Consider the following 57,471-nt stretch of genomic DNA (forward strand, 5'->3'; position numbering starts at 1 on the left):
TGCGGGCATGGTGGTCAAGGTCAACGCCGTGGCCATGAAGGGGATCAACGACGGCGAGTTGCCTGGGTTCATCGAGTTCGCCAGGAGTCGGCCACTGGATATGCGTTTTATCGAGTTCATGCCCGTGGGGCTTGAGACCGGCTGGAGTGACCACAGTGTCTGGAAGGCCGAGGACATCCTCGCACAGGCATCGGCCTTGGCCGAGTTGGTTCCCTCGGGCGGCGAGGGGAATGTGCCCGGCGGCCCGGCCCGAACGTTCGACATTGTCGGAGGCCAGGGACGCATCGGGGTCATTTCGCCATACACCAACCATTTCTGCAACACATGCAATCGGTTGCGGGTGACTTCGGACGGCAATCTGCGCACCTGCCTTTTTTCCGACAAGGTCTACCGTCTGCGCAAGGTCCTGCGCCACCCCCGCCTTGGCATCCCCGCCGTGGAGCGCATCATCCTGTGCGCCAGCCGCCACAAGCCCATGGGCTACAAGCTCCTTGAGCGCATGGTCGGTCAGGGGGTCTGCAAGACCCGGATGGCGTCCATCGGCGGCTGATCCCCTGCGCGGCCTTTTTTGCCACAAAATCGATATAATATACTTCCAAAGAGTGTCGATCCGCATTACGCTTGCCCTTGGGCGGGTGTGATTTCGCAGGTGCGTGCTCTTATCCATTGAATTCGCGGGACTCTATCGACGTGACGCAGCTCTTGAGAAAACTCGGAATCAAATATCGCCTGATGGGGTATTTTTCCCTGTTCTTTGCCCTGTCCATGGCCGTGTTCGGCGGCGCTGTCTACTCCGTCATGCACGAGACGGTGATGACGAACATTGAGCGCCAGCTGGACGCGTCCACAGAGGCGCTGCGCGCCATGGTCCAGTCGGCCACCGACGCGTCCGTGCGCAACCGGCTGCGCGCCATTGCCGAGAAAAACCGCGACATCCTGGTTGGGCTGGAGGCCGAGGTCCAGGCCGGGCGCATGACCGGGCAGGCGGCCAGGACGCTGGCGCGTACCATCCTGCTCAGTCAGAGCATTGGCCAGACCGGATATGTCTATTGCATCACCAGCAAGGGGGTGGTGGCTGTTCACCCCAACGAGCAGCTCCTTGGACAGGATCTGAGCGGGCAGTGGATAGGCAGGGAACAGGCGAAGCGGCTGACGGGCTACATGGAGTACGAGTGGGCCAACCCCGGCGAGATGCGGACGCGGCCCAAGGCCCTGTATATGGTCTATTTCGAGCCGTGGGACTGGATCATCTCCGCCTCGGCCTACCGGCAGGAGTTCACCTCCCTCATCAATGTCGAGGATTTCCGGGCCGGGGTCGCATCCTTCAGGGTCGGGGATTCCGGATACGCCTTTATCCTCGATGGAGAGGGGAACATGGTCTTCCACCCCTGGCTCAAGGGGAACATGACCGACGCCATTGACGCTGCAGGAACGGAGCTCTTTCAGCACATCAGGCGCATCCGCGACGGCAAGATAGCCTATTCCTGGCTTGATCCGGGCCGCGACACCCCGCGCGACAAGCTCATGCATTTCCGCTCCCTGCCGGAACTCGGCTGGATCGTGGCCTCATCAAGCTACCTCGACGAGGTCTACGCGCCGCTACGCATCCTGGGCACCATCATCGTGGTTGCCGTGCTTCTGACGCTGCTGTTGACGCTCCCACTCTGCTACGCGCTTGGTCTTTCCATCTCGCGACCGCTGACTGTGCTCATGACCCGGATGCGGGACGCGGACCGGGGCGACCTGAGCGTGCGCGCCGACGAGAACGCCCGCGGCGAGATGGGATCCCTGTCCATGCACTTCAATCGCTACATGGACCGCCTTGTGGATTTCCGCGACGAGCTGCGCGCCGAGATCGATGAGCGCACCAGGGCCGAGCAACGGCTCAGGCTGTATGAGAAAGTCTTTGAAAACGCCCTTGAGGGCATCTCCATCACCGACAAGTCCGGAGTCATGGTGGCCGTCAACCCCGCCTTCACCACCATCACCGGCTTCACGTCCGAGGAGGTGATTGGCAAGAATCCCAGGGTGCTCAAGTCGGACATGCACGGGGAGGAGTTTTACGGCGAGATGTGGACCACCCTCAAGGCCAGGGGATCGTGGCACGGCGAGATATGGAACCGGCGCAAAAACGGTGAATCCTATCCGGAAATCCTGAGCATAAGCTCCATCAGGGACGACGACGGGGAGATTGCCAATTATGTGGCCGTGTTCCACGACATCTCCGACATGAAGCACAAGGAGGAGCAGCTTGCCCACCACCTCTACCACGATGGGTTGACCGGGCTGCCCAACCGTGTGCTGGTGCTCGACCGGCTGAGCATGGCCCTCTCCCACGCCAACCGGACCGGGACCAAGGTGGCGGTCCTCTTTCTCGACCTCGACAATTTCAAGAAGATAAACGACTCCTTTGGTCATGCCCAAGGGGACACGCTGCTCAAGGCCGTGGCCGAGCGGCTTGTCGCCCTCTACCGGGACGAGGACACCGTGGCCCGCCAGGGGGGCGACGAGTTCCTGGTGGTGGTCGTGGATGTTCACGAGGAGCGCGAGGTGGTGGATCTGGCCGAGGGGTTGCAGCGCGTCTTTGAGGAGCCGTTTGTCATCAAGGGGCAGGAGGTGTTCATCACCCCCAGCATCGGCGTGACCCTGTATCCTGACGACGGGCAGGATCCGGCCTCTCTGGTCAAGAACGCGGACATGGCCATGTACCAGTCCAAGGCCAAGGGCAGGAACTCCTACTTTTTGTTCACCCAGCAGATGAGCGAGCGCATCGCCCAGCGGCTTACGCTTGAGAGCGACATGCGCCGTGCCCTCAAGGAGCGGGAGTTCACCGTCTATTTCCAGCCCAAGGTCGATCTCGCGTCGGGCGAGGTGTCGGGTCTGGAGGCTCTGGTGCGGTGGGTCAAGCCGGACGGGATCATTGTCAGCCCGGAGGATTTCATCCCCATGGCCGAGGAGACCGGGCTGATCGTGCCCCTGGGCGAGTTTGTCCTTGATGCCTCGTGCAAGGCCATGCAGGTGCTGCAAGGGGTCGGCTGTTCGGCCTTGACCGTGGCCGTCAACCTCTCGCCCATCCAGTTCGGGCAGGAGGACCTCGTGGAGATGGTGGTCGCCAACCTGGAGCGAAACGGCCTGCCCGCGTCGCGCCTGGAGCTTGAGATCACCGAATCCACCCTGATGACCGACGTGCAGTCCTCGGTGGCCCAGCTCAACCGGCTGGTGGAGCTCGGCATCACCATATCCATCGACGATTTCGGCACTGGGTACTCGTCCCTTTACTATCTCAAGAACTTTCCCATCAGCACCCTCAAGATCGACCGGTCCTTCATCCGCGATATCACGATTGACGACTCCGATGCCAAGATTGTCGAGACCGTGGTGCTCATGGCGCGCACCATGGGCATCGGCGTGGTGGCCGAGGGCGTGGAGACCAAGGAACAGCTCGATCTGCTCGCCACCTTTGGCTGCGCCACGGTCCAAGGCTACTATTACAGCAGACCGCTGCCCCTTGAAAAGATCATCGAATTCCTCTTGGGCAAGAATGGCGTCTGCACCATCCGCCGCTGATCATTCCGCCCATCCATCTGCTTGTTCGTCTGCCCGTCCGTCTGCCCATCCGCCTGCCTGCCCGTCTGCCAGCCGCTCCTTGATGGCGAGAAACTCGTCCTTGTGTTCCATGAGCATGTCCACCAGTGCGGGGTCGAACATGGTTCCGCGATTGCCCGCGATGAAGCGCAGGATGTCGGCCACGGGCCATGCCCGCCTGTGGGGCCGGTCGCAGCCAAGGGAGTCGAAGACATCAGCCAGCATGACGATGCGCCCGGCCAGATTGATTTCCTCGCCCGTGAGTCCGGCGGGGTAGCCCTGGCCGTCCCAGCGTTCATGGTGCTGCAGGGCCACCGTGGCCGCGACCTGCATGACCAGGCTGTCCGTGCCCTTGAGGATGTCGTATCCGATCTCCGGGTGCTTCTTGATCAGTTTCAGCTCGTTCTCGTCGAGCGACCCCGGCTTGAGCAGCACGGTGTCGGGCACGCCGATCTTGCCTATGTCGTGCATGGTCGAGGCCAGCCTGAGGGTCTCGGCCCGGTCCCTGTCCATGCCCGCCTTGGTCGCCAGCAGCCGGGCGTACTCGGCCACCCGGCGCACGTGGTTGGCCGCTTCCGACGTGCGCGTTTCCACCACTTCGCCCAGAGTGATGAGAAGTTCGCGCTGGGTTTCGTGCATCACGGCGTTGTGGTCAATGTTGTCAAAGGCCACGGAGATGTTGGATGAGAAAATCTCGATGAGTTCCCTGTTTTCCTCGCTGATGGGTCTGGTCCCCTGCAGGTAGATGATGCTCTCGGACCCGGTGGCGGTCCGGTAGTAGCCGACAAATGCGTCATTCTGGAAGAAGCTCCGCTTGATATCCGCAGCCCGCTCGATGCACAGGATCGCCTCGCGGTCGCCGGTTTCGGCGATGATCCTGCCGCGCGCCTGTTCGAATTTTCCGGTGGAGGCAATAACCCGGAACTGGTCGCCGCGTCGGGACGCGGCCACGCCCGAAGCCCTGGCCATGAGGGTGTCGTCGCCCTGGCAGACCGTGGAGGCGAGCTGGGTCAGCACCCCGGAGGCGAACTCGCCCAGGGACTGGGACTTGAATATGTCCGGTGAGGCCGTCAGTATCCGGGCCAGCCCCCTGCGGCTGAATTCGAGGGCGCGCATGTCCCGGTAGCTGCGGATGGCCGTGGTGATGGCCGTGTAGAGCTTCTGGGAGGTCAGCTCGGACTTTTCCTTGTAGTCGTTGATGTCGTATTTGAATATCACCTCCTGCTCCGGGGCCTCGCCCGGCTGGCCGGTGCGCAGAATGATGCGCACCAGGGTGTTCTTCAGCTCCTTGCGCGTCCAGGCGGCCAGGTCCAGGCCTGCCTGGGGGTTCTCCATGACCACGTCGAGCAGCATGACCGCCGTGTCCGGATTCTCCTCCAGCAGCCGCCTGCCCTCTGCCGCCGAGTACGCCGAGAGGATGGTCAGGCCCACGCCCTCGAACCGGTATCCCCTGAGGACCATGGATGTGACCCGGTGGACGAAATCGTCGTCGTCCACCACCAGCAGCTTCCAGTTCCTGCCCGGATTAGCGGGGGTTTCCTCATTTTTTTCTGCCGCAAAGCGCAACGCGTCGTGTTCCGTGTCGGTCATGGCTCGTTCTCCGGGTTTTCCATTCTTGGCGCGTGCTCGCGCGGGATGGTTATGGCGTAGGAGGTTCCCTCTCCCGGTCCTGTGGTACAGCGGATGGTGCCGCCCAGCACCTTGTTGACGACGTTGAAGATGATGTGCAGCCCAAGCCCGGTGCCGCCGCTGCCTCGTCTGGTGGTGACAAAGGGCTCGAATATCCTGTCCCTGACCGACTCATGGATGCCTACGCCGTCGTCGCTGAAGGTGAAGATGACCATGTCCCCGTCCAGCCGCCCTCCGATGCGGATGTGGCCGGAGTCGTCCGGGCCATAGGCGTGGGTCAGTGCGTTGATGAGCAGGTTGGTGATGATCTGCACGAACGCGCCCGGATAGCTGAACAGCTCCACATCCGGGCACAGGTTTTCCACAGTGTGTCCGGTGTGCTTGTACCGGGGGCGCAGGCTTGAGAGCACCTCGTCCACATAGGTGTGCAGGTTGAACTGCCGCGGCATCTCGGACGACTGGTCTGCGGCCACCTGCTTGAAGCTGCTGATGAGCCCGGCCGCCCGATTGAGGTTGGCCAGGGTGCTGGCCGAAGATTCCCTGCCGTCGTCGAGGAATTGCTCCAGGTCGGACTTCTTGAGCTCCCCGCGTGAAAACAGGGCGTCGAGTTCGGCGATCCGGTCGACCAGGAACGAGCAGGCCGTGACTCCGGTGCCCAGCGGGGTGTTGATCTCATGGGCCACGCCCGCCACCAGGCTGCCCAGGGCGGCGAGCTTCTCGGAGAGGATCAGCTCTTCCTGCGTCCTGTTCAGCTCGGCCAGGGAGTGTTCCAGGTCATCCTTGGCCTGTTCGAGGTTGCGGGTGCGGCTGGCCACGCGGCGTTCGAGTTCCTCGTTGAGCCGCCGCAGTTCCTCCTCGGTCTGCTTGAGGGCCGTGATGTCGCGTCCTTCGGGGATGAGGAAGACGATGGTCCCCTCGTTGTCGCGGGCGGGCTTGAGGGAGAAGTCCAGGGCCATGGGTTGGCCGTCCGCGCGCAGGCTGGTCACCTCCCTGCAGATAACCTCGCCCTGGGCGGCCCGGCGCACAGCGTCCCTGAGCCACGTCCGGTTTTCCACGGTGTGCTCGAACCAGTGGGCCTCCCAGAAGGGTTTGCCGATGATCTCCTTGGGCCGTTGCCCGAGCTGTTCAAGGGAGCTTTCGTTGAATTCGATCACCGTGCCGTCCGGGGAGAGGATGCCGGTGAACTGGTAGGTTTGGTTGAAGATGGCCCGAAATCGCTCCTCACTCCTTCTCAGCGCCTCGTCGGCCAGCTTGCGCGTGGTGATGTCCACGGACAGGCCGAGCACGGCTGGTTCGCCGGTGTCTGCCGAGAGGTAGGGCAGGCGGGTGGTCTGGAGCCAGTGCATGGAGCCGTCCCGGTGACGGAAGGGCTCTTCGAGGATGACGAGGGGGTAGCCGGAGTCAAAGACCATCCTGTCCTGAGCCAGCCTGCGCCGGGCCTGATCGCCGTCCGGTTGGACATCGATCTCCTGCGCGCCCGTCAACTGGTCCACCGTGCTGCCCAGGGTGTCGGCCATGGCCCGGTTGACGAGCAGGAACCGCCCCTCGCGGTCCTTGGCGTAGACCATGTTGGGCAAGAGGTCTATCACCTGCCGCAGGCTTTCCCTGTTGTGTTCGAGCTGGCGGGTTCTGGCCCGGATGCTCTGGTGCTGGCGGCGGGCGATCAGGGCCAGAATCAGGATGGCCAGGGCCACGGCTGCCCCGGCGGCCATGAGGTAGGGTCTCCCCTGGGTCATCCAGCCGAGCCTGCGCTGGTCGGCGGGGATATGGTAGAAGTCGTCCATGGGCCGGAGCGTTTCGATCAGTCCCGCCTCCTGGCATACCCCGGCCATGCGCAGCCACCGGCCCCGGCTCATGGCGCCGATGTCCACCAGCCTGGGGATCATGAGTTCGCGCATGACCGAGGCCTCGTGGCGCAGGGCATCGCGGCTCCTGGCCGGGTTGTACTGCTCGCGAATGAGTTCGATCAACTCGTCGGGGTGGTCCATGGCGTATTCCCATCCCCTGATGCTGGCCCGGAGGAATCCGTCCGCCAGCTCCGGACTGGTGTCGGACAGCCGTCTGGAGGTGATCAGGCAGTCCCCGTAAAAGTCGATGCCAAAATCCGCCGGGTGCAGGATGCCCACCTCGACCCCGGACTCGGCCAGGGCGTGCGGCTGGGTGGTCAGGTAGGCGGACACGGCGTCGGTCTGGCCCTGGATCAGGTCATTGATGTCCCCTGTGAGCTGCTGGATGATGATGTCCTTCCTGCCGATGCCGTGTCTGGCGAACATGGCCCAGAGGGAGGGGACTTCGGCGGCAGGGAGCATGACCCGCCGCCCCTTGAGGTCCTGCGGGTCGGAAATGCCCGAATCCGCCCGGTAGAGCAGGATGTTGGCCGCGTGCTGGAAAAAGACCCCAAGGACCACGACCGGGTCGCCGTGCTGGTAGTTGAGCAACGCCTCGGCCCCGCTGACGCCAAAATCAGCCCCGCCGCCGAGGACCTCGGCCTCCACCGAGGTGCCGTGCCGGTATTCCCTGAAATCCACGGCCAATCCCTCTTCGCGGTAGAATCCCAGCTCCTGGGCGGCGTAGTATCCGGCAAACTGGAACTGGTGCGCCCACTTGAGCTGGAGGGTGACCGGGCGCAGCGGCTGCGCCGTGGCCGGAATCGCCCACAGGCAGGCCAGCAGCAGGAGCAGGAGGGCTGTGGCGGATTCCGGGGCGCGTTTCATGGTTGGCTCCTACCTGAGGCCCAGGTCGGCCCGGTGCAGGGGCACCCCGGTCCTGGCCGCGCCCGGTCCGCTCCGGTCGGGCAGGGTTATCCGCTGGGCCAGGGACGGCTCGCGCTCGACGATGAAGGTCTTCACGGCTTCGGCTCGGCCCGTGGCCAGCTCGCGCAGGTCCTGATCGGTCACGGTGATGTTCTTCTCGATGAACTGGCGCATCACCTCCGGCGGCTGCCTGTCAGGCACGAAAAAGGTCGTGGGCCTTTCGTTCCCCTCGTCTGGTTCGTCCTTGTAGGCCTGATAGAGCAGTTCGTCGAATTCGTCCGGCTCTATGGTCATGGCCTCGACCGTGGTCCAGGCGCGTTTCGAGGGCGGCAGATCCTTGAATTTCTGCTCCTTGAGTCTGGTCTCGAAGCTGGCCTGCCTGAGGCTGTTCCGGTCCGCCACCGGGTCGGTCACGCCGGTCACCTGGAGCTTGAGCCTGCTGCGCTCCTTGAGGGCTGTGGCGATCTTTTCGAGCTTGAGCAGGGCAGCCGGGCGCAGGACGGCCAAGCCCGGCTCGAAGATGACGAAATCCATGTCCGTGCCTTGGCCGCCGAAGATGGCCCCGATCAGGGAAAATGGCGAGGCCAGGGCCTTGACGAACAGGCTGGCCACGGTCTTGAGCACGATGCCCCTGATCTGGAAGTCCGGGTCGTCCAGGCGGCCCCGGATGGGCAGATCCATCGTCAGGTCGCCGTTGCTGTCCTGCAACAGGGCGAGGCCGAAGCTGACCGGCACGTTGGGCGCGCCGGGCCGGGTATCCCTGGGGCCGAGGACCAGTTGCTTGACGAAAAAGCTGTTGTCCGCGCTGAGTACCGAATCCTTGGTCCTGATGGTGACCTGGGCGTAGAGGCGGCCCTGCTCCACGGGATAGGCCAGGTATTGCAGGGTGTACGGGCTCAAGGAGGCAAGGTCGAGCCCGGTCAGGGTCACGGCCAGATCAGAGCCGATGGGTACGGCCAGGGGGTTGAGCGTGCCGGTGACCGACAGGGGGGTGGGGCCGATGCTCGCCTGCATATCCAGCCCCGGTTGTGCGTCCGGAGCCTGGGAGATGTTTGTGAGCGTGAGCCGGATGTCTGCCATCTCCGTGGAATACGGCGGGGTGACGCTGGCGTCGTGGAAGCGGATCTGCCCGTTTTCCGTAGTCACTCTGCCTATCTCCAGACTCTCGAAAAAAGGCGGCTCATCCTGAACCAGGGGCGTGTCGGCGAGCGGCGGGGTGGCGTTGGCGGCATCAGTGGCGGCGCCGGGTCCGGGCGACCGGTTTCCGGCGGCGCGGTCTGTCGGCTCGGGTGGCGGGACGCGTAGCGTGCGCTGGATGTTGGTCCTCCCGTCCTGCTCGAAGCGCAGGACCGCGCGCGGGTCGTCGAGGCGGACGGTGTCCACCCGCAGCCGGTAGGGTTCGTTTTCCAGGCGGATTTTAGACAGCCGGAGCGCGTCGATGCCCGCCAGCTCGTCACCGGCCAGGGTGTCCATGAGCCGGGCATTGGCCAGCGCGCTGTCACCCTCAAGGACAAAGTGCAGGGTGTCGTTGCCGTCAAAGGTCAGTGTCAGGTCTGCCGAGGCCGCGCCCTGCGCCAGTTCGAGGTCGGCAAACCGGGCGAGATAGGTGTTGACCGGGGCGAGCCCAAGGCCGCGCAGGGCGATCTGGGCCGTGCCAACCAGTGGCTCCAGGGTGGCCGTGGTCTGGACTTCGATGGTTCCGCCTCCGTCCCAGGTGGCGTTGACCGCGCAGGTGAGGGGGTGGTCCCGGCGGGTGGAAACGCCCTGAGCCGCAAGGGTCACGTCGTGGACGCCCAGGGTGGCGGTCGGGGTCGCGGTCCTGTCGGCCAGGGAGACCATGCCGCCGTTCACGCGCACCGTCCCGACCGTGGCGGTCCATTCCGGATCGTCGGGTTTTTCCGCGTTCCCCGTGTCCGTTTCGGCAGCAGCGTCCTCTTCGTTCGTGACGTTCACGGGGCGAGTGGCTGGATCAGGCGTGAGCATGGCGATCAGGTCGATCACGCCCGGCTCGGTCATTTCAAGGCGCAGGATGGGGTCGGTCAGCAGGATGTCGGCCACGCTGACGGCCTGCGCCGTCATGTCCACGGCCACGCCGGACACGGCCAGTTGCCCGGCCAGAACGCTCGGTTCCCCGGCGGCAGGCTTGTGCAGCCGCAGATCCGAGAGGGTCAGGGAGCCGTCTTTCACGGACACGGCCATGGATTTGTTGGTTGTCTGCTCTACGGCCAGTGTTGCGGAGATGCCCGCACTGCCCGATGCCAGGGTCAGGGGCAGGGCTGTGGCGAAATACGGGGAGTACTCGGCGAGGGTGAGGTCTGAGGCCGTGAGCGTGGCCGTGACCAACGCCGGGTCCAGCCTGCATTGGCCGCTGATCTCGATCACGCCACCCCCATTGGCAGACCCAAGGGACGCGGAAAAAGTTCCCGGTGTCCGGCTGCCAGTGCTCAATCCCGTGGCCCTGGCAGTCACGGGATAGGTCCGCTCGAAGCCGCCCGGCACATCCTGGTCGATCCACTCCACACTGCCGGAGGTGACCTCGACCGAGCCCAGGTCCACGCGCAGGGAGGGGGATGCGCTCTGCTCTGCCCCGGCTTGGCCTGCCTCGTCTGGTCCGGCCCCGTCTTGTGTCGAAGTGAAATATCCCGCCCAGTTGAATTCACCGCCGGGTCGGCGGATGAGCTTCACGCGCGGCTGGTCCACGGTCACCTGCCTGAGGTGCAGCAGACTGTCACCAAGGGAGAACCGCTCCATTTGGAAGGCGATCCTGTTGACCGAAAGCACGCCCCCGTCTTGTGGCGAAGTCAGTTCCAGGCCGTTCAGCGCGCCGCCGCCGCTCAGGAAGAGCTTGAGCCGCTGGTCGTCAGACCGCTCGAAGTTGATGGATATCTCGGAGGAGAGCTGCCCTTTGACCAGTGTCAGAGGGATGAGGTCGGACAGGTAGGGCCAGTATTGGTCAAGGTCCACATTGACCGCGCCCAGGCTGAATTCGGTCAGTAGCGTGTCGTCAAAGGGCAGAGTGCGCCCTTTGAGCTTCACCGGGTCGCCGTTGACCACGGCGGAGAATTCGGGCTGGGTGAACTCCTTGCGCAGCCCCTCGAAGCTGGAGGTGAACGGGATGGACAGGTTGATTTCCGAGACAACGTGTCGTTTGGCCTTGGACCGGTCGTCAAAGACGATGGTGGCGTTGCTCATCTCGAATTCGGAGAGGGCAAAGGGGAGGAACTGGCCCGGCGGCTGGTCGGCCTGCTCCCCGTCGGAATCGAGCAGGTCGGAGATGGAGTACCGCCCGTCGCCGAAAAAGACGATATCGACCGTGAGGTCGCGCAGGGCGAGGCTGGAGACGACCGGGGCCATCCGCCAGACGGACGCGACGCCCGGCCTGAGCGAGAGTTCGCCAAAAGACATGAGGGGGACTTCGCCCTCAAGCGCGTCCGCGCGGAAATCGTGCAGCGCAAGGCGCAGGGTTAGCGGGTTGAACGAAACCGAGCCGAGGTGCACGGTCCGCTTGAGGGCGGACTGGCTCTGACTGACAATGATGGACCTGAGGGCCGGGGGAACCAGCAGGAAGCCGACCAGAACATAGGCTGCCAGGGCGATGATCAGCCAGAAGGCGACCCGCCGCAGGCCTGGGGTGGCAATGGGGAATCTGTCGAGAAATGTCAGCATGTGCGTGTCCGGGTCGGGTCATGAGGTTGTCTTGGTTTGATAAGATTAGCTGATTTTTTCCGACTATGCCAGAAGTGAGCGGCATTTTTGGAAAGACTCCGGCTGGCTGTCCGCTGATCTGCCCTCAGCGGCACTGTGAAGGTGCAAACGGTGAAACCCCGGACGCGCTGGAGGCGCGTCCGGGGTTTCGGGTTGTGGAGGAGGAGGTGATCAATTTGATGATATTCTGCGCAGGTCCTCGGCCAGCTCCGCCATGCGCCGGACTTCGGTCCGCGCCGTGTCCATGCCGTCCGCCGTGCTCTCGGCCACGCGGCTGACCTCGCCCACGGAGTTGCTGATCTCGTCGCTGGTGGCCGATTGCTGCTCGGCGGCGGTGGCGATGGCCCGGACCTGATCCGCGCTGCTGTCCACCAGGGCGCGGATGGCTTCCAGGGCCTGACCGGATTCGTTGACCAGTTGCGTGGCCCGCTCCACGGCCTTGTCGGACGCGCTCACGGATTCGGCGTTGTCCCTGGTTCCGTTCTGGATGGCCTGGATGGCCTCGTCCACTTCCTTGGTGGCGGTCATGGTCTTTTCGGCCAGCTTGCGCACCTCGTCGGCGACTACGGCAAATCCGCGCCCGGCGTCACCGGCGCGGGCGGCTTCGATGGCCGCGTTGAGCGCCAGCAGGTTGGTCTGGTCCGCGATGTCGGTGATGACGCCGAGCACTTTGCCGATGCCCTCGGCCAGTTCGCCCAGGTTTTCCATGTTGCCGCGCAGCTCCAGCGAGCGGGCGCGCACTTCGCTCATGGCCTCCACGGCCCGTTCGACCACGGTGGCCCCGTCATCCGCCCGGCTGCGGGTTTCATCCGCCCGGCTGGCCGCATTGGCCGCGTTGGAGGCCACCTCAATGACCGTGGCGTTCATCTCCTCCATGGCCGTGGCCGTTTCCATGGCGCGCGCTTTCTGCTGCTGCGCGCCGGATGCGGCCTCGGAAACCTGATCGAGCAGGGTGGCCGACGACTCGGCAATGGCCGCGGCCACGACCATGATCCGGTCGTTGACCTCGCTGATGCGCTCCAGGTTGGTCTGGATGCCGCGCTCCTTTTCCACCAGTTCGGTGACGTTGCGCGCCACCTCCATGCGGCCAATGATCCGGCCCGAAGCGTCGCGCAGGACATCTGAGGTGGGCTTGATGGATATTTCCCTGCCGTCCTTGGCGATCTGGATGACATCGCCCTCGTAGTGGCCGTCGCGTTCCTTGCATTTCTGGATGGGACAGTCTCTCGTGCCGCAGAGGGCGGTGTTGAAGATGTCCCGGCAGGACGTGCCCTTGATGTCCTTGAGATCCTTGCCGCCGAAGCGGGCGGTGGCCTCGTTGGCCACGAGGATTTTCATGTTGTCGTCCACGGTGAAGATGGGGTCTGGCACGGCGTTGACGATGTACATGTAGGTCTTGACCTCGGTCAGGATGTCGCTGAGCTTGACCATGAGCACGTTGAACCAGCTGGCAAGACCGCCCATCTCGTCGTTGGCCGAGTCGTCGAGCCGCTCGTTCAGGTCGGCCCTGTCCTCGGCGATGTCGCGTATCTTGCCGATGATGACCTGTATCGGCCTGACCACGCTGCGGCTGATGAACAGCCAGGTGACCAGCGCGGGCAGGATCAGGATGGCCAGAAGCACGCCGCCGATGGTCATGCCTGACTCGCGGATGATGGCATCGGTGGCGTCGGTGTCCATGGCATAGACGATCAGGCCGATCTGGCTGCCCTTGTAGTCCCTGACCGGGAAGGCGGCCAGAGCCAGGCCGTTGGCAGAGCGCATGGATATCTCGCGGCTGCCCTCGTCGAGGAGGTCGATGGGAATCGCGTCGGCTACGCGGGCGTCCCCGGAGTTGGAGACCAGGACGAACCTGCCGTCTGCCACCGGGTATTTTGCCGGGTCATTGAGGTTGCGGGCGATGGAGAGGCGGTCTGCGTTCATATAGAGCAGCAGTTCACGGCCCTCACCCTCGGATGCGGCCTTGAGGATGGGGTCGAAGTCGAGCAGGACCTCGACGGATCCGAGCTGGGTGCCGGACTCGTCGCGCACCGGAGCCAGCCCCCGGATGGCGAAGCCACCCCGGCCAAGTTCGATTCCCTCCACGGTCTGGCCCGTCTTGTTGACATCAAGCACGGTCTGGCGGAATGAGGCCAGGTCGTCCGAGATATCCACCCAGACGCCGTTTTTTTGCGTCTGCTGCTTGCGCCAGGCCCGCAAAAGGCTGCGGGCGTTGGGCAGGTGGAAGTGCAGTTGGAGCAGCTTTCCGTCCGAGGCAGCCGAATACCCGGCGTTCACCGGGACCATCGCCGCGCGCAACTGCACCCTCGCCTCCTGGGCAGCCGGGTCGTTCTCGTCGTTGATGTTGCCGGAGAGGGCCACGCGGAATGCCTGGACCACTTCAGGTGTTCTGGAGAAGAGAGCGGCCATCTCCCTCGCCCGGCTGGAGGTGGTGGCGATGGAGTGGGCCAGTTCGGCCTCCTTCTCCATGACCATGCTCCTGACAAAATTGTGCTGCAACAGGCCCAGGTCGGTCCTGAGCAGATAGAGCCCCGTGCCCCCAAGCGTCAGAACCGTCGCCAGGACAGGGAGCAGGACTTTCAATCGAATGCTCATTTTCATTGTGCGAAACCTTCCCTCTGAAAATCATGTCCGCCGCACGGCGCAGGCGGCGTATTTGCCGGGCACCACTCTGACCAGCAGTCTGAAAGGTTAACACAAGCGTCACATCCCTGACAACTAGTTGCTCAATTTCATTGGGTTTGTGCCATATTAAACAAATACACGCCGTTCCTGAGCGGTGTTGTTTTGCCTGTTTCGCGAAACTGTCGAGCCGTTTTGTCTGATGAAATGAATCCGATCTCATCGTGCATCGTCTTCCATGGACGGATGCGTTCGTCGTGTGATGGCTCTCAATGACGTGATTATTTAGAAAATGCTGTGTGTCAGCGTGCGTCTTGATGCGTTTAGAATCGCTATTTCATTATTCTGCCCGTTGAAGAGGGCGATGCTCGCGCATATGCCCATTTATGTATCTAGAGTGTCTATTTGCATGCGCCCTTATAAGCGCCCAGCTGACAGCGATTGTGGCCATGGAGGAGCGGCCCAGCGGCCTGAGCTTGTACATTTTTTCCCAAGCTGGCTGCCCAGGCCGCGCAGATGAGTTGTTTTTCATCATAGTCTGTAACCGGGGGGTGGTCTGCGGCGATGGAGACTGTGTAATGACCTCGCCGACCGCATGCCTGCCTTTGGGGAAAGGGGGGACAGTCTGAGACGGCTGTGTCCGGGCTTCGGTGCTGGCGGGGCAGTGGCAAAGGAGTATGATTGTGGAAATCAGTTCTTTGAGTTCCATGAGCGGATCGAGCGGCATCCAGAGCATCATATCCGCATACAGGAACGAGGCTCAGGAAGATTCGGCCAGCTTCATCGAAAGCCTCCAGGCCGACGAGGAGGAAGCGTCTGCCAGCAGCGGGCTCAAGGTCAGCCCGTCCTCGTCGTCAGGGAGCTTTGCAAGCTCCGACAGCGTCGAAGAGTCGGAAAGCTCCGAGGTGTTCGATCCGCTCGATACCAACGAGGACGGCCAGGTTTCGCTGGAAGAGCTGCAGGCGGCCATGCAGGAGAAGCTGGAGAAGATGGGTGCCGGTGGAAACAGCGGTATCGACAGATTCAGCGACTCCGAGGCGTTTGATCAGCTCATGGACATGTCCGCATCCGGGCCTGAAGAGGCCGGGTACGAGGCGTATGGCCGGATGCAGCAGGCCTATTCCGATTCTGTCGGCATGGGCATGACCACCGGCCTGAGCCTGACGGCCTGAGCCGGTTCATTGCTCCCACTCCCACCTACGGGTACGGAGTTTCGACTCCGGGCCGCGCCTTCGGGCGCGGCTTTTCTTTGTCCTGCCGTCCGGTTGCGACCGACCGGTTGCAGCCAAAAGAAAAAGGCCCATGCGCGGATGAACCGGGCATGGGCCTGTGGAGTTGCGGTTAGTCCTTCCTGGGCTTGTACGGCTTCTTGAAGGGGTGTTTGCCCGGACCGGGCGCGCCTTTTTTGGGGTAGTCGCGGCGGTAGGGCGGTTTTTTTGGCGAATCTCCCTGGCTGACCAGGGGGCGTCCGTCGCGGCTGAGGACGCGGCTGACAACCAGCTCGGCCTCAGGGCCGGGCACGGTGAAGGTGGTCCGCTCGCCCTGCACGCGCACATGCTGGATGGACCACGGCTTGATGCGCGCCGCTTGGGAAATGAAGTCCACGAAATCCTTGGGGTTCATGCCATCCACGCGCCCCAGGGAGCAGACCAGGTCGGCGCGGCCCCGGTTGGCCGCGGTGACGGTGTTGATCTCGCGGTAGCTCGACTCCACCAGCTCGTCGCCAAAGGCGTGCTTGAGCAGGGCGGCGACGACATCCTCCGGCTCGCGGCCTTCGAGCAGGTCTCGGGCCATGGGCAGATAGGGTGTGTGGGCCTCTTCCTGGATGATGCCGTCCAGTCCGTCCACCATCCGGCTCTTCTTGGAGTAGATGACATCGTGGATGCACGGCAGCTTGGCCTTGGTGATGTCGATGCCTGAGCTCTTGGTGATGAACATCAGGCGTCGGAACTCGCTGGGGGCGATCAGGGAGATGGCCACGCCCTCCTTGCCCGCCCGGCCCGTGCGCCCGGTGCGGTGCACGAAGGTCTGCGGGTCCTGGGGCAGGGCGAAGTTGACCACATGGGTCAGGTCGGGCACGTCGATGCCGCGCGCGGCCACGTCGGTGGCCACCAGGATGGTGACCAGCCGCTTCTTGAACCTGCCGAGGATCTCCTCGCGCCGGGCCTGGGACAGGTCGCCGTGGATCGGCTCTGCCGGGTAGCCGCGCTCCGTGAGCCTGCTGGCCACGCGGTCGGCGTCGGCCCGCGTGCGGGTGAAGACCAGGCCGTAGAAGTCAGGCTCGGCGTCCACCACCCGGCACAGGGCTTCGAAGCGGTCCGAATCGGCCACCTCGTGGAAGACCTGCTTGGTGAGCGGGATGTCGTTTTTTTCGGCCTTGACAGTGATCAGTTCGTAGTCGCCCATGAACTCCTTGGCGATGCGCATGACCTCGTGGGGCATGGTGGCCGAGAAGAGCAGGGTGCGGCGGTCGGTGTTGGCGGATTTGAGAATCTCGCGCACATCGTCCACAAAGCCCATGTTGCACATCTCGTCCGCCTCATCGAGGACGAAGAAGTCGAGTTCGTCGAGGTGCAGGGTGCCGCGCTTGAGGTGGTCCATGATGCGGCCCGGGGTGCCGACCACCACGTCCACGCCGCTTTTGAGCGCCTTGAGCTGCATGTGGATGGCCTGTCCGCCGTAGACAGGCAGGACGCGGATGCGCTTCTTCCCCTTGAGGGAGTTGATCTCGTCGGCCACCTGGATGGCCAGCTCGCGGGTGGGGGTCAGGACAAGCGCCTGCACCCGTTTCGCGTTTTCAACAGCGGTTTCGATGATGGGCAGGCCAAAGGCCGCGGTCTTTCCCGTGCCTGTTTGGGCCTGGCCGACGATGTCGACCGCGCCTTGCAGCAGCAGGGGGATGGTCCGCTCCTGGATCGGGGTGGGGCATGTGAAGCCCTTGGATTCCAGGGCCGCCAGAGTCTCCTCGGACAGGCCCAGTTCCTTGAAATCAGTCATGTGATCCTTGTGTTCAGGCCGCGCCTTTGGGGCTGGCCGGTGGCAGTGAAGTTGCATGGGTTCGCGCCGGGTGCGGACAGTCCGCGTGGCGGCGATGCGAGCCGGATGCGCCGTGCTCCCGGACCGCATGCGCGGCCTGAGAGATAAAAATATTAGCGGGGACGGAAGGTGATGCGACCGCGAGTAAGATCGTAGGGGGAGAGTTCGACGGTGACTGTGTCACCGGGCATGACGCGGATGCGGAATTTGCGCATCTTGCCGGAGATGTGGGCGAGAACAGAGTGCCCGTTTTCGAGTTCGACGCGGAACATTGCGTTGGGCAGCGCTTCTTCAACGGTGCCCTGGACGGTGATCCCTTCTTCTTTAGCCATATAGTGCATATCCTCCTTAGCGGGACGGGAAAAGCCCGCCCCGGAAGGGCGGGCTTGGGTTGCCGTAATCGGCGTTTGGTCGGTAACTACCAGCGGGGGCGCTCTGGGCGGGGCCGCGCCTCGTTGACCTTGATGCTGCGGCCACCGAGGCTGCTGCCGTTCAGGTTTTCGACGGCTTCAAGCGCGCCCTGGTCTCCCATCTCCACGAAGCCGAAGCCGCGCGGGCGATCGGTTTCGTGATCATTGACGAGTTTGACGGAACGCACTTCGCCGTATGCCTCAAAGGCGGCGCGCAGTTCCTCTTCGGTACAGTTCCAGGGCAGGTTGCCCACATACAGATTCTTGGCCATTCGTACAGATCTCCAGAAGCAGATAAGGGACATGGTCGATTGGCGACAGGTCGCCCGGTGAACCAAAAAATGGGGGGGATTCGATGCGTGCAAGCGTCTCAAATACCACTGTTTGTCCACCAATCGTCGGCACGAGCAGACGACTGTCGGGCGCCTCCCAGAGGACAACGCCGACTACTGTAGTAAGTGGCCTTACGCTTTGAAGGTACGCCAGTCAAGGAAAAAGTGCGCGCCGCGCCTGTGTTTCCTCAGATGACGAACGCCATTTCGCCGAAGATTTTGTCCTCATCGTAGAGGCCGGGGCGCTCGGCGGCCACAGTTTTCATGGTCTGGAAATAGGCGTCCCAGCCCATGACCTCGGCCACCTTGCGCTTGTCCACGAATATCTTGAAGGTCGTGCCTCTGGGGCATTTGGTCAGGTTGAGTTCGAGCACTCCCACCGGGGTCATCTCGGTCCAGAAGGCGGACCATGACGAGCGGTCGCCTTCGGTTTTCTTGTATTTTTCAAAATACGCCTCGAAAATCCGCGCAATCTCGGCCCGTTCCATCAAGCGCCTCGCTTTTTTGGCATCATGCCCCAAAACCGGGCCTGCGCCAAGCCCGTGTCACGAGTTTGCCACCGGACCGTTTTTGCTGTATTTCTTCACGACGTGGGTACTCTGGGCACAGGAGGTAGGCGTGCAGGCGATTGTCAGGTGGGTGGTCATGCCCAGGCGGGCCGACGTGGCCATCATCAATGCGGGGCTTGAGGCCTGGATGGCGGTCGAGAGGTTTGCTCCGATCGATTCCCGCCGTCTCCAGGTCTGCGTGGAGGGGGTGTTCTCCTATTGCGTGGGCGCCATCCGCGCGGGCGGCGGCGCGGAGGACATTGCCGTCACCCTGTTCCGGATCGATGAGCGGCTGCGGGTGCTCATCCAGCATTCGGGGCCGCCCGGCGAGTGGGACGACTGTCTCAAGCTCGATGGCTGCCCCTCCATCAAGCGGACCAGTTTCGATGCCATGGGACTGTTCATCGCCAGGGAGCTGCTCCACAGCCTGTCCTGCGACAGCCGCTACGACATGGCAGCGGGCGCTTCGCTCAGGACCTATGACCTGGCCTACCTGCCAGGGCAGGGCAGTGTGCCGCGATGAGTTCATTTTTCCGGTTCATCGTGTCCGACGGGCCGGGAGCGGGTCTGGTCCGCCTTGGCCGAGTCTTCTTATGGGGGCGAATGTGAGCGACGATTGCGAGGTCATGGGGGTCTACTCCCACAGCACCAAATACGAGTACAAGGTGGGCGAGCGCGGCTCGCGCTACCGCAACGGCACCTTCTGGTTCGTGCGTCGGCGCAGCGACGACATCTACGAGGTCCGCCCGCTCAACGCCAACCATGTCCCCTCTGGCGTCACCCGGCTCATAAGTCGCGACGACTTCCTGAAGCAGTACACGCCTGAACTGTCCTATTATCAGGACAACACCCTGCCCTGTCTCGACGCTTTGCAAAAAAAGGTGCGCCTGGGACGGCGCTACTTCAACCTCGGCCAGCTGGACAGGGCCGAGCAGGAATTTTGCAGCGCGGTGCTCATGCAGGAGGACTCGGCTGACGCCCACATGGGATTGTCCGAGGTCTATGCCGAGCAGCAGGAGTTCACCAAGCTGCGCACCGTGCTCGACAAGCTGCTCAACATCGACGAGGTGTTTCGCGAGGAGCAGCGTCACCGTTTCAACGAGTTCGGCATCAACCTGCGCAAGCAGGGGCGGTTTGACGACGCCATCCGCTTCTACGCCAAGGCGCTCGAAGTCAACGACGAGGACGAGAACCTGCATTTCAACATCGCCCGCGCCTTTCACGGGCGGGGGCGGTGCGAGGAGTGCCGCACACATCTGGCCCGCGCCCTGGCGCTCAATCCTGCCATGCCGGAGGCCAGGAGCTTCTTGCGCGCCCTGGAAGCGGAGCAGGCCGATGCGGACGAACTGGCCCGCAGAACCCGCGAGGGCATGGCCGCACAAGGGGAGCGGGCGGCCCTGGAGCGCAACCGGCAGCGCGCCTCGGGCGATGGGGCCGCATCCGGCGGCAAAATGGATTACGTGCTCTCGTTGAAATAGGCCAGGGTGGCCGCCCAGGCGTGACGGCAGGTCTTGGCGCAGTGCCACGACCCGGTGGCCGGATCGCCCGGCTGGGTCGCGTTGGCGAATCCGTGGCCCGCATCAGGGTAGGTGATGACGCGAAAGTCCACCCCGGCCCCGCGCATCTCCTGCTCGAAGACCGGGATCTCGGTCATGGGCACCACCCGGTCGTGGACGCCGTGCAGCACCAGTATCCTTCCCTTCACATCCCCTGCCGAACAGGGCAGCGGCGTGTTCAGGTAGCCGTAGAAGCTGGCCGTGGCCAGCAGCGGCGCGCCCGAGCGGGCCAGCTCCAGGGCCGTGCATCCGCCAAAGGAGAAGCCCACGGCATGGAGCCGGGCCGGATCGGCCAGTCCGTGTCCGGCCAGGGCTTGGAGCCCGGCCAGGGCGCGCTGGCGCATGAGCCGCCTGTCGGACCGGTAGATGCGTGACTGGGCCGATGCCTCCTGCGGGGTCCTGGGGCGGACACCCGCGCCGTACATGTCGCAGAGCAGGGCGGCAAAGCCGTGTCGGGCCAGCATCTCGGCATGGGGGAGCATGTATCCGCCCGGCCCCATGAACTCGTGGAAGACGAGCACGCCCGGCAGCGGACCGGACCGGGTCAGGGCATCGTCATGCACGAGCGTCCCTTCAAGGGGCGTCTGGCCGTGCCGGTAGGGCAGGGTCGTGTATGTGATCACTTGAAATCATCCAGGCAAAAGCGCGTGCCGACCACATGGGCGCAGTGCATGGGCTCGTAGCCGTCCTCACTGCCGCCGCCATGGTGGTAGGCGCAGAAATATTCGTCGTTGCCCAGAGACACCCAGCCCGAATAGCCGAAATCCGGCGATGCGGCCTGCCGGTCGTTGCGCAGCTCCAGCACATGGTCCTGCACCCACTGGTCGGGCAGGCCATCGTTGGCTTCCCATTCCCAGGCAGAGTCGCGCAGCAGGGTCGGCTCGTGGATGACCAGCCGGACCCGCTCCCAGGTGCAGTCCACCGCGTTGTCCTCAAAGGGATAGGGCGCGCCGAAGAGGATGGGCCGCGTGTCCGCGTGGTCGTCGTCCACCGCCATTTCGGCCCTGCGCTCCCCGTTGACCAGGAGGGTGACGCACCCCTTGGCATAGTCGAGCCGGATGGCGTTGAACCGGCCCGGTTCGATGGGGATTGGCGGCTGCCCGTCCTCAGGCTCGATGCGGTCGGGAAAGATTCGGAACCAGACGCCCAGGCGCAGGCCGCAGCCGTTTGGCCCGGCCCGGTCCACGCGCACCGAGGCTTCCAGGCTGGCCGTGGCCGAGCGCGGGTCGGTCATGGGCCGCAGGGCGTAGCGGACCACGCTGTCCGGCCCGGCTTCATTGCACACGCGCAGGCCGTGGGGCGTCAGGGTCGGATTGTCCGGGTTGGGGTGGCGGCCATGGGGCTTGAAATCCCCGGCCAGTTCGGCCTCGGTGCCGAGCCAGGCACAGGTGCCGCCGTCCGGCCCCACGTTGCGGTAGGTGACGAGCAGCCTGCCGCAGTCCGTCAGCCCCAGGGTGGGGCGGTGGCCGATGAGCGGGGTGGGGACCGGGTCGGACCATGTCCGGCCCAGGTCGTGGCTGGCGCACAGGTACATGGGCTCGTAGACAAAGCTGTTCTCGCGCATCAGGGCCAGCAGCCGGTTATCTGGCAGCAGGACCATGGACGCCTCGCAGAGCACGAGGTTGCGCTGGCGGGCCATGACCGAGAGCGGGGTCCAGGTGCGGCCCGAGTCCCCGGAGCAATAGACCATCTGCTCGGTATTGGCCTGCCGGATGGCCGGGTGGGGCGCGGTGCCCCGGTGCAGGTGCCCGGTGGTCAGCAGCGTGCCGTTGCCAAGCTCGATGGGCCGGTCCATGATGCCGTGGATCAGGCCGGTCGGTCGGGTGGTCTGCCAGGAGCGTCCTTTGTCCTCACTGCGGTGCAGGAACGGCCCGGCGTCGTCGAGGATGAGCAGTTCGCCGTCCTTGAGCCGGGCCAAGCGCGGGCAATGGCTCTGGGGCGCGTCCATGCGCCGGGCCTTGCCGAAGGTGCGTCCCCCGTCCTTGCTCTCCTTGAGCAGCAGGGCGCGGCGCGTGCCCACATGTTGGTCGAATTCGTTGTAGGCCACCAGCAGGCCCCGCTTGCCCATGCGGATCACGTCAGGGAAGCAGAGGTAGTGGTCCTGCCTGCGGTCGATGACCGTGTGGCGGGTTGGATCAAGGGTCAGGCTCGGCATGGTCGTTAGGCAGCCGGATCGGGGTTAGTCATCGCCGCGTTCGTCCTGGACCCGCTTTGTCTTGGCGAAGCTGCGCGGCAGCTCGCCGGGGCCGAGGATGGTCACGTCGCTGCGCACCAGGATGTGCTTGCGGATTTCCGTGGCCACGGTCCGGGCAAGCCCTTCGTCGCTGCCCGCTCCGGCTTCCGGGGCGCGCTCGACGCGCACGGCCATGTGGTCAAGGCCGTCGTGGCGGGTGAGGGATATCTGGTATTCGGCGGACAGTTCCGGGAAGCCTTCGAGCACCGAGCCGATCTGGCCGGGGTAGATGTTGACGCCCCGGAAGATGAACATGTCGTCGCTGCGGCCCATGATCCTGTCCACACGCGGCATGGTCACCCCGCAGGGGCAGGGGCCGGGGATGAGCCGGGTCAGGTCGCGGGTGCGGTAGCGGATGAGCGGCGAGGCCTCTTTTTTGAGCGAGGTGACCACCATCTCGCCCACCTCGCCCGGTGCCACGGGCGTGAGGGTCTCGGGGTCCAGGATTTCAAGGATGAAGAGGTCGGCCCAGTAGTGGATGCCCTCATGGGCCACGCATTCGAGGCCGGTGCCGGGGCCGTAGAGTTCGGTCATGCCGATGATGTCGAAGCTGTGCTCAAGCCCCAGGGCTTCCTCGAACTGGCGGCGCATCTTCGGGGTATGGGTCTCGGCGCCGAAGATGGCCCGCTTGAGGGCTATGCGGTCCGTCAGCCCCTGTTTCTGCACCTCTTCGCCCATGAGCAGGGCCATGGACGCAGTGGAACACAGGCAGGTGGGTTTCAGGTCGGTCAGCATCTGGAGCTGAATTTCGAGCAGGCCGGGGCCGACAGGCAGGGCCATGGCCCCGAAGCGCTCACAGCCGAGCTGGAATCCCGCCCCGGCGGTCCACAACCCGTAGCCCACGCAGATCTGGACGCGGTCCTCCACGGTCAGTCCGGCCAGCTCGTAGCAGCGGGCGAACATGTCCTTCCACACATCGATGTCGTTCTGGGTATAGGCCAGGATCTTGCGCTTGCCCGTGGTGCCGCTGGAGCCGTGGATGCGCACCACGTCCGCCTCGGGCACAGCGAGCAGGGGCAGGGGGTAGCCGTCCTTGAGGTCGTCGGCAGTGGTGAAGGGGAGCTTGCCAAGGTCGTCCAGGGAGGTGATGTCGCCGGGCTCAAGGCCCATGCCCTGCATCCGCGAGCGGTAGAAGGGGCTGCCCTGAAAGGCGTGGTTCACGGTCCAGGCCAGCCCTTGCAGCTGGATGTCGCATATCTGGCCCTCGGTCAGGTCCGGGATGAAACGGTGGCGCATCAGTAACTCCTTGGTGCGTTCGGCGGCGATGCCCTTGTGCGCAGGGCAGGAATCCGGTAGCCTTCAGGGTGGCCGCCCAGTGGGTATTCATGCAGTAAAAGCGGCCGATCATCAAGTGTTCAAGGGAGATTCATGGAGAGCGTGCCCGGCTGGCTGTTTTTTCTGGTCGCTGCCGTCGCCGGTCTGGAACTGGGCGGGTTGGCAACCATTTTCATCCAACGGTGGATAGACGAGCGGCCCATCTTCAGGCCGGGCCGCTCGGTGTGCCCGTCGTGCAGGCACACCCTGTCCTGGCGCGAGACCATCCCGGTGGTCAGCTTTTTCATGCTCAGGGGGCGATGCCGCCACTGCGACACGCCCATCGGCGGCCAGTACATGCTGGTGGAGCTCTCCTGCCTGGCCTGGTCCCTGGCCCTGGCCCATCACTTCGGGCCGGGTCTGACCTGGGGGGTCTATCTGATCCTCGGATGTCTGCTGGTGGCCGGGAGCTTCATCGACTTCGAGACCTTCATGCTTCCCGACCGCATCACCCTGGGCGGCGCGGTTCTGGCCCTGGGCGCGGGCATCATCCTGCCCGAGCCGGGCTGGCGCGACAGCGTGGCCGGGGCAGCCTGCGGCGGGGCATTCTTCTGGCTGCTGCAACGCGCCTACCGGCTGTGGCGCGATGAGGAGGGCCTTGGCACCGGCGATGTCAAGCTCATGGTCATGATCGGGGCCATGACCGGCCTGACCGGCCTGCCCCTGACCATCCTGGCCGCTGCGGCCACCTCCGGCCTCGCCTGCGTCGTGTACATGCTGCGCCCCGGCGCAAAGGGGCTGAAGACCCGCATCCCCTTTGGCCCGTTCCTGAGCCTTGGCTGCATGTTTTATGTCCTCTACGGTCAGCAGGTTCTGGGCTGGCTGAATCTCTAGCCTCAAGGGGAGAAGCCGTGGTCCGTCGCCCGTTACGTCCTGTGATTCGCCCGGTCTTGCGTCTGCTTTTGGCGCTCCTGACGCTTCTGGTCCTGATTTCCTGCGCGCACGGGCGGTACATCTCCGTGCCGCTGCTGCCGGTGCACACCGTGCAGGTGGATGATGTGCGCCTGGGCTATCGCATGGTCGGATCGGGCGAGCCGCTGCTCATGGTCATGGGCTATGCCGGGACCATGGACGCCTGGGACAGCGTCTTTGTCGCCCGGTTGGCCAAAACCCGCCGGGTGATCCTCTTCGACAACCGGAATATGGGCCATTCCTCGACCTCGGACGCGCCGGTGACCATTGAGCGCATGGCTTGGGACGCCTTGGGCCTGCTCGACGCACTGGGCATCAAACGGGCCGATGTCCTGGGCTGGTCCATGGGCTCGATCATCGCCCAGGAGATGGCCCTGGCCCGGCCCGACAAGGTGGGCAAGCTGGTGCTTTACGGCACGGTCTTTGAGCCCGGCCCGGTGCTGGCCGCCCTGGACCGCTTCGACTCAATGACTCATGAACAACTGGTGGCGAGCCTGTTCCCCGCCCAGTGGGCGGAGCAGCACCCGGAGGTTTACGCCGGGCTGCCGTCCCCGGCCCTGCCGCCCGCTCCAAAGGCCGTGGCCCGACAGCGCGAGGCCCTGACCCTGTGGCCGGGAACCGGCGACAGGCTGCCCGGCCTGCCCAGCGACGTGCTCCTGCTGGTGGGCGAGGACGACAGCGTGACCGAGGCGTGCCAGAGCGTGGCCATGGCCTCGCTGATCCGGGGCGCGTGGCTCGCCCGCTTCGACGGCGGCGGGCACTGGCTCATGTACCAGACCCCGGCAGACATGGCCCGGCTGGTGGAGACGTTTCTTTCAACGCGGCAGGATTTGATCAATTAGCGCCTGGATAAACCATTGGTTCGGCCCCGCTGGTGTTGTCCCGATGGGTGTCGGGCCAGTCTAGTAGCGGCCCGACGGGGTGTCCGGCCACAGTCCCTTGAACCCCTTGCACAGGTGCAGGGTGAACTTGCGCGCGGGCTGGCCCCGGAATTCGGCCTGGAAGTGGAGGGGCGGGCCGACCGACTCGAACAGGGCGTGGGCCTCGCCAGGGGCGTCGCCCTGATGCTCCTTGCGGACCATGATCGCGTCCCAGCCGGTGCGCTCCGCGCCGGGGCCGGGCCAGAGATCGTACTGGTTCATGCGCCGGTCCGGGGTCCACAGGCAGTAGGTCACGGGCTGCCCCGGCGTGTAAAAGGCCAGCTCCGCCGTCACATCGTACTTGTCGCTGAAGATGAAGACCTGGGCCGGATTGTCAAACTCGGCGTCCATGAGCCGCTGCACCTCAAGGCCCAGCCCGTCCCACCCCTTGAGCCGGTTGGTGATGTTGTACTCGGCAGGCAGCGGGGCCAGGGGCGAGACAAAAATGAGCAGGGTCACAGCCGTGGCAATCCCGGCCAGCGCCAGCCGGGCTTTTTTCGTGCGCTCCGGGTTCTCCCACCATGCCTTGAGGGCCATGCCGCCCAGCACGCTTGCGGCCATGAAGGCAACGGCGGTCCAGTTGGCCTCGGTCTTGGACTTGAGCGCCCACAGGGTGATCGCCCCCCACAGCGGCCAGAAAAAAAGGGCCGATTGCAGATCACGCCGGTACGCACGATCAAACGCGCCGATAGGCCCGAAAAAGCTCTTGCGCACCGCGCGCCAGCCGCCGATCATCACCAAAACAAACCACCACGGCCCCAGTAGCCCGATCTGCGCCCCAAACATCTCCAGAAACGGGACGATGCGCAGGCTGAAAGGCTTTGGCTCGCCCGTGGACAGCCTGGCCACATGCCTGAAGCCCACCCAGTCGTGCTGCATGTTCCAAAGGATGATGGGCAGCATGCCCACGGCCACGCCGATCACGCCAGCCAGCACAAAGTTCCGCCAGAATCTCGGCGGCAACTGCCCGCGCAGATGGAGAATCACGGCATACACCTGGGCCAGGCCCATGAAGGCGAGCATCATGTACTTGGCCCAAATGCCCACGGCCAGACACGCCCCAAGCACCACGAATGGCACGCTCGACGGCACATGGTCCGGCCTGTTGCGCGTGGCCGCGGCCAGGGCGAAGAACCCCACGGTCCAGCACAAAATAAGCGGATTGTCCGTGGTCATTAGGATGCCCAGCCCGCTGAACAGCGGCATGGTGGCGGCCACGAACAGCACGAACACCGCCAGCCGATACTCGCGCCAGACCCGCGAGACGCCCACGTACAACGCCGCCTGGATCGCGCTCATGCCGATCACCGAGCCGAACCGGACCCCAAGCTCGACACTGCCGAACACCTTGCACCACAGCCCGATGATCCCGGCTATGAGCGGCCCCTTGGAATAATACGAGAGCTGCGGCCTGCGAATCCAGTCCCAATACTGGGCCTCGTCCTGCACCAGATTGAGCTGGCCCGTGGCCACAAACCAGTACCGGACCGCAAACGACACCGCGATCACCACAAAGGCGATCACGTCCAGACGCGGAGAATATGATTCATTGATGGGCTGCATGATTGTGAAGAGTCAGGTATAATACCTCCGCCCCCATGGCAAGTGTGGACATGCCTCCGGCGGCCGGGGGAAGGGAGCGGGGAACCTTTTGAGAAAGGTTCCCCGCTCCCTTCCCCCGGACCCCCATCCCTCACCCCTCCAAAACTTTTTATGTCGCTTCGCGAGGGGCTTGGAGGGGCTGGCCGTTACAGCAGGTTGTTGTCGAGCACCAGCGACGAGAGGGTGACCACGCCGACGACTTCGCCCAGGTCTTCGACGGGCGCGCTGCGCACGCTGGTCCTGTTCATCAGGCGGATCGCGTGGCGAATGTCCATCTTGGCCGGGACGGTGATGATCGGCTTGGTCATGATCTCGTAGATGCTGACGTCCTTGCCGTCGAGGCCGGGCACGATGACTTTCTTGACCAGGTCGGTGATGGTGACCATGCCCCAGGCGTCGTCATCGTTGCGCCGGGCGACCAGCAGCTCCGAGACGCGTGCGGTGCGCATCATCGCGGCTGCGTCCGATGCCGTAGCCATACCGTCGATGCTCAGCACCTCTTTCTTCATGACATCGCCTACGCGCACAATGGGTGCAGACATGACTCCTCCTGTGCCGGGCCGATTTGGTCGGCGCGGTTCGATTGTCGTTTACAGATACTGTTCCCTGACTTCTTCCTTGAACCGTTCGATCTGGCTTTCCATGCCGATGACCTGCTCGATGGGCAGGACAAAGGCGATGCCGGTACCCGGCTTGTGGAATTCCCCCGCCTCTCGGATGGCCTCAAGGACGGGTTTGACGAGATGCTCCTCCAGCAGGAACATGACAATGTCGGTCTGATCTTCCAGGGCAAGGCCGAAGAAGGTCATGGCCTCGCGCATGCCTGTGCCGCGTCCGGGAATGATGGTTGCCCCGGTGGCGCCGACAGCCTTGGCCGCATCCACGATGGGATCGGTCTTATGCGTTTTGACCGGCGCGAGTATCAGCTTGAATTTCATGTTTTACCCCCTGAAATTTATTCTTTCTGCGCCCGGCAACCCATTGGGTCACCTGGGCGTATGCCATGACCGCGATGATCGGGAACAGGCTGGCAAAGGCGATGAGCCCGAAGCCGTCCAGGGCCGGGTTGCTTCCGGGCACGGCCTCGGACAAACCCAACCCCAGCGCGGCCACCAGAGGCACGGTGACGGTCGAAGTGGTGACACCGCCGGAGTCGTAGGCCAGGGCGATGATTTTTTTGGGCGCAAAGAACGTCTGTGCCATAACGACGACATATCCAACGAGAATATAGATATATAAGGGCGTGCCTGTGACGATGCGAAAGGTTCCGAGGGTTATCCCCACGGCCACGCCCAGGGCAACGGTGATGCGCAGCCCCCATTGGCTGATGCCGCCGCCCGAGACCTCCTTGGCCTTGAGGGCCACGGCCAGAAGCGTGGGTTCGGCGATGGTCGTGGAAAACCCGATCATGGCGGCGAAGAGATATATCCAGCCGTAGGCGGTCCAATCGGAAGCGGCGGCCGCACCGCCCAGCAGGAAGGCGGGATCGGCCAGCTGTTCCGCCATGAGCCGCCCTATAGGAAACAGGGCTTTCTCGAGCCCCATCAGGAACATGGCCAGCCCGATGACCACATACACGCCGCCGATGATGAGGCTTTTGGGCCTGGGGATCGGGGAGCGCAGGACAAAGACCTGACACCCCACCAGCAGGACGACGATGGGCAGCACGTCGCGACACGTGGAGAGGAGGGCGGTGGCGAAATCTGTCAGAAAATCCATCTGGCACCTTGTCCTTGACGGTCTTAGCCGAAAACGATCAGTCCGTATCCGATGACGGCGATTATCGGAGCCAGCGCAGCTAAAGCTATAAGGCCAAAGCCGTCAATGAGTGGGTTGCGTCCTTTGATAATTGATGCGACTCCTATACCGAGGGCTGCAACCAGCGGAACGGTCACGGTGGACGTGGTTACGCCGCCCGCGTCATAGGCGATGCCCACGATTGCCGCCGGAGCGAAAATGGTCATGATCATGACCAGTACGTAGCCGCCAATAATAAAATGTTGCACCGGCCAACCTTTCAAGATGCGAAGCACGCCGATCAGAATGGATAATCCAGCTGAAAACGCAACCGACAACCTCAACCCAAGCGCATAGTTAGCCATTGCAGTTTCCCCTGAGGCGATAAAACCTCCCTGGGATACGACTCTGGCTGCCTCGGCTGATACGGCGATGAGGGCCGGTTCGGCCACGGTAGTCGAAAAACCGAGGGCAAAGGAAAAGGTCAGGAGCCAGAAAAGGCTACCCTTGCGTGCCAGGGCGTGCGCCATTTGCTCGCCGATGGGAAACAACCCCATCTCCAACCCCTGCATGAACAGGGTCAGCCCGATGATGACGAGCAGCCCGCCCTGCAGGACGCTGAATACGTCCGGCAGCGGTTGCCGGAGTACCACACCCTGGAAAAAGACGATGACCAGAATGATGGGCAGCAGATCCTTGAAGGAGGACCACAACCTGCCCGCTATGATCCGGGAAAAGGTCCGGACCAGCATTGCCGTCCTGGATGTCTGGTTCATGCTGTGCCCCGGCAGGGTGGGGTGGATGGCGGGTAGCCGTTGTTGGTATCCTTATGGGACATATCTGAGAAAATTCCTGTCACGGCGTGGTTTGGGGGCAAGCATCATTCTTTCCTGGCAGTTGAGTTCTTGAGTAGCCCTATGCGAATTATGCCCATTGCGTCAATGAGCATCGAAAACCGCGGGGCTTGCGCTTTGCGAAATCGCCAAGAATGAACCCAAGCCAACCTTGCCATTTTCATCGAAAGCCTTGGTCAAAGTTGTTTTGTCCCCACGCCAAAAAGTTTAGGAAAAAGGGGGATGGGGGTCCGGGGAAGGGGGAAAAGAACCCTTTTCGACAAATCCGCAGGACAGCGGATTTGGACGTTGCGGCTGCCGCAACGCCCCGAAGGGGTGCGGGCCAAGGACGGCCCGCATCAAAGGGTTTTTTCCCCCTTCCCCCGGCCGCCGGAGGCATCCCTCTTATTGCCACGGCTCCATGAACTGGGCGCTGGTGTGGCCGGTGGCGATGTGGGTGATGAGAGCGGAGCCGAACACGGCGGCGTCCATGAGCCCGGTGAAGTTGGCGAGCTGGTCGGGGTGTTTGATGCCAAAGCCCAGCGCAATGGGGATGGTGAAGATGGAGCGCGCCTCGGCGAGTTTTTCGCGGATGCGTTCGGGCAGGGAGTCACGCTGGCCGGTGGTGCCCAGCACCGAGACGAAGTAGCAGAAGCCTTGGGCGTTTTGTGCGTAGAGGCGCATGCGCTCCGGGCTGGTGTTCAGGCCGATGAGCGGGACCAGGGCCACGTTGTGGGGGGCCATGGCCTGTTTGACGAAGTCGGATTCCTCGTGGGGCAGATCGGCGATGATCAGGCCGGAGACTCCGGCGGCGGCGCAGTCTGCGCCAAAGGCGTCGAGACCGTACTGGTAGACGGGGTTGAGGTAGCCCATGAGCAGCAGGGCGGCGTTGAATTGGCCTTTGCGCGCCTTGAGCCCGTCAAATATCCAGGTCAGGTTGATGCCGTCCTCAAGGCACTTGAGGGACGCTTTTTCCACCACCGGGCCGTCGGCCACGGGGTCGGAGAAGGGCATGCCTATCTCGATGACTGCCGCGCCTGCGGCGTCGAGCTGTTCAAGTTCCTTCCAGAATTGTTCCCGATTGGGGAATCCGGCGGGCAGGAACGGGATGAGGGCGACCTTGCCCTTGGCCTTGGCTGCTTCTATTTTCGATTGCATTGGATTCATTGCATATTCTCCTAGAGGATGGAATCGACGATGCCCATGTCCTTGTCGCCGCGCCCGGACAGGCAGACGAGGACGGACTTGCCCTTGAGTTCTGCCCGGTGCTCAATGGCGTAGGCCACGGCGTGGGACGATTCGAGGGCCGGGATGATGCCTTCGCGCCGGGAGAGGGTCTTGAAGGCGTTGATGGCTTGGGCGTCGTTGATGGTCACATAGGTGGCGCGGCCCGTGTCGTGCAGGTGGGCGTGTTCGGGTCCGACGCCGGGGTAGTCGAGGCCGGGGGCGATGGAGTGGGAGGGCTTGATCTGGCCTTCGGAGGTCTGGAGCAGCTTGGTTTTCATGCCGTGCAGCACGCCGTTGGTGCCGAGGTTGAGCGGGGCGGAGTTGTCGCAGCCCGGCTCGCCGGTGCCTGCGGCCTCGACCCCGATGATGGTCACCGAGGGATCGGGCACGAAGTGGTGGAACATGCCGATGGCGTTGGAGCCGCCGCCCACGCAGGCCACGACCACGTCGGGCAGCGCGCCGTTGTTGCGCTCCATGAACTGCTGGCGCGCCTCGCGCGAGATGACCTGCTGGAAGGTGCGCACCAGGGTGGGGAAGGGATGCGGTCCGGCTGCGGTGCCAAAGCAGTAGTGGGTGGTTTCCTGGTCCGAGAGCCAGCGGCGCAGCGCCTCGTTGATGGCGTCCTTGAGGGTCTTGGTGCCGGACTGAACAGGCACGATTTCCGCGCCCATGAGGCGCATGCGGTTGACGTTGGGCGACTGGCGGACCACGTCGGTGGCGCCCATGTAGACGAGGCATTTCATGTCGAGCATGGCGGCGGCCACGGCGGTGGCCACGCCGTGCATGCCCGCGCCGGTCTCGGCCAGCAGGGTGGTCTTGCCCATCATCTTGGCGAGCAGCCCCTGGCCGAGCGTGTTGTTGATCTTGTGCGCGCCCGAGTGGTTCAGGTCTTCGCGCTTGAGCCACAGGTCGAGCCCGAGGTCGCGCGAGAGGTTGGGGCAGTATGTGATGGCCGAGGGGCGGCCCACGTTTTCCTTGAGCATGCCGATGAAGCGGGTCTGGAACTCCTCTGTGGGGAGGATGGTCTCCATGGCCTGCTCAAGCTCCAGAAGGGGCGGCATGAGCAGCTCGGGGATGAACTGGCCGCCGAAATCGCCGAAGTATCCTTTTTTCATGATTATTCCACCTTGTCGAGCCGGTCGAAGACCGCTCGCAGCTTTGTTTCGTCCTTGATTCCCGGTTGCGTCTCCACGCCGGAGTTGATGTCCAGGCCAGGGGGATTCACGGCCAGGGCAGCGTCGAGATTGTCCGGTCCAATTCCTCCAGCGAGAAACCAGGGTGTTTGTATTTCAATATGTTGCAGAAAGCCGAAATCAATGGACCGGCCTGTGCCGCCCTGGCCCTTGCCGCCCGCGTCGAGCAGGAAGTGGCCGCAGACTTCGGCGTAGTTTTCCATGTCGCGCAGCAGGGCCTCGGGCGAGGCGTAGGTCTCGGGCCAGAAGGTCCGGATGACCCGGTCCGGCCCAACGGCCTCGCAAAAGGCCATGTCCTGGCCGCCGTGCAGCTGGGCCGCGTGCAGGCCGCAGCGGTCCATGATCGCCACCACTTCCTGGGCGGACTGGTTGACGAACACGCCCACCTTGACCACGCGCCCGGTCTTGACCGAGGCCGCGAAGTCCGGGTCGGCGTTGCGCGGGCTGGCCGGGTGGAAGATGAACCCGAGCAGATCCGCGCCGAGGCTAGTGCACAGGGCAACATCCTCCATGCGGGTCATGCCGCAGATCTTGATCAGCGGGCGGGCCATTACGCGATGCCTGCCAGTTCGGCCAGGGTCTGGCCGGGGTTTTTGGCCTGCATCAGGCTGGTGCCGATGAGCACGGCGTCGAAGCCGAGGGCCGCCATCTCCTCCACCTGGGCGCGGGTGGACACTCCGCTGGCGCTGATCCACAGCTCATTGTCCCGTTTCTGGCGGATGAACTTGCGGCTCTGGTCCAGGGTGGTGGTCAGGGTGTCCAGGTCGCGGTTGTTGACCTGGATGATGTCTGCCCCGGCCTCGCGGGCCGTGTCCAGGTCCGCCTGGTCGAATATCTCCACCACCGGGGCCAGGCCGGGCATTCGCGCCAGGTCCACCATCTGCTTCAGCTCCTTGGCCGAGCCGAACATGCGCGCGATGAGCAGCACTGCCGAGGCCGGGCTGGACGCGGTCATGGCCACCTGGAGCGGGTCGAAGATGAAGTCCTTGCGCAACAGCGGCAGACCGGGGCCGGTCATCAGGAACAGGGAGTCCGGATGGCCGCCGAAGTAGACGTGCTCGGTCAGCACCGAGATGGCCGCCGCGCCGTTCTTGGCGTAGATGTCAGCGAAATCCAACGGGTTGGCGTTTTCGCGGATGACGCCCAGGCTGGGGCTCGACGGCTTGAACTCGGCGATAACGGCTCCTGGCCCCTTGGCCCGGATGGCGTCGACGAACGAGGGGCGCTCGCCCTGGTACATGGCGGGCACGCGGCCCTCAATGAAGTCTTTGCGCAGGCTGTCTATCTCTGCCTGCTTGGCTTCCCTGAATTTATCCAGCATTGGGAATTCCCTTGGTAAGTCCTTGGTTTACGATATCGCGGGCCATGTCCGCGCACTGGCGCATGGTGCCCTGTTCCAGAAGATGCAGGCACCCTGCCAGATTGAGGGTCACCATGTCCATCATGGCGCGGGGGCCTGCGCCAGCGAGGATTTCGCGGAGTTTCGTCACGGCGTCGTCCTTGTTGCTGACGCGCACGTCCTCTGGCGCGTGGGCGTCAAAGCCGAGTTTTTCGGGATTGACCGTGACCTTTTCCATGACATCGTCGTTGATCAGATAGCCCCGGTTGACACCCCAGGTGGTCAGCTCGTCGAACCCGCCCGCGCCCGCAAAGATGAGCGCGCGCCGCACCCCGGTCAGGAGCAGGGTCTCGCCCATGAGGTGGAGCTTGTCGGGCGCGCCAACGCCGAGCAGCTGGTGCGAGGGCCGGGCCGGGTTGAGCAGCGGCCCCATGAAGTTGAACAGGGTGCGGATGCCGAGCTGCCTGCGCACGGGCATGACGAACCTGAAGGCCGGGTGGTAGGCCGGGGCGAAGAGGAAGGCGAAGTGATGCTCCTCAAGGCTTTTGGCCGCCTCTTCCGGCGACTGTTCAAGCGGCACCCCCAAGGCTTCGAGAGCGTCGGCAGAGCCGCAGGATGAGGACAGGGCGCGGTTGCCGTGCTTGGCCACGGTATGCCCCATGTCGGCCAGGAAGAGCGACACCGCCGTGGAGCAGTTGAAGCTGCACTGGCCGTCGCCGCCCGTGCCGCAGGTGTCGATGACCGGCTCCTGGCGGCTGCCGTCGAAACCGGGAATCTTCACGGCGGCTGCCAGCCCGGCGCGCACCCCGGCGGCCAGATCCGTGGAATCCTCGCCCTTGGCGCGCAGCCCCATGAGAAAGGCGCCGGTCTGCCCCTCGGTCATGTTGCCGGTCATCAGCTCGGAGAACATGAACCCGGCCTGCTCGTCGGTCAGCGCCTGTTTTTGGGCCAGCAGTTCGAGCACTTCGGATACAGTGACTGTCATGTGGCTATCCCTCCACGGTCAGAAAGTTCTTGAGTATTTTCGGGCCGTCCGGGGTCAGGATGGATTCGGGATGAAACTGCACCCCGAACCACGGCCTGTCCTTGTAGGCCAGACCCATGACCTCGCCCTGGTCAGTGCGGGCCGTGACCTCGATGACATCCGCCGCCTGCTCCGCCGGGACCAGGAGCGAGTGGTAGCGGCAGACCTCGAAGGGGTTGGGCAGCCCCAGGAAGAGGCCGGTCCCATCGTGATGGACCATGGAAGTCTTGCCGTGCATGATCCGCTCGGCCCGAACCACGGGCGCGCCCGCAAAATGCCCCAGGGTCTGGTGGCCCAGGCACACGCCCAGGACCGGCACGCGCGCCGGGAGCCGCTTGAGGAACTCCAGGCAATGCCCGGCATTCTGCGGATTGCTCGGTCCGGGTGACAGGCAGACGCGGGTCAGTTTGCCGCTCTCGGCCAGGGGCAGCACCTCGTCCTCGTCGTTGCGGATGACCACCGGGTCGGCCCCCAGCTGCTGGAACGCCTGCACCAGATTGAAGGTGAAGGAGTCAAAGTTATCTATCAGCAAAAACATCGGTGCCTCCCTTGCCGGTGATCACTTCCAGGAGCACGCGGGCCTTGTTGTGGCATTCGTTCCATTCGGCCTCGGCATTGGAGTCGTAGACGATTCCAGCCCCGGCCTGCCAGTGGCACACTCCCTTTCGTATCCACATGGAGCGGATGGTGATGCCCGTGTCCAAATTGACCACGCCGTCGTCCAGCCCCATCCAGCCGATGCAGCCGCCATACGGCCCGCGTTCCTGGGGTTCGGTCTCGGCGATGATCTCCATGGCCCTGATCTTGGGCGCGCCCGAAAGGGTCCCGGCAGGGAAGGTGGCCTGGAGTACGTCCACGCCGTCCAGCCCGTCCTTCAACTCCCCTTCCACATAGGATGTCAGGTGCATGACATGGGAGAACCGTTCGACATTCATGAACTTCTCCACCGTGACCGTGCCCGGTTTGGAGATGCGGCCCAGGTCGTTGCGGCCCAGGTCCACGAGCATGACGTGCTCGGCGCGTTCCTTGGGATCGGCCAGCAGCTCCGTCTCCAGGCGCATGTCCTCCTTCTCGGTCTCGCCCCTCCAGCGGGTGCCAGCAATGGGCCGGACCTCAAGCCTGCCAGCGGCGCAACGGACCATCATCTCCGGCGACGAGCCGAGCAGGGTCGTGCCGCACGTCCTGCCCATGGAGGCGCAGTCCGGGAATTTCATGTAGAACATGAACGGCGACGGGTTGGCCTGCCGCAGCCGCCGGTAAATGCGGAACGGATCGTCCGGCACCGGCACCGTGAACCGGGTGGACAAGACCACCTGGATGCATTCGCCCTGGGCGATCAAGTCCTTGCACTTATCCACTCCGGCCATATACTCGACCTTGCCCGGATGGACCGTGGGCGTTCCGGCCTCGGGAGCCTTCAAGTCCGCGCCCCACTGGATGGGTGCGGGCACCGGCGTGGCCCCCTCGTCCAGGCTCAGATAGCAGCACGAATGGCGCAAATGGTCGAAGAGCACCATCTGGCCCGGCAGCACCAGACACGCCTCGGCGTCCTCAGGCTTGCACACGTCTTTGAGCTTGCGCTCGAACATGCCGGCCACGCCGTAGCCGAAATAACCGTACAGCCCGCGCGTTAGTCCCGGCAGCCCGTCGCGGCTGTTGCCGCCCTTGGTCACCTGGGTCACGCTCAGAGCTGCGATCACCTTCTTCAACCCCGCCAGATAGTCCATGCCCGCGAATTCCCTGAGCGGGGCCAGCCGTTCGTCCGTGGCCTCGACCACCAGCTTGCCGTCCACCGGGTGGAGCATCAGCCGGTAATCCCAGACAATCAGGCTGTACCGCCCCAGGCGGCCATCCACCTCGGCGCTCTCCAGCAAAATGCCCGGCTGGTCGCCCACGAGCCCCATGTACAGGCTGATGGTCGTCTGCACGTCCGCCGGGAGCCATTTCCCGTGCTGCGTCAATTGTATTTTCTGCATCGTCGTTTCCTCGTGATGTCGTCGTTAGTGTCAATTCCGTTGCCAGGAGCCTCCGGTGGCCCCTTCGGGGGGGTAAGCGAAAGGCAAAGAGCCGTCGCTTGCGCTCCTCCAAGTTTTAAGAGCCCTCCCGGCGGGGTTCTTTCTTTTGCTTCGCCCAAAAGAAAGAACCAAGAAAAGGGCGTTGTCAGCTTGGCCGCCTGCACTCCACGGCCAAGAAGCTGATCCAATCGGCTGCGCTCCCCGAATCAAGTCCTCCGCTTCGCTCCGTCCGTGATTCGGAAGAGCCGCTCCGCTCGATTGGTCAGCTTCTAAGCCTTAGGAGGCTTAAGGGCTGGAGCAGGCGGAGGCCGGAAGAACTTCGGTCGCGGTAGGCGGATGGGCCTGCGATCTCGTCAGACCTTCTTTGTCTCCGCACTGGCCACACCCTCACGGGTTTCACTCACGTCAGCCCCGCAATGGGCGGGAGCGTCGCAGCGCCAGTTGCGTCGGCCCGCGTCCAGAGCGAAACCCGGCGGAAGCGGAGTCTTCGACGCTTCCAACTGTTTCGCCAGCGGGTCGATGCTACTGGCGCGCGGCGCGGGAGACCCGATCACACGTTTTCAAAGAGCGATTTTTGCTTACTTTTGGGCGCTCCGGTCCAAAAGTAAGTCGGCCCGAAGGGACGAAATCATCCTCTATCAATCCCGCCGAAGGCGGCTTCCTCTCCTGCCTTTCTCTTCATCTTCGTCTTCATCTTCTTTCCCCAATTCTTTCATGTGTCCCTCATGGTTCCCTCCCGAAAACAATGAGGCCGCACCCTGTTCGGGGTGCGGCCTTCGTTGCGTATACGCAATCGCGCGTCCGGCTTGATAAGCCGCACCCCTAATATGATTCGTTACGCCACCACCACTGCGCCCTTTCGGCAAGCAGATCCAGATCGCCGCCTGCAGCAAGGCTCAGATAGGACATGAACTTGCGGTTGGTCTCCTGCAAAAACGGGTTTGCCTCGGAGATGACCTCGAAAAGTTCGGTGTCCATGGTGAGCATCTTGTGCGCGGAATCCAGCCTGCGTCGAAAGGACGGGGTGACGTAATTCTCGATGGAATCGACATCCCTGGCAGCGGCCAGGAAGGCCACCGTGGAAGTGAAATTGAGTCCCTGCACGATGGCCATGGCCCGGTCATGCTCTTCTGCCGTGGAATCAAAGCAGGAATAGCCGCACGCCGCGAACAGCGCGGACACCGCGTCGGCGGCAGCCCTGTCCGTGTCGCGGCCCGGCACCACGGCCACCTTGGGCTCGAACCCGGCGGGAATGACCGGCCCGAACAGCGGATGGGTGCCTACCACCGGGCCGTCATACCGGTCGAGCATGGCCTTCATGGGCAGCATCTTGACCGAGCCGACATCGCACAGGATGGTGGGCGGCGCGAGAAAGGGCAACACGCGGTCCAGCACCGCGTCCATGGCCGTGACCGGCACACTGAGCAGGAGCAGGTCGCAGCCGGTCAGGGCGGCCTGGATGGCCTCGTCGGTCAGCGGGCGGTTGATGGGCGTGACCGAGCATCCCAGCGCGGAAAATTTCCCGCTGAAGAGGTTCCCCATCTGGCCCTTTGCGCCCACGATGGCGATGGATGTGATGCCCGGTCGGTTCATTGCGAATGTCTTGCGGTTACAGGGCTGCTTTGTACGCTTCGACAATGGCGTTCCATTGGTCGAAAAAGCCTGGGAATGATTTGCCGACGCAGCCCGGATTGTCAAGGACCACGTCCACCCCGGCCAGGGCGAACAGGGACATGGACATGGCCATGCGGTGGTCGCCGTAGGTGGTGAATTCCACGGTTTTCCCTCTGGGCAGTAGGCTCGGCCTGATGATCAGGGAGTCGTCGGCGATGTCGGTGCGGCAGCCGGTGCGTGCCACCTCCACGGCGCAGGCCTCAAGCCGGTCGGTCTCCTTGAGTCGCAGGTGGGCCACGTTCCTGATGGTGGTGGGCGTGGCGGCAAAGGCGGCCACAGCGGCCACGGTGGGCACCAGGTCCGGGCAGCGGCCCATGTCGATATCGATGCCGTGCAGGGGGCCGGGCTCCACCAGGATGCCGGTAAACGACACCTTGATGGTCGCGCCCATCTGGCTCAGGATGTCCATGATGGCGCGGTCGCCCTGGAGCGAGTCGGCGGCCAGCCCCTTGAGCAGCACGGGCTGCCTGCCCACGGCCCCGGCGGCCATGAAGTAGCTGGCGTTGGACCAGTCGCCCTCCACGCGGTAATGGGCGGGCCGGTAGCCCGTGGGCTTGACCACGAAGCGGATGGAGCCTGGGGTCACGGTCTTGACCGAGCGCCAGGGCACGGCCTGCCAGCGGTTGTCCTTGCGGATTTCCACCTCGAACCCGGCTTTGAAATCTTCCATGATGCGCAGGGTCAGGGCCACATAGGGCCAGGACACGGCCTTGTTGCCGGTGACGCTGATGACCGTCTCGTGATCGGCCAGGGGCGCGCCCAGGAGCAGGCCGGAGAGATACTGGCTGCTCTCTTCGAGGGTGATCTCGATCTTCTTATTGGAATACCCCTTGGTGGTCATGACAAAGGGGAGGTGGCCGGGCTTGTCCTCGAAGGCGAACCTGACGCCGAGTTTGGCCAGGGCGTCGGTCAGCTCGGCCATGGGCCGCTCGTGCATGCGCGGTGCGCCGTGGACGCGGAACGTCCCGCGTCCGGCAGCGGCCACGGCGGTCATCAGCCGGCAGGTGGTGCCGGACTCGTGCATGAACAGCTCAGCCGGGGGCTCGTCCTTGTGCTTGCCGTCGGCATTGCCGCCGCGCGGGCCGTCCTCCATGCCGGTGACTGTGAGCATGTCGCCGTGCTCCTCGATGGTCGCGCCGCAGGCCGCGAGGCAACCCCTGGTGCGGGTGATGTCGTCGCTGTCCAGCGCGCCGGATATCTCGGACACTCCGTTTGCCAGGGCCGCGGCGATGAGGGTGCGGTGCGACAGCGACTTGGACGGCGGCGCGACGACGGTGACGGGCTCTGGGGTCATGGTCTCTCCTCCTGGGTGGGGTAGGTGCCGAGCACCCGCAGGGTATGGCATTGTTGCCTGATGTCCTCCAGGACCTCTTCGTACTTGGCCTTGCCCAGGTCGCATTCGAGATCGGTGAAGAAGACGTATTTCCATTTTTCGCCGCGGAAGGGGCGCGATTCAAGTTTGGTCATGTTGATGGACTGGTGGGCGATGGTGGTCAGCACCCTGGCCAGCGCGCCGGGCTTGTCGGGCAGGGTGAAGAGCAGGGTGGTCTTGTCCCGCCTGCCTTCCTTGGAGGGCGATGCGCCGATGATCAGGAACCGGGTCCAGTTGTCGGGGATGTCCTCTATGGACTGGGCCAGAACGTTCATGCCGTGCAGATCGGCCAGCTTGATGTGGCCGATCACGGCGGCGGCCTTCTTGCCCGCCACCACCTTGGCGGCCTCTGCCGTGGACTCCATGGGGATGGTCGGCACGTCGCGCAGGTGGGTGCGCAGCCAGTCGCGGCATTGGCCCAGCGGCTGCGGGTGGGAGTAGACCACCTCCACGTCCTCGGCCTTTTCCGCGTTTGAGATGAGGCAGTGGCTGATGCGGCTGAAGACCTCGGCCTGGATGTAGACCTTGTACTTCATGAACAGGTCCACCACCTGGCCCACGGTGCCCTCGATGGAGTTTTCGAGCGGGATGACGCCGAGTTCCGCGCCTTCTTCGGCCACGGCCCGGAATATTTCCTCGAAATTGTTCTTGGGGGTCAGGGCGGCGGCGCTGCCCATGTGCTCAATGGCCGCGAAGTAGGAGAAGGTGCCTTCGGGACCGAGATAGACGACCCGCTCCGGGCGTTGCAGATGGCGCGAGGAGCTCATGATCTCGCGATAGATGGTGCGCAGGTGCTTGTCGGGCAGGGGACCGGGGCTGGAGTCCGCGATCTTGTTGAGCACCTCCTGCTCGCGAAAGGGCTTGTAGATGGCCTCGCCGTGCGCGGCCTTGTACCGGCCCACGCCAAGGCTCACGTCGGCCCTCTGGTTGAGCAGGTCCACGATCTGTCTGTCGATCCGGTCTATCTTCTCGCGCAACTCCCCCAGGTCGGGGATGTTGCCGTTGTCGGTCGTGTCAGCCATGACGTATCTCCAAGTTTCTAGCCCGTTATGCCGAGTTCAAAGCCGGACGCGGTCCTGCGTCCCGCAGGATGTTCAAACCGTGCCGGATGCGAGGCGCGAGGGTGTTCCGGGATCGCAGCGTATTCTTCATACGCAAGAGTCCGGGACAGCCGAAGCAACGAAGCAGACGGTGCATTGCCATATTCCGCAGGATGTTCAAACCGTGCCGGATGCGAGGCGCGAGGGTGTTCCGGGATCGCAGCGTATTCTTCATACGCAAGAGTCCGGGACAGCCGAAGCAACGAAGCAGACGGTGCGGTTTCAACATCCTGCTAGGCTTCTTTTATGTCTTCCTGGATGCGCATGCCAAAATGGCGGCCCGCCTCGTCGGTCTTGACCAGGATCTTGTCGCCGACCTTGAGGGTGACCACCGAGACCGGGTCGCCCTTGTCGCTGACCACGCGGATGGTCTCGGCGTTTTGCAGGAAGACCTGTCCCTGGCGGGCACCGTTCTTGTCCTTGACCTCGGCGGTGACGAGCAGCATGGGGCGGACCTCCACCTTGACCCGGCCCACGGTGGCCAGGGAGCTGGAGCCGTCCGCGCCGACGATGAGCACGTCGGTTCCGGCGGCCAGTTCTTCGAGATAGGTGGTCTTGTCGCCGGGCATCCGGGTGTAGGCGTGGACCGCGCCCGCGTTGACCCGGAAGGGCCGCGCGGCCACATAGGGGTTGGACTCGGTTTCAGCGTGCACCAGAAAGGTGAAGGCGCTGGAATTGCCCACCAGCATGCCCTGGCCGCGCCTCAGCATGGAGATGGTGTCCACGCAGACGCGGTGGCCGAGCCCGGCTGGCTTGATGGCGGTAATGGTGGCGGTCTCGAGTTCCATGGTTCCCTGCGAGAGTTTGAGTTCCGCGACGATGCGTTTCAGGTCGGTCGCGCCTTCGGGCAGGACCACGATGGTATCGCAGCCGCGCTCCAGGATGCCTGCGGCCAGGATTGCCCGGTCCAGATTCTCGCATTCCAGGGCCAGGGTGTCCACCTGGGCCAGGATGTTTTCCACCGGGATGATCTCCCACCCCTTGGCAAGGACGATGTTCTCGCCCTTTTTGATGCGCGCCACGGCCTCTTCCTCGTCGGATTTTTGGGTCAGGGCGACCACAGGCAAGTCCTTGGGGGTGATGACCGTGACCCGGCCCAGGGCCTGGACCGCCGCCACCTGCTCCTTTTCGACCATGACCGCGTCCACGCCCGACTCCAGGGCCAGGGTGAGCAGGGTCTTGTCAAAGGGGATGGCTTTGAAGATGATGGTTTTCATTGTTTTTCCGGTAGATTATTCGTTGATGTGGGCGAGGGCGGCTTCCACTGTCTCGTCGCCGTGCACGACCATGTTCAGGGCCTCGACCAGTCGGGTGGGGTTGGCGTGCTGGAACACGTTGCGGCCCACGGAGAGCCCTGCGCCGCCCGCCTGCAGGGAGTCATGCACCATCTGAATGAATGCCTGCGTGCTGTCAAGTTTCGGCCCGCCCGCGATGACGATGGGCACGCAGCAGGAGTCGCAGACCCTGGCGAAGGATTCGATGTCGCCGGTGTAGGGAACCTTGACCACGTCCGCTCCCAGCTCGGTGCCCACGCGGGCGCAGTGGGCCACCACGGACGGGGCGTATTCGTCGCTAACCTTGGGGCCGCGGGCGTAGACCATGGCCAGCAGCGGCATGCCCCAGTTGGCGGCGTCCGAGGCCACTTTGCCGAAATCGGCCAGCATGGCGGCTTCGGTTGCGTCGCCGAGATTGCAGTGGATGGAGACCGCATCGGCACCCAGGCGCACAGCGTCTTCCACAGAGGCGACGAGGCTTTTTGCATTGGGGAAGGGGGAGAGGGAGGTGGAGGCGGAGAGGTGGACGATCAGGCCGACGTCGCGCCCGGTGGCGCGGTGGCCGCATCGCACGAGGCCTTTGTGCTCTATGACCGCGTTGGCCCCGCCGTCCACCACCTTGCCCACGGCTTCGCGCATGTCCACCAGCCCGTCGATGGGGCCGACGGTCACGCCGTGATCCATGGGCACCACAATGGTCCGGCCTGTGTTCCGGTTGAAGATTCTTTCGAGTCTGATCGCTTTGCCGATATGCATGTCGTTCTCCTGCGGTTGTCCCTTGCAGGCTGCGGGTCTGCCTGATCGCCGTCACGTCCCTTGGAAAAAACAAGGGCCGCCGGCTTTCGCCCGCGGCCCTTGAAGAGGTTTGTCTTTGTTTTTCGGTTGTAACCCACCACCTGGCTTACAGTGTACCTCTCCCGAGACCGCGCGTGCGGCTATACCAATATCCAAAATAAAAGGAGGTAAAGGAGGAGGGGAGGCCAGTGGTGATGTTCATGGAGACAAGAGCTACACCGTGAAGAAAATTCTGTCAACAAAAACTTTCATCAGGATTTCATGGGGATGGAGCCTAATACCATATAATCGTGCGACCGGCGGTCATTTTTCCATGGTTCCTCATATTGACATATTTTGTCGAAAATGCATGTTTCAAAAATGCATCTAGTTACAATTTTGAAAAATTATAACTATAAAAAAACTGTCTTTTGGAGCAATTTTACATGAACAGCAATACTTGCCGTGTTTGGCACGGGTTTTGATATGGGGAGCGCAGGTAGAAACGCATTTCATCCAAGGAGGAGTATCCAAATGTTTCTGAGAAAGTCCCTGACCCCCGTTTATGCAAAGGTCGCCATCGGGATGGCGGCCATGATGGCCGTCCTCGCCCCGGCCCTGGCCCATGCACAAGAGGTGGAGTACCTCACCCAGTCCAACGCCAACATCCTGTGGACGCTCGTGGCCGCCTTTCTGGTCATGCTCATGCAGGCCGGGTTCGGCTGCGTCGAGGCCGGTTTCACCCGCGCCAAATCGGCAGGCAACATCATGATGAAGAACTTTCTGGATTTTTCCGTTGGTTCCATCTGCTTTTTCCTGTTCGGGTTCGCCCTCATGTTCGGCATTGACGCGGGCGGTTTCATGGGCACCTCCGGCTACGCCTTAAGCGGCGTGGGCGAGGCCGACCTGCCCTGGTCCTACACCTTCTGGTTCTTCCAGTCCGTGTTTGCCGCCACCGCCGCCACCATCGTTTCGGGCGGCATGGCTGAGCGCACCAAGTTCGGGAGCTACGTCCTGGTTTCCATCGTGGTTACCGGCATCATCTACCCCATCTCCGGCCACTGGGCCTGGGGCTCGCTGTGGCTGGGCGATGACGGCGCGGGCTGGCTCGAAGGCCTCGGTTTCGTCGACTTCGCCGGTTCCTCGGTGGTCCACTCCGTGGGCGGATGGATAGCCCTGGCCGGTGCCCTGGTCCTCGGCCCGCGCGTGGGCAAGTACACTGAAGACGGCAAGGCCAAGGCCATTCCCGGCCACAACATCCCGCTGGCCGCTCTGGGCGTGTTCCTCCTCTGGTTCGGCTGGTTCGGATTCAACCCCGGTTCCACCACCACTGCCGACGACACCATCGGCCTGATCGCCATGAACACCTCCCTGGCCGCCTGCGCGGGCGTGCTCGGAGCCATGTGCATCTCCTGGTTCCGCTTTGGCAAGCCCGACATCTCCATGACTCTCAACGGCGCCCTGGCCGGTCTGGTGGGCATCACCGCCGGTTGCGCCACGGTCAGCCCCGGTTCCTCCATCGTCATTGGGCTTATCGCCGGTTTGCTGGTGGTTCTGTCCATTGAGTTCATCGACAAGGTTCTCAGGATCGACGACCCGGTCGGCGCGGCGTCCGTGCACGGCGTGTGCGGCGCGTGGGGCACCATTGCCTGCGGTCTGTTCAACACCGACGGCGGTCTGCTGTTCGGCGGTGGATTCGCCCAGCTGGGCGTGCAGCTCATCGGCGTGGGCGTGTTCTTTGCCTGGGCCTTTGGCGCGGGTTTCATCCTCATGACGGTGATCAAGGGCGTGTTCGGCCTGCGCGTGGAAAAGGAAGAGGAGCTCAAGGGCCTGGACATTGCCGAGCACGGCAGCGAGTCCTACAGCGGATTCCAGCTCTTCAGCAACGAGTAGGCGACATCCGCGATCATCAGACATCATCAAGGAGATTAGTGAAATGAAGCTCATCATAGCATACATCAGGCCCGAAAAGCTCAACGACGTGAAGCAGGCGCTTTACGCCAAGGAGATATACTCCCTGTCCGTGACCAATATCCTTGGCTCCGGTCGGCAGAAGGGATTTACCGAGACCTATCGCGGCGTGCAGATGGAGGTGAACCTGCTCAAGAAGGTGCGCCTTGAGATCGGCGTCAACGACGACTTCGAGGCCAAGGCCATCGAGGCCATCAAGGCCGCCGGACAGACGGGCAAGGAAGGCGACGGCGTCATCTTCGTGACCGAGCTGGCCAAGGCCATGCGCATCAGAACGGGCGAGGACGGAATCCTCTAGGAACGGAAATGCGATGACATACGGGATCCGGGGCGGCCCAAGCCGCCCCGGCCCTTGCCCGAAGAATATCCATGAATCAAGCCCGCCCGCGGACAACGCTGAAATGACGACAGACACCCTTATGCCCATCACTGTGACCGACCTCCACGAAATCATCGAGACGGGCGCCATCGTCACCCATTTCCAGCCTCAGGTCTCGCTCAAGCGCAAGGCCGTCATCGGGCTTGAGGCGCTCAGCCGGGGGTTTGATGGGGCCAGCGGCGAGATCATCCCGCCGTCGGTCCTGTTCGGCCTGGCCAGCGACCCGGAGACGCGGCTCGCCCTGGACCGTGTCTGCCGCACGCGGGCTGCGGAATCATTCGCCGCCCTGCATCGGCGCGACAAGAGCGTCATGCTCTCCATGAACATCGACGCCGCCTGTATCAGCGAGGACACCAGGGGGTCCAACCACCTGCTCAAGCTGATCAAGCGGTGCGACATCAGTCCAAACAACGTCATCATCGAGATCATTGAATCCCGGTGCGAGGACATGGACGCCCTGCTGGAGTTCGTCCGCTTCTACCGGAAAAAGAACTTCCTCATCGCGCTTGACGACGTGGGCGCGGGTTTCTCCAACCTGGACCGCATTCCGCTGCTCAAGCCGGACGTGCTCAAGCTCGACCGTTCGCTCATCAGCGGGGTCAACGAGCAGTTCCACAAGCTTGAGGTGGCGCGCAGTTTCGTGCAGATGGCCAACCGGCTGGGCTGCCTTGTCCTGGCCGAGGGCGTGGAGACGAGCGAGGAGACCATGTGCCTCCTGGCCAACGGGATCGATGTCTTTCAGGGGTTCTTCTTTGCCCGGCCCGCGCCCGGGCTGGACGCCGTGCCCGGCATGGCCGACAAGGTGGACGCCCTGGCCGAGAAGCACCGGCACAACCGCACCCGGCGCATCGCCGAAGAGAAGCGTCTCTTCTCCAGCTACGATCTGACCATCCTGACCATGTGCCAGGGGCTGTCCGAAACCCCGTCGCGCGGGCTCAACCAGGCGCTGACTCAGTTCATCGATCAGCACGAGGGCGTGGAGTGCGTCTATGTGCTCGACATGAAGGGGCGGCAGGTGTCCGACACCCTGTGCGATCCCCTGAAGCTCAAGAAGAGCAAGCGGTTCCTCTACGAACCCGCCCGTGTGGGGGCCGACCACTCCCTCAAGGAATACTTCCTGCCCATCCAGGCCGGGCTTGAGAAGTTCACCACCGATCCGTACATCTCCCTCGCCTCGGGCAACTTGTGCACCACCATCTCGCGGGTCTTCTATCACAAGTGCTGTGGCCGCCACCTGATCCTGTGCACCGACATGAGCCGCGAGGACATGGCCTGCGGACTGTAGCCTCCTGTCAGGGTGGGGCCATGCTCAGGGAGTGTCCAGCGTCCCAAAGACGTAGGCGACCGATCCGGGCAGGAGATGGTCGAGCATCCGCTTGTTGCGTTCATTGTTGCAGGCGTCGGATGCATAATGGTCATTGACGGCCAGACCGGCCAGGGGCAGTCCCTTGGATGCCAGGAAATGCGCCGAGAGCAGGGCGTCATTGATGCATCCCAGGCGGTTGGGAACCACGAGGATGGTGCGCAGGTCGCAGGCGCGGGCGATTTCGTACATCTGCCTGTTCATGTCCAGGGGCACGAGCAGTCCTCCGGCCCCCTCGACGAGCAGGACATCGCACTCGGAAACGGCGTTGATCGTGTCCGCCACCGCGTCAAAGGGGAACGTCTCCCAGAGAAAGCAGGGGGCCACCGGCTCGGTGCCGGTCATGATGACTCGGGCGTCTGCCGGAGCGAGCCCCGTATGCGTGCGGACAAAGGCGGCGTCGTCGTCGGCAGGGAAGCCGGTCTGCACGGGCTTGACGTAGGTGACGCGTTTCCCTTCGGCCATGAATCGTTTTGCCAGCCATGCGGAGAAGACCGTCTTCCCGACTTCGGTATTGGTGCCGGAGATGAAGTAGCGTTCCATCATTCCCCCAGCACTTCGACCATGGCGGCATGGGCAATGTCCACCAGCCGGGTGATTTCGTCCTGCGTGATGACGTAGGGCGGCAGGAAGTAGATGCAGTCGCCGAGGTTGCGCAGCAGCGCGCCCCGCTTGAGCGCTTCCCGGAATATCCTGAACCCGGTCCGCTGTTTCCAGTCAAGAGGAGTCCTGGTCCCCGGGTCGGCCACCAGCTCGACGCAGGTGATGAAGCCCAGGGAGCGGACCTCGCCCACATGGCGGTGCCCGGCGAACCGCTGCGCGGCATAGTCGGCCAGATGACGATATTTCGGCTTGTTGGTTTCGAGGACATTCAGTTCTTCGAACATGGACAGCGTCTCGTTGGCCACGGCGCAGGCCAGGGGATTGCCCATGTAGGTGTGGCTGTGCATGAACGCCTTCAGTTCGGTGAAGTCGCCCAGAAACGATTCGTAGACCGCATCCGTGGTCATGACCACCGAGAGCGGGAGCGTGCCCGAGGTGATGGATTTGGACAGGGTCACGAAGTCCGGGGTGACCCCGGCCTGCTCCATGGCGAACATGGTGCCGAGGCGACCAAAGCCGACCGCGATTTCGTCAAACGCGAGGTGGATGTCATGGTGCCGCGTACACTCGCGCAGCTTGTGCAGATAGCGCGGGGGGTAAAACCGCCAGCCCGCGGCTCCCTGGGCCAGGGGCTCGACAAAGACCGCCGTGATTTCCCGGCCTCGCTCCTCCAGGGTCCGCTCCATGGGCTCGAAGCATTCGGCGTCGCAGTCGGTGCGCGTCCGATCGTATGGGCAGCGGTAGCAGTCCGGTCCGGTGACGCTGATGTTGTCCGGCATGAGTGGCCGGTAGATGTCGGAAAAGGCGTCGTGTCCACATATGGACAAAGCGCCGAGAGTTTCGCCGTGATAGCCGCCGGACAGGCCGACGAACCGCCTTTTTTCCGGCTGGCCCGTGTTGCGGCGGTAGCCGTAGCTCATCTTCATGGCGATTTCCACGGCGCTCGCCCCGTCTCCGGCAAAGAACACCTTGGTCAGTTCGTCCGGCGTCAGGTCGGCCAGGCGGCGGGCCAGCTCCTCGGCCGGGGGATGGATGACGCCAGCGAACAGGACGTGTTCCAGTTGCGCCGCCTGTTTGGCCAGCGCATGGGTGATGCGCGGGTTGGCATGGCCGAAAATATTGGTCCACCATGAACTGATGGCGTCGATGTACGGTTTGCCTTTGGCGTTGTATACATATATTCCTTTCCCGGAGCAGATCCTGAGCGCCGGGTGTTCCTCAAGGTCTTTCATCTGAGTGACCGGAAGCCAGAGAGCCTGTGGTATCCTATCCATCGTCATGTCTGAACATTCCTATAAAGAGTATATCGCGAGAGAAGTGGCGAAGCTTAGGGAAGGAAACCGCATCCGTCAAATACCGCCCGTGGACCATGGCGCGGACAAGATTTTGCTCTATGACGGTCGGGAACTGCTCAACCTCGCGTCCAACAACTATCTCGGACTGGCCGGCCATCCCGCGCTGCGGCAGGGAGCCATCGAGGCCGTGGAGCGGTATGGCACGTCAAGTGGCGCGTCAAGGCTCGTCAGCGGCAACTTTGCCCTGCTCGACGAGTTGGAGCGGGAGATGCGCTCCTTCAAGGAGCAGGAGGACGCGCTGGTGGTGGGGGCGGGCTTTGCCGCCAACCTGATGATCCTCTCCGCCCTGGCCGACCGGCATACCGTGGTTTTTTCGGACCGGCTCAACCACGCCAGCATCGTGGACGGCATCCGGCTGTCCGGCGCGAAGCATGTCCGCTATCGCCATAACGACACGACCCATCTCGCGGAACTGCTTGAGGCGCATGCGGCTGTGCCCAGGAAGCTGCTGGTCACGGATACGGTCTTTTCCATGGACGGCGACATCGCCGATCTTGCAACTCTTGTCGATCTTTGCCAAAATCACGGCGTCCTGTCCGTGGTGGACGAAGCCCATGCTGCCGGAATCTTCGGTAATGGCAGGGGCTTGGCCGCCGAACTCGGCCTGGCGGACCGGGTGGACATCCATATGGGAACCTTCAGCAAGGGGTTCGGCTCCTACGGCGCATACGTCGCGGGCAAGGCGGACATCATCGGATACCTGCGAAATACCGGCAGGCCGTTCGTTTTTTCCACGGCCCTGCCGCCCGCAGTCGTGGGCGCGAGCCTCGCGGCTGTGCGTCTGGTGCGCGAGACAGGCACGATGGGGAATCGGCTGCTCGGCATGGCCCGCGATGTTCGCGAGTTCCTCGGTTCGCTGGGCCTTGATGTCGGTTCGTCGCAGACCGCGATCATTCCGGTGATGCTCGGCTCCAACGACGCGGCCCTGGCCGCGCGGGACGCGCTCATGGAATACGGTGTTCTTGTCGGGGCCATCCGCCCGCCCACGGTGCCCCAGAACACGGCCCGCCTGCGCATCAGCCTGCGGGCGGACCTGACCGATGCGGACCTGACGCTTTTCAAGACGGCTGTGGTGCAGATGACGGAGCGAGAGTGATCGACGATTTTCTTTTTGTATCCGGCTGGGCGGGCTACCCGGAGCTCTTTCCTTCCCTGGCTGGAAAGGGTGAATTCTTGCTGCCCTTTGTCCGCCATGCCGAGCGTGAGGTCTTTGACCGGTTGGATGCGTCCGCCGCTTCCACGCTCATAGGCTGGTCCACGGGCGCGCACATGATCCTCAAGCGATGGAGCCGCGTGGTGAACCGGTTTGAACGGATCATTCTCCTGGCTCCGTTTCTGGCCTTCACCGACTATACTCCGGAAAAGGCGGTACGGCTGATGATCCGCGAGATGCGCCGGGACCCGGAGCAGGTGGTGCGCCGCTTTCACGCCAACTGCGGATACAACGGGCGGCCCGTGCACTGCCATGGCGACGCCGAGGGGTTGATCGCCGGTCTGGAGTATCTGTGCGTCTCCCGCGCCATGCCTTCGCACCTGGGCGGAAGGAAAACGATCCTCGTCCACGGCGAGCATGATCGCATCGTGCCGCCCCACGCCACAGAGGATATCCGGGAGGTCATGCCGGACGCATCCTGCCAGACCCTTGCGTGCGGTCATTACATTTCAGGACACGATCTTGTCGATACCGCTGTCTAAGGAGAGCATCCGCCGGGCTTTCGAGCGGGCCAGGAACACCTATGCCGAGGCCGCTCAGGTCCAGGATCGGGCGGCGCTGCGGTGCGCCGAGCACGTCCCGACGGGCGAGTATCCGGCCATTCTCGAAATCGGCGCGGGCGGTGGCGTACTGACCCGGCACATCGCCGAACGCTGCACCCATTCCCGTTACGTGGCCGTGGACATCTCCCCCGGCATGCTCGCCCAGGTGAGCCGGGACGGATTGACCAATCCCGAGTTCGTCGCCGCTGACGGCGAGTACCTCTGTTTCCCTCAGGAGAGCTTCGAGCTGTTGGTCAGTTCGTCCACCATGCAGTGGTATCGTTCGCCCGAGGTGTCCATCCACGACAACCTCAGGCTGCTCAGGCACGGCGGTCGGTTCTCCCTGTCCATTTTTGTCGAGGGGACTTATGCCGAATTCGCCGAGGCTTCGGCTGCATCCGGTTTCGGTTCCATGCTCCCCATGCGTCCTGCTCAGGATTTTGTGGAGATATTGCAGGACGCCTCGCCCATGGTTCTTGAGTCGGAGATCGTGACCCATGTGGTCCACTATCCGACCGTGGCGGACATGCTGCGCGCCCATCGCGCCACCGGGGCCACGGCCACGCCCGGTGCCAAGCAGCCGTCCCGGCAGGCCTACCAGCGGTTTATCGACTATTACGAAGGCAACCATCGCGCTCCCGAAGGCATCAGGAGCACGGTCTTCATCCTCCATCTCTGGGGCCGCCGTTGAGCGATTTCGGCACATGCAGGCTCGCCCGCTCCAATACGGGCGAGCGGACACTCTGCCAGCACTGGTTGTCCATCTTCGTGACCCGGCGGCGAGCCATTGCGGATTGTGCGCCTCTTGTCCCAGGCGGGCCACTCCCGGATGGGCGTTTGACTTGGCGGCAGGGGGCCAATAAACTGTGATGATGCGCAACTTTATGCCTTGTATGCGTCGTGTCCTTCCTGGATTCTGTCTTGCCCTGAGCGTCCTGCTGGTCGGCGGCCAAGTCCTGGCTGAAGAGGTGCGTCTGGTCTACGAGGATTTCCCGCCCTTTGAGTACCAACAGGACGGCGAGGCGCAGGGCGAAAGCGTGGCTCTGATCCGGCAGGTGTGCGCCGAACTGGGACTGACTCCGGTCTTCATGCACCGCCCTTGGGCACGGGCCTTGGACGACGTGCGCACGGGCCACGCGGACGGGATCTTTTCGCTCTTCCGGTCCGAGGAGCGCGAAAGATCGTTGATTTTCGCGCAGCAGCCGCTTGCCCATGACGAAACCGTGGTGTTTGTGGCCCGGGGTGATCTGCATCCCGAGTCCCTGGAGGATCTCGCAGGTTTGCGGGTGGGACTGGTCCGGGGCCACCATTACGGTTCGGGCGTGGTCGAACGGATTCCGGGATCACTCCAGTTGTTCAAGGATGTGCGGACAATGTTCGCCATGCTGTGCGAGGGACGCATCGACGCGGCCATGGTTGCCCGGAGCCCTGGAGAGCACTTCCTGAAGCAGTTGGATTGCGGCGACCAGGTGCGGGAGGTCCTGGTGCTGGCGCAGATGTCTCTGCACATAGCTTTCTCCAGGCTGGACGAGGCGCACGGCAAACGGCTGGCCGAGGCCTTTTCACGCGAGCTTGCCCGCATGGAGGCCGCGCGGAGGGGCGGGCGGGAGGCTGCGTCGGAGTAGCTGCAATGGCGGCGCGGCAGCCGGACCTGGAAAGAGAGAAGCAAAAAGGGGCGGGAACAGCATGTTCCCGCCCCTTGTGCGTGGACAGAGGGAGTCGGTCAGATCTTGCAGGCGGTGCGCAGGTCGTCCACCGCGTCGGTCATTTCCCAGGTGAACTCCGGGCGTTCGCGGCCAAAGTGACCGTAGTTGGTGGTCAGCTGGAAGATGGGGCGGCGCAGGTTGAGCCGCTCCTGGATGAAGTAGGGGCGCATGTCAAAGACCTCTTTGACGGCCTTGGTCAGCTGTTCGTCAGTCACCTGGCCGGTGCCGCGCGAGCAGACGACCACGGAGACCGGCTCGGCCACGCCGATGGCGTAGGCGATCTGGACTTCGCACATGTCGGCGAGGCCTGCAGCCACCACGTTCTTGGCCACATAGCGGGCCATGTACGCGCCGGAGCGGTCCACCTTGGACGGGTCCTTGCCGGAGAACGCGCCGCCGCCGTGGGCACCGGCTCCGCCGTAGGTGTCGTTGATGATCTTGCGGCCAGTGAGTCCGCAGTCGCCGACCGGACCGCCGATGACGAAACGGCCCGTGGGGTTGATGTAGGTCTTGAGCTTCTCGTCGATCAGCTCCTCGGGCAGGGTCTTCATGATGACTTCCTGCAGGATGGCTTCCTTGAGGTCGGCGTAGGCAATGCTCTCGGAATGCTGGGAGGAGACGACCACGTTGTCGATGCGCACGGGTTTGCCGCTGTCGAACTCGACGCAGACCTGGGTCTTGCCGTCCGGGCGCAGGAAATCGAGGATGCCCTCCTTGCGCACATAGGTCAGGCGGCGGGAAAGCTTGTGCGCGTAGTAGATGGGGGTGGGCATCAGGGTCGGGGTCTCATTGGTGGCAAAGCCGAACATCATGCCCTGGTCGCCAGCGCCCTGTTCCTCGGGCTTGGTGCGGTTGACGCCCTGGGCGATGTCCGGGGACTGCTTGTCGATGGAGGAGATGACCGCGCAGGTCTGCCAGTCAAAGCCCATGGTGTCGGAGCTGCAGTAGCCGATGTCCTTGATGGTGGCCCGGACGATCTCCGGGAAATCGGCAAAGGCGGTGGTGGAAATTTCCCCGGCGATGAAAGCCAGGCCGGTGGTGACCAGGGTTTCGCAGGCCACGCGGGCGTTAGGGTCCTGGCGAATGATGGTGTCCAGGATGGCGTCGGAGATCTGGTCGGCGACCTTGTCGGGATGGCCTTCGGTCACGGATTCCGAGGTGAACAGGTACTTTCCTTCGATCTGCATTGAATCCTCCTTAAAGAGTCCTACGGTAATACGCGCCTAAAAATCCGGGTCGAGTTCGCACTCGAGGATCTGGTCGACGCCGTTGTTGTTGTCTGCGATGACGACCCTGGGCTTGCGCGTCCGGGCCTCTTGCTCGTCAAGCCACACATAGGAGGCGATGATCACCCGCTGGCCCGGCGCGCCCTTGTGGGCGGCGGCTCCGTTGAGGCATATCTCGCCTTTAGCGCCGGGGATGGCGTAGGTGGTCAGTCGTTCCCCGTTGTCCAGGTTGTACACGTCCACCTGCTCGTAGGGCAAAAGGCCCACGGTCTTCATCAACACGGTGTCGATGGAGATGCTCCCCCGGTACTCCAGGTTCGCGCAGGTGATGGTCGCGCCGTGAATCTTGGCGCTCAAAAAGCATCGTTGTGCCACAGGGCTCACACCTCTATCAAAATATTGTCTATAAGTCTTGCCTTGCCCATGCCCACGGCGACAGCGGCCAGCACAGGGCCGGTCACGGCACCCACCGGGGTAATGTCGTCCGGGTCGACCAGCTCGATGTAGTCGATCTTGCCCATGGGCAGGGTGGCGGCGAATTCGTCACGCAAAAACCGCTTGGCGACCTCGGGATCGCGCTCGCCCTTGTGCAGCATTTCGGCCAGCTTCACAAGCCCCTGGCGGATGGCCGGGGCAGCGGCGCGCTCCGTCGGCGTGAGGTAGGCGTTGCGCGAGCTGAGGGCCAGGCCGTCGTCCTCGCGCACGATGTCGTGGCCGACCATGGTCACCGGGATGTTCAGGTCGCGGACCATGCGTTGCAGGATGGCCAACTGCTGCCAGTCCTTGCGGCCAAAGACCGCCACCTCGGGCTGGGCGAGCATGAAGAGCTTGTTGACCACCGTGCATACCCCCCGGAAATGACCGGGCCGTCTGGCCCCGCACAGGTGGCGGCCAAGGTCGGGCACGTCTATCCAGGTGGCGTGGTCGGGCGCGTACATGGCCGACGGTTTGGGCATGAAGAGCAGGTCTGTCCCGCACGCCTCAGCCTTGGCCCTGTCGCCTTCGGGGTCGTGGGGGTATTTGTCCAGATCCTCGCCCGGACCGAACTGGGCGGGGTTCAGGAAGATGGAGGTCACGAGCCGGTCGCACAGGGTGCGGGCGTGGCGCATGAGCGCCATGTGGCCGTCATGCAGATAGCCCATGGTCGGCACAAGGCCGGTGCGCAGGCCCTGGCGTCGCCAGGCGAGGCATTGTTGTTGGAGTTCTTGCGGGTCGGTGATGATGTTCATGATCTCATGCTGCTAGCACGGCAGCTGTCGGCCTAGCTATGACTATTCGGATGAAATGTCAATATCCAAATGTATTGATATAGTCCTCGCGCCCTTTGTGCGCAGCGGGGTCGGGGGTGGGGCGGGATGTGTCGGATCGTGCCGGGGCAAACTTTTATTTGAGTAAAACAAGCGTGCGTTGTAAGCTCCCGGATTATGAGGACGATAAAAGACATTTTCGCGGACGGGAGCCTGTCGTTCACTCCTCAGGAGCTGATCGACTTCGAGCATACGATCAAGGATTGCATTGCCGAGTTTCTTCCCTTCAGTTCGTACAGCCTGTTCTTCCCCAGGCAGGAGGCGGAAGGCCCGATCCCTGAGCCCGAGTTCCGGCGTGACGATGGCGAGCTGATCCTGCCGCTGGTCTTCCAGGGCCGGATGCTCTGCTATTTCATCGCCAAGGGCGTGAAGCTCAAGGCACCGTCCGTGGCCCCGCGCTACATCATGGCCCTGGCCTCCGCCGTGCTGGAAAAGCTCGCCCTGTACAAGAAAAGCGTCACCGATCCGCTGACCGGGCTCTTCACCCGCGACTATTTCGTGGCCGAGCTCATGAAGGCCATCGATCAGGTGCAGGGATGTCTGGCCACCGGCAACTGCCGGGCCGGGGCCGCCGCGCGCAACGGAACCGTGGTGCAGGGTGTGGTCGGCACGCCCGTCTGCGAGGTCGAGCAGGTCTTTTCCGGCACTCTTGGCGTGCTCTATGTCGATCTCGACAACTTTCTCTGGATCAATGAACACTACGGCTACCTCATCGGCGACGACATTGTGGCCGAGGTGGGCCGCCTGCTCGATCTGGTCTGCCCCAAGTACACCACGGTCTCGCGGCTGGCCAACGACAAGTTCGCCGTACTCGTTCCCGACGCCAAGCCGCGCGCCTGCTTCCAGCTTTCCGAGGTCATCCGCTCGGGCATCGGCAAGCTCTCCTTTGTGGACGACATCACCAACGACATCATCACCGTGACCACCAGCGTGGGTTTCGTCAACTATCCCCAGGGGCTTGAGGGCGGCCAGTTCCGCCGCGCCCCCTCGGAGCAGGCGCGGATGCTCGTGCGCAAGGCGCGCAAGAGCGTGAGCGTGGCCAAGGACCTGGGCCGCAACCGGGTCTTCAGCTATGCCGACATCCTGGCCAAGGGCGGGCGCGTGCTCGAAGCCTTGCCCATGAACCGCGTGGTCGTCAGTCTCGGCGAATCGTCCGGGGCCAAGGTCGGCCTGCGTTTCCTGGTGCGCGCCCCCAAGGCCTCCCAGTCCGGCGCGGAACCCGCTGTCCAGGCAGGGCGCTCCCCGGCCATGTTCAAGGCCGAGGTGGTCCTGGTCGAGGTGCAGAGCGAAACCGCGGTGGCCGAAATCCTCCACCTGGGCGACGCCAGTTGGAACGTGAAGCCCGGCGACCTGCTCAAGCTCGTCACAGGCGATGAGCCCCATTTCAGCGACCGGCCCGGAGTGTCGGTTCCGGGCGCGCCGCCGCGCAAGGACGCGGCTACCAGACTCGTCAGCTACAGCGATTTCGTGGCCACTCTGGCAACGGCGCGGCTCAAGCCCGAAACCTTCGGCCTGTCCCTCATCCGCGTGCTCGATCAGCCCGCCGATGCCGATGCAGCGTATCAGGAGGCCATGGATCAATTGGTGGCCGATGTGGCCGGGCTGGCGCGCGGCGGCTTTGGCGAGGGCGCGTTCGGGGGCCGTTACGGACTCAACGGCATGATCTTTTTCCAGGAGGGCGTGGACGGGCCGACCCTGCGCGCCCGGTCCCTCGAAATCGCCAAGCTGGCGGCAGACACCCTGGGCGTGTCGGTCTCCATCGGCTCGGCCTGCCATCCCTTTCTCAATTTTGACCGCGCGGACATTCTCGAAAACTGCCGCAAGGCCTTGGAGCACGCCCTGTTGCTTCCGGAGCCGCGAGTGGCCGTGTTCGATTCCATCTCCCTCAACCTCGCTGCGGATCGCCGGTTCATGGACGGCGACATCTACGGGGCCATTGAGGAGTTCAAGCTCGCGCTCCTGGACGACGAGCACAACCTTCTGGCCCGCAACTCGCTCGGCATCTGCTACGCCCAGCTTGGCCGGTTCGAGGACGCCCGCCGACAGTTCGAGCAGGTCTCGGCCATTGACAAGAAGGATGTCCTGGCCCTGTACAATCTCGGCTGGGCCAACCACCGCCTGGGTGATCTCAAGAAGGCCGAACAGGCGTATCGTCAGTGCCTCAAGGCTGACCCCGGCCATGTCTACGCCCTGATGCGGCTTGGTTCCATCAGCGAGCAGGCAGGGCATCTCAAGAAGGCGGCCAACCATTACAAAAAAGCCGCTGCCCAGCCCGGCGGCGAGCGCATGGTGCTCAGGCCGCTGGCCCGCATCGCCTACAGGCAGGGCGACATCGACGCCACCCGCGAATACCTGCATCTCGCCCTCAATGCCGACCACAACGATCATCAGGCCATGCACATGCTGGCCCGGCTCTACCTCGACCAGGGGGAGGACCCCCAGATCGCCGAGGTGCTGGCCCGGCAGTCGTCGGCCCTGTCGCCGGACAAGGACGTGTATTGGGAGACGCTTGTGGAGGCCCTTGAGGCCCAGGGCAAGGTTGAAGAAGCGGTGAAGGTGGCGGCGCGGGCCGGGTAGATATTTGGGATTTGACTGGGTTTGGGAGGAGGGTTCCCCCTGCGCCATTGGGTGCGCGGGGGGATTCTTTTTTTTGGGTATGTTTTTACTTGCCCGTGCTCCCTGATTCGGTGCTGCCGCTCGCGATTTCAACGATTTTGTCGAGGGCCTTGCCACGATCCTGGGCGAGTTTTTTCCACTTGCGTTTCTCGTTTTTGAGGGCCTCGATGGTGTGCAGCAGGTTCTGGATGGTCTGGGCGGGGTAGCCGTGCGTTGCACGGCTCCCCCGACGAATTTCCTCGTCATTATGCTGCCGAATGGCAACGATCTGATTGGCGTCCAATATCATCTGACGGATGTCCTCAAAAGGGTCAGGCGGTGCAGAATGTCTCCTGGGAGAATTCCACCCGGTCCTTGTATTCTTCCTGTTTGCCCTTGTTCCAGCGGCCCACGGGTCTATAGTAGCCCACCACGCGGGTGTAGACTTCGGTGTCCCTGTCGCAGGTCGGGCAGGTGAAGTGCTCGCCGTAG

The 57,471-nt window shown here is 63.6% G+C and carries 50 protein-coding genes (2 of these 50 only partly in view); 15 read left to right on the forward strand and 35 right to left on the reverse strand.

The genetic code is table 11. The annotated features are described in order from the left end of the window. Window positions 1-550, forward strand: the 3' portion of a protein-coding gene (gene moaA, locus DAES_RS04610; protein WP_013513870.1) for a GTP 3',8-cyclase MoaA. It extends 452 nt beyond the left edge of the window; the window shows 550 of its 1,002 coding nt (coding positions 453-1,002); the start codon falls outside the window, past its left edge; the stop codon is at window positions 548-550. A 152-nt stretch (window positions 551-702) separates the two neighbouring features. After that, complete coding sequence (locus DAES_RS04615) at window positions 703-3,567, forward strand: bifunctional diguanylate cyclase/phosphodiesterase (RefSeq protein ID WP_236608460.1); 2,865 nt, start codon at window positions 703-705, stop codon at window positions 3,565-3,567. Here DAES_RS04615 and DAES_RS04620 read toward each other — a convergent pair whose 3' ends face one another. From DAES_RS04620 to DAES_RS04635, 4 genes are all read right to left on the reverse strand, one after another. Then, window positions 3,568-5,175 carry a response regulator gene (locus DAES_RS04620; RefSeq protein ID WP_013513872.1) on the reverse strand — a complete coding sequence of 536 codons (1,608 nt, stop codon included), beginning with the start codon at window positions 5,173-5,175 and terminating at the stop codon, window positions 3,568-3,570. It lies immediately after the preceding gene. Next, window positions 5,172-7,928, reverse strand: coding sequence for an ABC transporter substrate-binding protein (locus DAES_RS04625; protein ID WP_013513873.1), 2,757 nt, complete (start codon window positions 7,926-7,928; stop codon window positions 5,172-5,174). The genes DAES_RS04620 and DAES_RS04625 overlap by 4 nt, the downstream gene beginning before the upstream one ends. A gap of 9 nt (window positions 7,929-7,937) precedes the next feature. Continuing rightward, a complete protein-coding gene (locus tag DAES_RS04630) occupies window positions 7,938-11,633 on the reverse strand; it encodes a DUF748 domain-containing protein (protein WP_013513874.1) in 3,696 nt (1,231 codons plus the stop codon). 210 nt (window positions 11,634-11,843) lie between these two features. Continuing rightward, window positions 11,844-14,273, reverse strand: coding sequence for a methyl-accepting chemotaxis protein (locus DAES_RS04635; protein WP_013513875.1), 2,430 nt, complete (start codon window positions 14,271-14,273; stop codon window positions 11,844-11,846). Between the two features lie 704 nt (window positions 14,274-14,977). Here DAES_RS04635 and DAES_RS04640 point away from each other — a divergent pair. Continuing rightward, the gene (locus DAES_RS04640) at window positions 14,978-15,466 is read left to right on the forward strand and encodes a hypothetical protein (RefSeq protein ID WP_157864806.1); all 489 of its coding nucleotides are present in this window, start codon (window positions 14,978-14,980) and stop codon (window positions 15,464-15,466) included. A gap of 169 nt (window positions 15,467-15,635) precedes the next feature. On the opposite strand, the gene DAES_RS04645 is transcribed toward DAES_RS04640, so the two are convergent. The 4 genes from DAES_RS04645 to DAES_RS04660 all read right to left on the reverse strand — a co-directional run bounded on the left by DAES_RS04645 (window position 15,636) and on the right by DAES_RS04660 (window position 18,560). After that, window positions 15,636-17,291 carry a DEAD/DEAH box helicase gene (locus DAES_RS04645; protein WP_013513877.1) on the reverse strand — a complete coding sequence of 552 codons (1,656 nt, stop codon included), beginning with the start codon at window positions 17,289-17,291 and terminating at the stop codon, window positions 15,636-15,638. 152 nt (window positions 17,292-17,443) lie between these two features. Continuing rightward, window positions 17,444-17,662: a translation initiation factor IF-1 gene (gene infA / locus DAES_RS04650; RefSeq protein WP_013513878.1), complete on the reverse strand. Its 219-nt coding sequence runs from the start codon at window positions 17,660-17,662 to the stop codon at window positions 17,444-17,446. An 86-nt stretch (window positions 17,663-17,748) separates the two neighbouring features. After that, window positions 17,749-18,012 carry an RNA recognition motif domain-containing protein gene (locus DAES_RS04655; protein WP_013513879.1) on the reverse strand — a complete coding sequence of 88 codons (264 nt, stop codon included), beginning with the start codon at window positions 18,010-18,012 and terminating at the stop codon, window positions 17,749-17,751. A 248-nt stretch (window positions 18,013-18,260) separates the two neighbouring features. Beyond that, complete coding sequence (locus DAES_RS04660) at window positions 18,261-18,560, reverse strand: hypothetical protein (protein ID WP_013513880.1); 300 nt, start codon at window positions 18,558-18,560, stop codon at window positions 18,261-18,263. Window positions 18,561-18,690: 130 nt separating this feature from the next. Here DAES_RS04660 and DAES_RS04665 point away from each other — a divergent pair, with 130 nt between their 5' ends. Together DAES_RS04665 and DAES_RS04670 are read left to right on the forward strand one after the other, a co-directional pair. Next, window positions 18,691-19,143 carry a hypothetical protein gene (locus DAES_RS04665; RefSeq protein ID WP_013513881.1) on the forward strand — a complete coding sequence of 151 codons (453 nt, stop codon included), beginning with the start codon at window positions 18,691-18,693 and terminating at the stop codon, window positions 19,141-19,143. Window positions 19,144-19,225: 82 nt separating this feature from the next. Beyond that, window positions 19,226-20,098 (forward strand): tetratricopeptide repeat protein, encoded by an 873-nt coding sequence (locus DAES_RS04670; protein ID WP_157864807.1) that lies wholly within the window; start codon window positions 19,226-19,228, stop codon window positions 20,096-20,098. Here DAES_RS04670 and DAES_RS04675 read toward each other — a convergent pair. From DAES_RS04675 to DAES_RS04685, 3 genes are read right to left on the reverse strand one after another with little or no spacing between them, the layout of a single operon-like run. Further along, window positions 20,077-20,799 carry a dienelactone hydrolase family protein gene (locus tag DAES_RS04675; protein ID WP_013513883.1) on the reverse strand — a complete coding sequence of 241 codons (723 nt, stop codon included), beginning with the start codon at window positions 20,797-20,799 and terminating at the stop codon, window positions 20,077-20,079. The two genes, DAES_RS04670 and DAES_RS04675, sit on opposite strands and share 22 nt — an antisense overlap. Continuing rightward, window positions 20,796-22,331: a sialidase family protein gene (locus DAES_RS04680; RefSeq protein ID WP_013513884.1), complete on the reverse strand. Its 1,536-nt coding sequence runs from the start codon at window positions 22,329-22,331 to the stop codon at window positions 20,796-20,798. Before DAES_RS04680 ends, DAES_RS04675 begins: the two co-directional genes overlap by 4 nt. A gap of 24 nt (window positions 22,332-22,355) precedes the next feature. Next, the gene (locus tag DAES_RS04685; RefSeq protein WP_013513885.1) at window positions 22,356-23,645 is read right to left on the reverse strand and encodes a phenylacetate--CoA ligase family protein; all 1,290 of its coding nucleotides are present in this window, start codon (window positions 23,643-23,645) and stop codon (window positions 22,356-22,358) included. A gap of 132 nt (window positions 23,646-23,777) precedes the next feature. Here DAES_RS04685 and DAES_RS04690 point away from each other — a divergent pair, with 132 nt between their 5' ends. After that, entirely contained in the window at window positions 23,778-24,557 is a 780-nt protein-coding gene (locus DAES_RS04690) for a prepilin peptidase (protein WP_013513886.1), read from the forward strand. A gap of 56 nt (window positions 24,558-24,613) precedes the next feature. After that, entirely contained in the window at window positions 24,614-25,477 is an 864-nt protein-coding gene (locus DAES_RS04695; protein ID WP_236608461.1) for an alpha/beta fold hydrolase, read from the forward strand. Between the two features lie 60 nt (window positions 25,478-25,537). Here DAES_RS04695 and DAES_RS04700 read toward each other — a convergent pair whose 3' ends face one another. From DAES_RS04700 to DAES_RS04780, 17 genes are all read right to left on the reverse strand, one after another. Next, entirely contained in the window at window positions 25,538-27,118 is a 1,581-nt protein-coding gene (locus DAES_RS04700; protein WP_013513888.1) for an ArnT family glycosyltransferase, read from the reverse strand. 185 nt (window positions 27,119-27,303) lie between these two features. Further along, the gene (locus tag DAES_RS04705; protein WP_013513889.1) at window positions 27,304-27,699 is read right to left on the reverse strand and encodes a CBS domain-containing protein; all 396 of its coding nucleotides are present in this window, start codon (window positions 27,697-27,699) and stop codon (window positions 27,304-27,306) included. 48 nt (window positions 27,700-27,747) lie between these two features. Beyond that, entirely contained in the window at window positions 27,748-28,095 is a 348-nt protein-coding gene (locus tag DAES_RS04710) for a P-II family nitrogen regulator (protein ID WP_013513890.1), read from the reverse strand. Further along, window positions 28,055-28,876, reverse strand: coding sequence for a DUF1538 domain-containing protein (locus DAES_RS04715; protein WP_013513891.1), 822 nt, complete (start codon window positions 28,874-28,876; stop codon window positions 28,055-28,057). Before DAES_RS04715 ends, DAES_RS04710 begins: the two co-directional genes overlap by 41 nt. 23 nt (window positions 28,877-28,899) lie before the next feature. Then, on the reverse strand, window positions 28,900-29,670 hold the full coding sequence (locus tag DAES_RS04720) for a DUF1538 domain-containing protein (protein WP_236608462.1): 771 nt from the start codon (window positions 29,668-29,670) through the stop codon (window positions 28,900-28,902). Between the two features lie 462 nt (window positions 29,671-30,132). Then, window positions 30,133-30,894 carry a tryptophan synthase subunit alpha gene (gene trpA, locus DAES_RS04725; RefSeq protein ID WP_013513893.1) on the reverse strand — a complete coding sequence of 254 codons (762 nt, stop codon included), beginning with the start codon at window positions 30,892-30,894 and terminating at the stop codon, window positions 30,133-30,135. Window positions 30,895-30,905: 11 nt separating this feature from the next. After that, window positions 30,906-32,069 carry a tryptophan synthase subunit beta gene (gene trpB, locus DAES_RS04730; protein ID WP_013513894.1) on the reverse strand — a complete coding sequence of 388 codons (1,164 nt, stop codon included), beginning with the start codon at window positions 32,067-32,069 and terminating at the stop codon, window positions 30,906-30,908. A gap of 2 nt (window positions 32,070-32,071) precedes the next feature. After that, window positions 32,072-32,698: a phosphoribosylanthranilate isomerase gene (locus DAES_RS04735; protein WP_013513895.1), complete on the reverse strand. Its 627-nt coding sequence runs from the start codon at window positions 32,696-32,698 to the stop codon at window positions 32,072-32,074. Beyond that, window positions 32,698-33,468 carry an indole-3-glycerol phosphate synthase TrpC gene (locus DAES_RS04740; RefSeq protein WP_013513896.1) on the reverse strand — a complete coding sequence of 257 codons (771 nt, stop codon included), beginning with the start codon at window positions 33,466-33,468 and terminating at the stop codon, window positions 32,698-32,700. The genes DAES_RS04735 and DAES_RS04740 overlap by 1 nt, the downstream gene beginning before the upstream one ends. Next, entirely contained in the window at window positions 33,458-34,471 is a 1,014-nt protein-coding gene (gene trpD, locus DAES_RS04745; RefSeq protein ID WP_013513897.1) for an anthranilate phosphoribosyltransferase, read from the reverse strand. The genes DAES_RS04740 and trpD overlap by 11 nt, the downstream gene beginning before the upstream one ends. A gap of 4 nt (window positions 34,472-34,475) precedes the next feature. Then, complete coding sequence (locus tag DAES_RS04750; protein ID WP_013513898.1) at window positions 34,476-35,048, reverse strand: anthranilate synthase component II; 573 nt, start codon at window positions 35,046-35,048, stop codon at window positions 34,476-34,478. Further along, the gene (locus tag DAES_RS04755; protein ID WP_013513899.1) at window positions 35,029-36,486 is read right to left on the reverse strand and encodes an anthranilate synthase component I family protein; all 1,458 of its coding nucleotides are present in this window, start codon (window positions 36,484-36,486) and stop codon (window positions 35,029-35,031) included. Before DAES_RS04755 ends, DAES_RS04750 begins: the two co-directional genes overlap by 20 nt. Before the next feature lie 861 nt (window positions 36,487-37,347). After that, window positions 37,348-38,118 carry a prephenate dehydrogenase gene (locus DAES_RS04760; RefSeq protein WP_013513900.1) on the reverse strand — a complete coding sequence of 257 codons (771 nt, stop codon included), beginning with the start codon at window positions 38,116-38,118 and terminating at the stop codon, window positions 37,348-37,350. A 16-nt stretch (window positions 38,119-38,134) separates the two neighbouring features. Further along, complete coding sequence (gene aroA, locus DAES_RS04765; RefSeq protein WP_013513901.1) at window positions 38,135-39,493, reverse strand: 3-phosphoshikimate 1-carboxyvinyltransferase; 1,359 nt, start codon at window positions 39,491-39,493, stop codon at window positions 38,135-38,137. Further along, a complete protein-coding gene (gene pheA, locus DAES_RS04770) occupies window positions 39,490-40,593 on the reverse strand; it encodes a prephenate dehydratase (RefSeq protein WP_013513902.1) in 1,104 nt (367 codons plus the stop codon). Before pheA ends, aroA begins: the two co-directional genes overlap by 4 nt. 311 nt (window positions 40,594-40,904) lie before the next feature. After that, window positions 40,905-41,888: a 3-dehydroquinate synthase II family protein gene (locus DAES_RS04775; protein WP_013513903.1), complete on the reverse strand. Its 984-nt coding sequence runs from the start codon at window positions 41,886-41,888 to the stop codon at window positions 40,905-40,907. Between the two features lie 15 nt (window positions 41,889-41,903). After that, window positions 41,904-42,701 (reverse strand): 2-amino-3,7-dideoxy-D-threo-hept-6-ulosonate synthase, encoded by a 798-nt coding sequence (locus DAES_RS04780; RefSeq protein ID WP_013513904.1) that lies wholly within the window; start codon window positions 42,699-42,701, stop codon window positions 41,904-41,906. Window positions 42,702-43,253: 552 nt separating this feature from the next. Between DAES_RS04780 and DAES_RS04785 the strand changes: the two genes are divergently transcribed. The 3 genes from DAES_RS04785 to DAES_RS04795 all read left to right on the forward strand — a co-directional run bounded on the left by DAES_RS04785 (window position 43,254) and on the right by DAES_RS04795 (window position 46,354). Continuing rightward, window positions 43,254-44,612, forward strand: coding sequence for an ammonium transporter (locus DAES_RS04785; protein ID WP_013513905.1), 1,359 nt, complete (start codon window positions 43,254-43,256; stop codon window positions 44,610-44,612). Window positions 44,613-44,655: 43 nt separating this feature from the next. Beyond that, entirely contained in the window at window positions 44,656-44,988 is a 333-nt protein-coding gene (locus DAES_RS04790) for a P-II family nitrogen regulator (RefSeq protein WP_013513906.1), read from the forward strand. A 103-nt stretch (window positions 44,989-45,091) separates the two neighbouring features. Beyond that, window positions 45,092-46,354, forward strand: a complete 1,263-nt coding sequence (locus tag DAES_RS04795; RefSeq protein ID WP_013513907.1) for an EAL domain-containing protein — start codon at window positions 45,092-45,094, stop codon at window positions 46,352-46,354. A gap of 24 nt (window positions 46,355-46,378) precedes the next feature. Here DAES_RS04795 and bioD read toward each other — a convergent pair whose 3' ends face one another. Together bioD and bioA are read right to left on the reverse strand one after the other, a co-directional pair. Then, entirely contained in the window at window positions 46,379-46,978 is a 600-nt protein-coding gene (bioD, locus tag DAES_RS04800; protein WP_236608463.1) for a dethiobiotin synthase, read from the reverse strand. Beyond that, entirely contained in the window at window positions 46,975-48,315 is a 1,341-nt protein-coding gene (gene bioA / locus DAES_RS04805; protein WP_013513909.1) for an adenosylmethionine--8-amino-7-oxononanoate transaminase, read from the reverse strand. Before bioA ends, bioD begins: the two co-directional genes overlap by 4 nt. 37 nt (window positions 48,316-48,352) lie before the next feature. On the opposite strand from bioA, the gene bioF reads away from it, so the two are divergent. The 4 genes from bioF to DAES_RS16895 all read left to right on the forward strand — a co-directional run bounded on the left by bioF (window position 48,353) and on the right by DAES_RS16895 (window position 51,770). Continuing rightward, a complete protein-coding gene (gene bioF / locus DAES_RS04810) occupies window positions 48,353-49,486 on the forward strand; it encodes an 8-amino-7-oxononanoate synthase (protein ID WP_013513910.1) in 1,134 nt (377 codons plus the stop codon). Next, window positions 49,483-50,085, forward strand: a complete 603-nt coding sequence (locus DAES_RS17545; protein ID WP_013513911.1) for an alpha/beta fold hydrolase — start codon at window positions 49,483-49,485, stop codon at window positions 50,083-50,085. The genes bioF and DAES_RS17545 overlap by 4 nt, the downstream gene beginning before the upstream one ends. Next, window positions 50,066-50,836 carry a methyltransferase domain-containing protein gene (locus DAES_RS04820; RefSeq protein WP_013513912.1) on the forward strand — a complete coding sequence of 257 codons (771 nt, stop codon included), beginning with the start codon at window positions 50,066-50,068 and terminating at the stop codon, window positions 50,834-50,836. The genes DAES_RS17545 and DAES_RS04820 overlap by 20 nt, the downstream gene beginning before the upstream one ends. 202 nt (window positions 50,837-51,038) lie before the next feature. Then, window positions 51,039-51,770 (forward strand): substrate-binding periplasmic protein, encoded by a 732-nt coding sequence (locus DAES_RS16895; protein WP_157864808.1) that lies wholly within the window; start codon window positions 51,039-51,041, stop codon window positions 51,768-51,770. A gap of 98 nt (window positions 51,771-51,868) precedes the next feature. Here DAES_RS16895 and metK read toward each other — a convergent pair whose 3' ends face one another. From metK to panC, 3 genes are read right to left on the reverse strand one after another with little or no spacing between them, the layout of a single operon-like run. After that, on the reverse strand, window positions 51,869-53,038 hold the full coding sequence (gene metK, locus DAES_RS04830) for a methionine adenosyltransferase (RefSeq protein ID WP_013513914.1): 1,170 nt from the start codon (window positions 53,036-53,038) through the stop codon (window positions 51,869-51,871). Window positions 53,039-53,074: 36 nt separating this feature from the next. Continuing rightward, complete coding sequence (gene panD, locus DAES_RS04835) at window positions 53,075-53,452, reverse strand: aspartate 1-decarboxylase (RefSeq protein ID WP_013513915.1); 378 nt, start codon at window positions 53,450-53,452, stop codon at window positions 53,075-53,077. A gap of 5 nt (window positions 53,453-53,457) precedes the next feature. Then, a complete protein-coding gene (panC, locus tag DAES_RS04840; protein WP_013513916.1) occupies window positions 53,458-54,306 on the reverse strand; it encodes a pantoate--beta-alanine ligase in 849 nt (282 codons plus the stop codon). Between the two features lie 195 nt (window positions 54,307-54,501). Here panC and DAES_RS04845 point away from each other — a divergent pair, with 195 nt between their 5' ends. After that, the gene (locus DAES_RS04845) at window positions 54,502-56,961 is read left to right on the forward strand and encodes a tetratricopeptide repeat-containing diguanylate cyclase (protein WP_013513917.1); all 2,460 of its coding nucleotides are present in this window, start codon (window positions 54,502-54,504) and stop codon (window positions 56,959-56,961) included. 85 nt (window positions 56,962-57,046) lie between these two features. Here the strand turns inward: DAES_RS04845 and DAES_RS04850 are convergent, their stop codons facing one another. Both DAES_RS04850 and DAES_RS04855 read right to left on the reverse strand, forming a co-directional pair. After that, a complete protein-coding gene (locus DAES_RS04850; RefSeq protein ID WP_013513918.1) occupies window positions 57,047-57,289 on the reverse strand; it encodes a hypothetical protein in 243 nt (80 codons plus the stop codon). 22 nt (window positions 57,290-57,311) lie between these two features. Continuing rightward, window positions 57,312-57,471, reverse strand: partial view of a ribonucleoside triphosphate reductase gene (locus tag DAES_RS04855; RefSeq protein WP_013513919.1) — the final stretch only. It continues 1,901 nt past the right edge of the window; only the last 160 of its 2,061 coding nucleotides appear in the window; its start codon lies beyond the right edge, outside the window; the stop codon is at window positions 57,312-57,314.

This window comes from Pseudodesulfovibrio aespoeensis Aspo-2 (genome assembly GCF_000176915.2).
GTDB classification, from domain to species: domain Bacteria; phylum Desulfobacterota; class Desulfovibrionia; order Desulfovibrionales; family Desulfovibrionaceae; genus Pseudodesulfovibrio; species Pseudodesulfovibrio aespoeensis.

Bases quoted from the DNA above. Each gene is read 5' to 3' on its own strand.
- DAES_RS04750 (WP_013513898.1), bottom strand. From the start codon at position 35,048: ATGTTTTTGCTGATAGATAACTTTGACTCCTTCACCTTCAATCTGGTG.
- infA (WP_013513878.1), bottom strand. From the start codon at position 17,662: ATGGCTAAAGAAGAAGGGATCACCGTCCAGGGCACCGTTGAAGAAGCG.
- DAES_RS04790 (WP_013513906.1), top strand. From the start codon at position 44,656: ATGAAGCTCATCATAGCATACATCAGGCCCGAAAAGCTCAACGACGTG.
- DAES_RS04705 (WP_013513889.1), bottom strand. From the start codon at position 27,699: ATGTCTGCACCCATTGTGCGCGTAGGCGATGTCATGAAGAAAGAGGTG.
- DAES_RS04760 (WP_013513900.1), bottom strand. From the start codon at position 38,118: ATGAACCGACCGGGCATCACATCCATCGCCATCGTGGGCGCAAAGGGC.
- DAES_RS04685 (WP_013513885.1), bottom strand. From the start codon at position 23,645: ATGCGCCACCGTTTCATCCCGGACCTGACCGAGGGCCAGATATGCGAC.
- bioA (WP_013513909.1), bottom strand. From the start codon at position 48,315: ATGACGATGGATAGGATACCACAGGCTCTCTGGCTTCCGGTCACTCAG.
- panC (WP_013513916.1), bottom strand. From the start codon at position 54,306: ATGAACATCATCACCGACCCGCAAGAACTCCAACAACAATGCCTCGCC.
- trpD (WP_013513897.1), bottom strand. From the start codon at position 34,471: ATGACAGTCACTGTATCCGAAGTGCTCGAACTGCTGGCCCAAAAACAG.
- DAES_RS04680 (WP_013513884.1), bottom strand. From the start codon at position 22,331: ATGCCGAGCCTGACCCTTGATCCAACCCGCCACACGGTCATCGACCGC.
- DAES_RS04715 (WP_013513891.1), bottom strand. From the start codon at position 28,876: ATGGATTTTCTGACAGATTTCGCCACCGCCCTCCTCTCCACGTGTCGC.
- DAES_RS04850 (WP_013513918.1), bottom strand. From the start codon at position 57,289: ATGATATTGGACGCCAATCAGATCGTTGCCATTCGGCAGCATAATGAC.
- trpB (WP_013513894.1), bottom strand. From the start codon at position 32,069: ATGAAAAAAGGATACTTCGGCGATTTCGGCGGCCAGTTCATCCCCGAG.
- DAES_RS04630 (WP_013513874.1), bottom strand. From the start codon at position 11,633: ATGCTGACATTTCTCGACAGATTCCCCATTGCCACCCCAGGCCTGCGG.
- DAES_RS04720 (WP_236608462.1), bottom strand. From the start codon at position 29,670: ATGAACCAGACATCCAGGACGGCAATGCTGGTCCGGACCTTTTCCCGG.
- DAES_RS04795 (WP_013513907.1), top strand. From the start codon at position 45,092: ATGACGACAGACACCCTTATGCCCATCACTGTGACCGACCTCCACGAA.
- DAES_RS04780 (WP_013513904.1), bottom strand. From the start codon at position 42,701: ATGCATATCGGCAAAGCGATCAGACTCGAAAGAATCTTCAACCGGAAC.
- DAES_RS04655 (WP_013513879.1), bottom strand. From the start codon at position 18,012: ATGGCCAAGAATCTGTATGTGGGCAACCTGCCCTGGAACTGTACCGAA.
- DAES_RS04710 (WP_013513890.1), bottom strand. From the start codon at position 28,095: ATGAAATTCAAGCTGATACTCGCGCCGGTCAAAACGCATAAGACCGAT.
- DAES_RS04620 (WP_013513872.1), bottom strand. From the start codon at position 5,175: ATGACCGACACGGAACACGACGCGTTGCGCTTTGCGGCAGAAAAAAAT.
- metK (WP_013513914.1), bottom strand. From the start codon at position 53,038: ATGCAGATCGAAGGAAAGTACCTGTTCACCTCGGAATCCGTGACCGAA.
- DAES_RS04660 (WP_013513880.1), bottom strand. From the start codon at position 18,560: ATGGAACGGGCCGAGATTGCGCGGATTTTCGAGGCGTATTTTGAAAAA.
- DAES_RS04625 (WP_013513873.1), bottom strand. From the start codon at position 7,928: ATGAAACGCGCCCCGGAATCCGCCACAGCCCTCCTGCTCCTGCTGCTG.
- DAES_RS04755 (WP_013513899.1), bottom strand. From the start codon at position 36,486: ATGCAGAAAATACAATTGACGCAGCACGGGAAATGGCTCCCGGCGGAC.
- DAES_RS04635 (WP_013513875.1), bottom strand. From the start codon at position 14,273: ATGAAAATGAGCATTCGATTGAAAGTCCTGCTCCCTGTCCTGGCGACG.
- DAES_RS04740 (WP_013513896.1), bottom strand. From the start codon at position 33,468: ATGCTGGATAAATTCAGGGAAGCCAAGCAGGCAGAGATAGACAGCCTG.
- DAES_RS04690 (WP_013513886.1), top strand. From the start codon at position 23,778: ATGGAGAGCGTGCCCGGCTGGCTGTTTTTTCTGGTCGCTGCCGTCGCC.
- DAES_RS04785 (WP_013513905.1), top strand. From the start codon at position 43,254: ATGTTTCTGAGAAAGTCCCTGACCCCCGTTTATGCAAAGGTCGCCATC.
- DAES_RS04775 (WP_013513903.1), bottom strand. From the start codon at position 41,888: ATGAAAACCATCATCTTCAAAGCCATCCCCTTTGACAAGACCCTGCTC.
- bioD (WP_236608463.1), bottom strand. From the start codon at position 46,978: ATGATGGAACGCTACTTCATCTCCGGCACCAATACCGAAGTCGGGAAG.
- DAES_RS04735 (WP_013513895.1), bottom strand. From the start codon at position 32,698: ATGGCCCGCCCGCTGATCAAGATCTGCGGCATGACCCGCATGGAGGAT.
- DAES_RS04645 (WP_013513877.1), bottom strand. From the start codon at position 17,291: ATGACTGATTTCAAGGAACTGGGCCTGTCCGAGGAGACTCTGGCGGCC.
- DAES_RS16895 (WP_157864808.1), top strand. From the start codon at position 51,039: ATGCGTCGTGTCCTTCCTGGATTCTGTCTTGCCCTGAGCGTCCTGCTG.
- DAES_RS04700 (WP_013513888.1), bottom strand. From the start codon at position 27,118: ATGCAGCCCATCAATGAATCATATTCTCCGCGTCTGGACGTGATCGCC.
- aroA (WP_013513901.1), bottom strand. From the start codon at position 39,493: ATGACCCCAGAGCCCGTCACCGTCGTCGCGCCGCCGTCCAAGTCGCTG.
- pheA (WP_013513902.1), bottom strand. From the start codon at position 40,593: ATGGCTGACACGACCGACAACGGCAACATCCCCGACCTGGGGGAGTTG.
- DAES_RS04845 (WP_013513917.1), top strand. From the start codon at position 54,502: ATGAGGACGATAAAAGACATTTTCGCGGACGGGAGCCTGTCGTTCACT.
- trpA (WP_013513893.1), bottom strand. From the start codon at position 30,894: ATGAATCCAATGCAATCGAAAATAGAAGCAGCCAAGGCCAAGGGCAAG.